56 protein-coding genes and 1 tRNA gene (2 of these 57 cut by a window edge) are annotated in these 57,671 nt (G+C 53.4%); 28 read left to right on the forward strand and 29 right to left on the reverse strand.

Going from position 1 to position 57,671, the window contains the following annotated elements:
• Both SK34_RS20260 and SK34_RS20265 read right to left on the reverse strand, forming a co-directional pair.
• On the reverse strand, positions 1 to 1,463 hold the 5' portion of the coding sequence (locus SK34_RS20260; RefSeq protein WP_075262651.1) for a tyrosine-type recombinase/integrase. It extends 214 nt beyond the left edge of the window; only the first 1,463 of its 1,677 coding nucleotides appear in the window; the start codon lies at positions 1,461 to 1,463; its stop codon lies off the left edge, out of view.
• A 220-nt stretch (positions 1,464 to 1,683) separates the two neighbouring features.
• Positions 1,684 to 1,768 (reverse strand) — tRNA-Leu (locus tag SK34_RS20265).
• A 220-nt stretch (positions 1,769 to 1,988) separates the two neighbouring features.
• Between SK34_RS20265 and ahr the strand changes: the two genes are divergently transcribed.
• Both ahr and SK34_RS20275 read left to right on the forward strand, forming a co-directional pair.
• On the forward strand, positions 1,989 to 3,008 hold the full coding sequence (ahr, locus tag SK34_RS20270; protein WP_003839634.1) for an NADPH-dependent aldehyde reductase Ahr: 1,020 nt from the start codon (positions 1,989 to 1,991) through the stop codon (positions 3,006 to 3,008).
• A gap of 147 nt (positions 3,009 to 3,155) precedes the next feature.
• Positions 3,156 to 4,658, forward strand: coding sequence for a helicase HerA-like C-terminal domain-containing protein (locus SK34_RS20275; RefSeq protein ID WP_003839633.1), 1,503 nt, complete (start codon positions 3,156 to 3,158; stop codon positions 4,656 to 4,658).
• Between the two features lie 101 nt (positions 4,659 to 4,759).
• Here SK34_RS20275 and lptG read toward each other — a convergent pair whose 3' ends face one another.
• From lptG to SK34_RS25035, 3 genes are all read right to left on the reverse strand, one after another.
• Complete coding sequence (lptG, locus tag SK34_RS20280; protein ID WP_003025875.1) at positions 4,760 to 5,842, reverse strand: LPS export ABC transporter permease LptG; 1,083 nt, start codon at positions 5,840 to 5,842, stop codon at positions 4,760 to 4,762.
• Positions 5,842 to 6,942, reverse strand: a complete 1,101-nt coding sequence (gene lptF, locus SK34_RS20285) for an LPS export ABC transporter permease LptF (RefSeq protein WP_003839630.1) — start codon at positions 6,940 to 6,942, stop codon at positions 5,842 to 5,844. Before lptF ends, lptG begins: the two co-directional genes overlap by 1 nt.
• A gap of 62 nt (positions 6,943 to 7,004) precedes the next feature.
• Positions 7,005 to 7,055, reverse strand: a complete 51-nt coding sequence (locus SK34_RS25035; RefSeq protein WP_212723231.1) for a hypothetical protein — start codon at positions 7,053 to 7,055, stop codon at positions 7,005 to 7,007.
• A gap of 153 nt (positions 7,056 to 7,208) precedes the next feature.
• Here SK34_RS25035 and pepA point away from each other — a divergent pair, with 153 nt between their 5' ends.
• The 4 genes from pepA (at position 7,209) to SK34_RS20305 (ending at position 12,860) form a co-directional block, all read left to right on the forward strand.
• The gene (gene pepA, locus SK34_RS20290) at positions 7,209 to 8,720 is read left to right on the forward strand and encodes a leucyl aminopeptidase (protein WP_003025870.1); all 1,512 of its coding nucleotides are present in this window, start codon (positions 7,209 to 7,211) and stop codon (positions 8,718 to 8,720) included.
• Between the two features lie 118 nt (positions 8,721 to 8,838).
• A complete protein-coding gene (gene holC / locus SK34_RS20295; RefSeq protein ID WP_003025862.1) occupies positions 8,839 to 9,282 on the forward strand; it encodes a DNA polymerase III subunit chi in 444 nt (147 codons plus the stop codon).
• Positions 9,282 to 12,137 carry a valine--tRNA ligase gene (locus SK34_RS20300; RefSeq protein ID WP_048234068.1) on the forward strand — a complete coding sequence of 952 codons (2,856 nt, stop codon included), beginning with the start codon at positions 9,282 to 9,284 and terminating at the stop codon, positions 12,135 to 12,137. Before holC ends, SK34_RS20300 begins: the two co-directional genes overlap by 1 nt.
• A gap of 219 nt (positions 12,138 to 12,356) precedes the next feature.
• A complete protein-coding gene (locus SK34_RS20305) occupies positions 12,357 to 12,860 on the forward strand; it encodes a GNAT family N-acetyltransferase (protein WP_003025856.1) in 504 nt (167 codons plus the stop codon).
• 26 nt (positions 12,861 to 12,886) lie between these two features.
• Here the strand turns inward: SK34_RS20305 and SK34_RS20310 are convergent, their stop codons facing one another.
• From SK34_RS20310 to rraB, 3 genes are all read right to left on the reverse strand, one after another.
• Positions 12,887 to 13,717 (reverse strand): hypothetical protein, encoded by an 831-nt coding sequence (locus tag SK34_RS20310; protein ID WP_003839625.1) that lies wholly within the window; start codon positions 13,715 to 13,717, stop codon positions 12,887 to 12,889.
• Positions 13,718 to 13,881: 164 nt separating this feature from the next.
• Positions 13,882 to 14,640: a tRNA isopentenyl-2-thiomethyl-A-37 hydroxylase MiaE gene (gene miaE, locus SK34_RS20315; protein WP_044699132.1), complete on the reverse strand. Its 759-nt coding sequence runs from the start codon at positions 14,638 to 14,640 to the stop codon at positions 13,882 to 13,884.
• Positions 14,641 to 14,691: 51 nt separating this feature from the next.
• On the reverse strand, positions 14,692 to 15,117 hold the full coding sequence (gene rraB, locus SK34_RS20320; protein ID WP_003025845.1) for a ribonuclease E inhibitor RraB: 426 nt from the start codon (positions 15,115 to 15,117) through the stop codon (positions 14,692 to 14,694).
• A gap of 98 nt (positions 15,118 to 15,215) precedes the next feature.
• Between rraB and argL the strand changes: the two genes are divergently transcribed.
• Entirely contained in the window at positions 15,216 to 15,311 is a 96-nt protein-coding gene (gene argL / locus SK34_RS25225) for a putative translational regulatory protein ArgL (RefSeq protein WP_370766361.1), read from the forward strand.
• Complete coding sequence (gene argF / locus SK34_RS20325) at positions 15,281 to 16,285, forward strand: ornithine carbamoyltransferase (protein ID WP_003844898.1); 1,005 nt, start codon at positions 15,281 to 15,283, stop codon at positions 16,283 to 16,285. Before argL ends, argF (SK34_RS20325) begins: the two co-directional genes overlap by 31 nt.
• Positions 16,286 to 16,392: 107 nt before the next feature.
• On the opposite strand, the gene SK34_RS20330 is transcribed toward argF (SK34_RS20325), so the two are convergent.
• A complete protein-coding gene (locus SK34_RS20330) occupies positions 16,393 to 16,845 on the reverse strand; it encodes a YhcH/YjgK/YiaL family protein (RefSeq protein ID WP_048234069.1) in 453 nt (150 codons plus the stop codon).
• A gap of 672 nt (positions 16,846 to 17,517) precedes the next feature.
• Between SK34_RS20330 and arcA the strand changes: the two genes are divergently transcribed.
• The 5 genes from arcA to SK34_RS20355 all read left to right on the forward strand — a co-directional run bounded on the left by arcA (position 17,518) and on the right by SK34_RS20355 (position 22,825).
• Complete coding sequence (arcA, locus tag SK34_RS20335) at positions 17,518 to 18,738, forward strand: arginine deiminase (RefSeq protein WP_003025834.1); 1,221 nt, start codon at positions 17,518 to 17,520, stop codon at positions 18,736 to 18,738.
• A gap of 9 nt (positions 18,739 to 18,747) precedes the next feature.
• The gene (gene arcC, locus SK34_RS20340; RefSeq protein WP_048234071.1) at positions 18,748 to 19,680 is read left to right on the forward strand and encodes a carbamate kinase; all 933 of its coding nucleotides are present in this window, start codon (positions 18,748 to 18,750) and stop codon (positions 19,678 to 19,680) included.
• Positions 19,681 to 19,737: 57 nt separating this feature from the next.
• Positions 19,738 to 20,742, forward strand: a complete 1,005-nt coding sequence (gene argF, locus SK34_RS20345) for an ornithine carbamoyltransferase (RefSeq protein WP_003025826.1) — start codon at positions 19,738 to 19,740, stop codon at positions 20,740 to 20,742.
• A gap of 55 nt (positions 20,743 to 20,797) precedes the next feature.
• On the forward strand, positions 20,798 to 22,201 hold the full coding sequence (locus SK34_RS20350; protein ID WP_003839611.1) for a YfcC family protein: 1,404 nt from the start codon (positions 20,798 to 20,800) through the stop codon (positions 22,199 to 22,201).
• 144 nt (positions 22,202 to 22,345) lie between these two features.
• The gene (locus tag SK34_RS20355) at positions 22,346 to 22,825 is read left to right on the forward strand and encodes an arginine repressor (protein WP_003839609.1); all 480 of its coding nucleotides are present in this window, start codon (positions 22,346 to 22,348) and stop codon (positions 22,823 to 22,825) included.
• Here the strand turns inward: SK34_RS20355 and SK34_RS24750 are convergent.
• Complete coding sequence (locus tag SK34_RS24750) at positions 22,822 to 22,944, reverse strand: hypothetical protein (RefSeq protein WP_085951582.1); 123 nt, start codon at positions 22,942 to 22,944, stop codon at positions 22,822 to 22,824. The genes SK34_RS20355 and SK34_RS24750 overlap by 4 nt on opposite strands.
• On the opposite strand from SK34_RS24750, the gene pyrL reads away from it, so the two are divergent.
• The 4 genes from pyrL (at position 22,924) to ridA (ending at position 25,059) form a co-directional block, all read left to right on the forward strand.
• Positions 22,924 to 23,025 carry a pyr operon leader peptide gene (pyrL, locus tag SK34_RS24270; protein ID WP_003025819.1) on the forward strand — a complete coding sequence of 34 codons (102 nt, stop codon included), beginning with the start codon at positions 22,924 to 22,926 and terminating at the stop codon, positions 23,023 to 23,025. The genes SK34_RS24750 and pyrL overlap by 21 nt on opposite strands.
• Before the next feature lie 36 nt (positions 23,026 to 23,061).
• Positions 23,062 to 23,997: an aspartate carbamoyltransferase gene (gene pyrB / locus SK34_RS20360; RefSeq protein WP_048234073.1), complete on the forward strand. Its 936-nt coding sequence runs from the start codon at positions 23,062 to 23,064 to the stop codon at positions 23,995 to 23,997.
• A 13-nt stretch (positions 23,998 to 24,010) separates the two neighbouring features.
• Positions 24,011 to 24,472 (forward strand): aspartate carbamoyltransferase regulatory subunit, encoded by a 462-nt coding sequence (gene pyrI, locus SK34_RS20365; RefSeq protein ID WP_003025816.1) that lies wholly within the window; start codon positions 24,011 to 24,013, stop codon positions 24,470 to 24,472.
• Between the two features lie 200 nt (positions 24,473 to 24,672).
• A complete protein-coding gene (gene ridA, locus SK34_RS20370) occupies positions 24,673 to 25,059 on the forward strand; it encodes a 2-iminobutanoate/2-iminopropanoate deaminase (protein WP_000047544.1) in 387 nt (128 codons plus the stop codon).
• Positions 25,060 to 25,150: 91 nt separating this feature from the next.
• On the opposite strand, the gene SK34_RS20375 is transcribed toward ridA, so the two are convergent.
• The 5 genes from SK34_RS20375 to mgtL all read right to left on the reverse strand — a co-directional run bounded on the left by SK34_RS20375 (position 25,151) and on the right by mgtL (position 31,482).
• The gene (locus SK34_RS20375; RefSeq protein WP_003839607.1) at positions 25,151 to 26,437 is read right to left on the reverse strand and encodes a TRAP transporter large permease; all 1,287 of its coding nucleotides are present in this window, start codon (positions 26,435 to 26,437) and stop codon (positions 25,151 to 25,153) included.
• 30 nt (positions 26,438 to 26,467) lie between these two features.
• Complete coding sequence (locus SK34_RS20380; RefSeq protein ID WP_003839606.1) at positions 26,468 to 26,977, reverse strand: TRAP transporter small permease; 510 nt, start codon at positions 26,975 to 26,977, stop codon at positions 26,468 to 26,470.
• Positions 26,978 to 27,039: 62 nt separating this feature from the next.
• Positions 27,040 to 28,017, reverse strand: a complete 978-nt coding sequence (locus SK34_RS20385; RefSeq protein ID WP_003839604.1) for a TRAP transporter substrate-binding protein — start codon at positions 28,015 to 28,017, stop codon at positions 27,040 to 27,042.
• Between the two features lie 378 nt (positions 28,018 to 28,395).
• Positions 28,396 to 31,104 (reverse strand): magnesium-translocating P-type ATPase, encoded by a 2,709-nt coding sequence (gene mgtA, locus SK34_RS20390; RefSeq protein WP_048234075.1) that lies wholly within the window; start codon positions 31,102 to 31,104, stop codon positions 28,396 to 28,398.
• A 144-nt stretch (positions 31,105 to 31,248) separates the two neighbouring features.
• Positions 31,249 to 31,482 (reverse strand): mgtA regulatory leader peptide MgtL, encoded by a 234-nt coding sequence (gene mgtL / locus SK34_RS25230; RefSeq protein WP_099975506.1) that lies wholly within the window; start codon positions 31,480 to 31,482, stop codon positions 31,249 to 31,251.
• 11 nt (positions 31,483 to 31,493) lie between these two features.
• On the opposite strand from mgtL, the gene treR reads away from it, so the two are divergent.
• The 4 genes from treR (at position 31,494) to SK34_RS20410 (ending at position 36,623) form a co-directional block, all read left to right on the forward strand.
• The gene (treR, locus tag SK34_RS20395) at positions 31,494 to 32,441 is read left to right on the forward strand and encodes a trehalose operon repressor TreR (protein WP_003025788.1); all 948 of its coding nucleotides are present in this window, start codon (positions 31,494 to 31,496) and stop codon (positions 32,439 to 32,441) included.
• A 156-nt stretch (positions 32,442 to 32,597) separates the two neighbouring features.
• On the forward strand, positions 32,598 to 34,016 hold the full coding sequence (gene treB, locus SK34_RS20400; RefSeq protein WP_044713092.1) for a PTS trehalose transporter subunit IIBC: 1,419 nt from the start codon (positions 32,598 to 32,600) through the stop codon (positions 34,014 to 34,016).
• A gap of 49 nt (positions 34,017 to 34,065) precedes the next feature.
• Complete coding sequence (treC, locus tag SK34_RS20405; protein ID WP_048234077.1) at positions 34,066 to 35,718, forward strand: alpha,alpha-phosphotrehalase; 1,653 nt, start codon at positions 34,066 to 34,068, stop codon at positions 35,716 to 35,718.
• A 161-nt stretch (positions 35,719 to 35,879) separates the two neighbouring features.
• On the forward strand, positions 35,880 to 36,623 hold the full coding sequence (locus SK34_RS20410; RefSeq protein ID WP_003839593.1) for an oligogalacturonate-specific porin KdgM family protein: 744 nt from the start codon (positions 35,880 to 35,882) through the stop codon (positions 36,621 to 36,623).
• Positions 36,624 to 36,627: 4 nt separating this feature from the next.
• Here SK34_RS20410 and SK34_RS20415 read toward each other — a convergent pair whose 3' ends face one another.
• On the reverse strand, positions 36,628 to 37,287 hold the full coding sequence (locus SK34_RS20415; protein ID WP_003839591.1) for a MurR/RpiR family transcriptional regulator: 660 nt from the start codon (positions 37,285 to 37,287) through the stop codon (positions 36,628 to 36,630).
• 180 nt (positions 37,288 to 37,467) lie between these two features.
• Between SK34_RS20415 and SK34_RS20420 the strand changes: the two genes are divergently transcribed.
• From SK34_RS20420 to nrdG, 6 genes are all read left to right on the forward strand, one after another.
• On the forward strand, positions 37,468 to 38,877 hold the full coding sequence (locus SK34_RS20420) for a PTS fructose transporter subunit IIC (protein ID WP_071593166.1): 1,410 nt from the start codon (positions 37,468 to 37,470) through the stop codon (positions 38,875 to 38,877).
• A 1-nt stretch (position 38,878) separates the two neighbouring features.
• The gene (locus SK34_RS20425; RefSeq protein WP_048234079.1) at positions 38,879 to 41,488 is read left to right on the forward strand and encodes a glycoside hydrolase family 38 N-terminal domain-containing protein; all 2,610 of its coding nucleotides are present in this window, start codon (positions 38,879 to 38,881) and stop codon (positions 41,486 to 41,488) included.
• A complete protein-coding gene (locus SK34_RS20430) occupies positions 41,485 to 43,194 on the forward strand; it encodes a sugar phosphorylase (RefSeq protein WP_048234080.1) in 1,710 nt (569 codons plus the stop codon). The genes SK34_RS20425 and SK34_RS20430 overlap by 4 nt, the downstream gene beginning before the upstream one ends.
• Positions 43,195 to 43,197: 3 nt before the next feature.
• Positions 43,198 to 43,782: a fructose PTS transporter subunit IIA gene (locus SK34_RS20435; protein WP_003839584.1), complete on the forward strand. Its 585-nt coding sequence runs from the start codon at positions 43,198 to 43,200 to the stop codon at positions 43,780 to 43,782.
• Between the two features lie 377 nt (positions 43,783 to 44,159).
• Positions 44,160 to 46,298, forward strand: a complete 2,139-nt coding sequence (nrdD, locus tag SK34_RS20440) for an anaerobic ribonucleoside-triphosphate reductase (protein ID WP_048234081.1) — start codon at positions 44,160 to 44,162, stop codon at positions 46,296 to 46,298.
• 184 nt (positions 46,299 to 46,482) lie between these two features.
• Positions 46,483 to 46,947, forward strand: coding sequence for an anaerobic ribonucleoside-triphosphate reductase-activating protein (gene nrdG / locus SK34_RS20445; RefSeq protein WP_032937736.1), 465 nt, complete (start codon positions 46,483 to 46,485; stop codon positions 46,945 to 46,947).
• A gap of 3 nt (positions 46,948 to 46,950) precedes the next feature.
• On the opposite strand, the gene SK34_RS20450 is transcribed toward nrdG, so the two are convergent.
• The 13 genes from SK34_RS20450 to pmbA all read right to left on the reverse strand — a co-directional run bounded on the left by SK34_RS20450 (position 46,951) and on the right by pmbA (position 57,066).
• Complete coding sequence (locus SK34_RS20450) at positions 46,951 to 47,235, reverse strand: type II toxin-antitoxin system RelE family toxin (RefSeq protein ID WP_003839578.1); 285 nt, start codon at positions 47,233 to 47,235, stop codon at positions 46,951 to 46,953.
• Positions 47,225 to 47,467 carry a type II toxin-antitoxin system RelB/DinJ family antitoxin gene (locus SK34_RS20455; protein WP_003839576.1) on the reverse strand — a complete coding sequence of 81 codons (243 nt, stop codon included), beginning with the start codon at positions 47,465 to 47,467 and terminating at the stop codon, positions 47,225 to 47,227. The genes SK34_RS20450 and SK34_RS20455 overlap by 11 nt, the downstream gene beginning before the upstream one ends.
• A gap of 77 nt (positions 47,468 to 47,544) precedes the next feature.
• Positions 47,545 to 49,458, reverse strand: a complete 1,914-nt coding sequence (locus tag SK34_RS20460) for a BglG family transcription antiterminator (RefSeq protein ID WP_003839574.1) — start codon at positions 49,456 to 49,458, stop codon at positions 47,545 to 47,547.
• Between the two features lie 21 nt (positions 49,459 to 49,479).
• Positions 49,480 to 50,220, reverse strand: coding sequence for a 2-dehydro-3-deoxy-phosphogluconate aldolase (dagF, locus tag SK34_RS20465; RefSeq protein ID WP_003025772.1), 741 nt, complete (start codon positions 50,218 to 50,220; stop codon positions 49,480 to 49,482).
• Positions 50,217 to 51,335: a DgaE family pyridoxal phosphate-dependent ammonia lyase gene (locus tag SK34_RS20470; RefSeq protein WP_048234082.1), complete on the reverse strand. Its 1,119-nt coding sequence runs from the start codon at positions 51,333 to 51,335 to the stop codon at positions 50,217 to 50,219. The genes dagF and SK34_RS20470 overlap by 4 nt, the downstream gene beginning before the upstream one ends.
• On the reverse strand, positions 51,319 to 52,452 hold the full coding sequence (locus tag SK34_RS20475; RefSeq protein WP_048234085.1) for an amidohydrolase/deacetylase family metallohydrolase: 1,134 nt from the start codon (positions 52,450 to 52,452) through the stop codon (positions 51,319 to 51,321). The genes SK34_RS20470 and SK34_RS20475 overlap by 17 nt, the downstream gene beginning before the upstream one ends.
• A gap of 58 nt (positions 52,453 to 52,510) precedes the next feature.
• Positions 52,511 to 53,155: a DUF4310 family protein gene (locus tag SK34_RS20480; RefSeq protein WP_003830379.1), complete on the reverse strand. Its 645-nt coding sequence runs from the start codon at positions 53,153 to 53,155 to the stop codon at positions 52,511 to 52,513.
• 11 nt (positions 53,156 to 53,166) lie between these two features.
• A complete protein-coding gene (locus tag SK34_RS20485; RefSeq protein ID WP_003025764.1) occupies positions 53,167 to 53,943 on the reverse strand; it encodes a DUF4311 domain-containing protein in 777 nt (258 codons plus the stop codon).
• Positions 53,944 to 53,965: 22 nt separating this feature from the next.
• The gene (locus tag SK34_RS20490) at positions 53,966 to 54,265 is read right to left on the reverse strand and encodes a DUF4312 family protein (protein ID WP_003025762.1); all 300 of its coding nucleotides are present in this window, start codon (positions 54,263 to 54,265) and stop codon (positions 53,966 to 53,968) included.
• A 2-nt stretch (positions 54,266 to 54,267) separates the two neighbouring features.
• On the reverse strand, positions 54,268 to 54,630 hold the full coding sequence (locus tag SK34_RS20495; protein WP_003830384.1) for an SFCGS family glycine-rich protein: 363 nt from the start codon (positions 54,628 to 54,630) through the stop codon (positions 54,268 to 54,270).
• Between the two features lie 10 nt (positions 54,631 to 54,640).
• Positions 54,641 to 54,949, reverse strand: coding sequence for a glycine dehydrogenase (locus tag SK34_RS20500; protein WP_003025758.1), 309 nt, complete (start codon positions 54,947 to 54,949; stop codon positions 54,641 to 54,643).
• Between the two features lie 331 nt (positions 54,950 to 55,280).
• Positions 55,281 to 55,667, reverse strand: a complete 387-nt coding sequence (gene cybC / locus SK34_RS20505; protein WP_003025756.1) for a cytochrome b562 — start codon at positions 55,665 to 55,667, stop codon at positions 55,281 to 55,283.
• 46 nt (positions 55,668 to 55,713) lie between these two features.
• Positions 55,714 to 57,066: a metalloprotease PmbA gene (gene pmbA, locus SK34_RS20510; protein ID WP_003830385.1), complete on the reverse strand. Its 1,353-nt coding sequence runs from the start codon at positions 57,064 to 57,066 to the stop codon at positions 55,714 to 55,716.
• Between the two features lie 95 nt (positions 57,067 to 57,161).
• On the opposite strand from pmbA, the gene yjgA reads away from it, so the two are divergent.
• On the forward strand, positions 57,162 to 57,671 hold the 5' portion of the coding sequence (gene yjgA / locus SK34_RS20515; RefSeq protein WP_003025750.1) for a ribosome biogenesis factor YjgA. 42 nt of this gene lie beyond the right edge of the window; only the first 510 of its 552 coding nucleotides appear in the window; the start codon lies at positions 57,162 to 57,164; the stop codon falls past the right edge of the window.

Raw genomic sequence — 57,671 nt, forward strand, 5'->3', positions numbered from 1 at the left:
TACAAATCCTCACCATCGACCTTCAGCGAGAATATCTTCCCCGCGGCTTTCCAGCCTTTCGGGCCTGCCTCAGGATCGGCAGAACGGAAACCCGCTTTTGCGGATAATTCAGACGCCGTCAGCCAATCCGAGTCAGCGAGTATTCTGGCTTTCAGCTCCTCCAGTTGGCGGTCATTGCGCTCCTGAAAGCTCATATGGTCGAGTGCGCCTCCCGGCTGCTTTTTGAAGCCATACGGCACCACATGCCTGAACCGGTTTGCATCCAGATAATCGGCCCACCACTGCATCATCTCCCGACGTTCTTCGAGATGCTGCGCCTTGTGGATATACGCCGCCCGCACGCGCTTGCGCTCCTGATGGCTCATCTGGCGCTCTACCGCGTCGCTTGACCACAGGCCCGACTCCACCAACGCGCTGCAGGCCATAGTGCGAAAACCGTGGCCGCAGACATCTTTCTGAGTGTCGTAGCCCATCACCCGCAGCGCTTTGTTGATGGTGTTTTCACTCATCGGTTTGCGGTAGTTATGATCGCCGGGGAACACCAATTCAGTTCCCGGTCGGCAGTGCTGCCGCACCTCGTGCAGCAGTTCGATGGCCTGATGTGATAGAGGGACCAGGTGAGGAGAACGCATCTTCGCACCGCGCGCAGAGTACTTAACGCCGGGGATCGCTTCTCGCTCGGCGGGAATGGTCCACATGGCGTTATGCAGGTCAATTTCATCCCAGCGGGCAAAGCGCAGTTCGCTGGAGCGGATAAACAGCAACAGCGCCAGCTTTACCGCCAGTTGAGTCAGTTGACGGCCTTTGAAATCGTCGACTCTTTCCAGGAAATCAGGGATAAGATTCAAATCCAGCGCAGGGTGGTGGCGTACTTTGGCCGTTGAAACCGCTCCGGTTAAATCTGATGCAGGGTTATGATCGATAATGCCGTTCTGGACAGCATAGCGCATCACGCAAGCGGTACGTTGCTGAAGCCGGGAAGCAACGTCCAGTTTGCCCGCTTTCTCCACCTCTTTGATGGGCACCAGCAGATCTTTGACCTTCATTTTGGTAATGTCACAGCTACCATTCGTAGGAAAGACGTAAAGCTCGAAATAACGCAGCACCCGCTTCTTATGTTCCGCCGACCAGTTCACGTTGCTGGAGACCCATTCGCGCGCCACGGACTCGAACGTATAAAGAGGCTCTCCACCCCGTTTTTCTTCTCTGCGTTTTTCCGCCGGATTAATGCCTTCTAAAATAAGCCTTCTGATATCCGCTTGCTTCTCCCTTGCCAGTGCGAGAGAAATGAGCGGATAAGGGCCTAATGCCATACGGTTCTCTTTGTTTCCAAAGCGAAATTTCAGATACCACAACTTAGATCCGCTGGGGTTCACCTGAATGTAAAGACCGTGACAGTCAGAGAGCCTGTATGCCTTGCCAAGCGGCCTGGCATGCCGGATTGCGAGATCTGTAAGCGCCATTTGGGGGTCACTCCTCTATCGAACCGGGTTTGCCCCCTTTTTTGCCCCCAAATCGCGTGGATGTCAATGGATGAAAAATGACCAACACGGAAAGACCACAAAATAAAAATGGTTATTACTGAAAAATAAATTATCTTTGAATTACAGACGGATATGGACGAATTTGGACGAAAATGGACACAAAAAAAGCCACCCTTAGGTAGCTAATTATTGCATCACTTGGTGCCGAAGGCCGGACTCGAACCGGCACGTATTTCTACGGTTGATTTTGAATCAACTGCGTCTACCGATTTCGCCACTCCGGCACGGAAGGGATGCGGAAAACGTTGTGGATTATACCTGTCGTGCGCCACCATGCAAGCGCCAGCGTGTGTCTGGCTCGCTAAGTGTTGAAAATTTCAGCATTACCTTTCTTACCTGTAGCCATCATCACAGTTTACCCGCTTCTTAATCCCCCCTTCTGCGAAGCGACCCGTTTCCCCATGCTCTACACTTCCAGTTCAACACCACACTGAGGGAAACACGATGTCGATGATAAAAAGCTACGCCGCAAAAGCGGCGGGCAGCGAACTCGAACTCTATGAATATGATGCAGGCGAGCTCAAGCCGGAAGATGTCGAAGTCCAGGTCGATTACTGCGGTATCTGCCATTCCGATTTGTCGATGATCGACAACGAATGGGGGTTCTCTCAGTATCCGCTGGTTGCCGGGCATGAGGTGATTGGTCGCGTGGCGGCGCTCGGCAGCGCGGCGCAGGATAAAGGTCTGAAGGTTGGTCAGCGCGTCGGTATTGGCTGGACGGCACGCAGCTGCGGGCACTGCGACGCCTGTATCAGCGGTAATCAGATTAACTGCCTGGAAGGCTCCGTTCCCACTATTCTTAATCGCGGCGGCTTTGCCGAGAAGCTACGAGCCGACTGGCAGTGGGTGATCCCGCTGCCGGAGAGTATCGATCTGGCGGCCGCTGGCCCATTATTGTGCGGCGGCATCACGGTGTTCAAACCGCTGCTGATGCACCATATCACCGCCACCAGCCGCGTCGGGGTGATCGGCATCGGCGGCCTGGGGCATATCGCCATTAAGCTGTTACACGCGATGGGTTGCGAAGTCACCGCGTTCAGCTCCAATCCGGCGAAAGAGCAGGAAGTGCTGGCGATGGGGGCGGATAAAGTGGTCAACAGCCGCGATCCAGATGCGCTAAAAGCACTGGCGGGCCAGTTCGATCTCATCATTAACACGGTTAACGTCGATCTCGACTGGCAGCCCTATTTTGAAGCGCTGGCCTACGGCGGTAACTTCCATACCGTCGGTGCAGTGCTGAAGCCGCTGCCAGTACCGGCGTTTACCTTAATTGCCGGGGATCGCAGCATCTCCGGTTCGGCGACCGGGACGCCATTCGAGCTGCGCAAGCTGATGAAGTTTGCCGGGCGCAGCAAGGTGTCGCCTACCACCGAGCTGTACCCGATGTCGCAAATTAACGAAGCAATCCAGCATGTGCGTGACGGCAAAGCCCGCTACCGCGTGGTGCTGAAAGCCGACTTCTGATCGTCTTTGTCGGGAGGCGTAAGCTTCCCGGCTATTCTCCCCGCTATTCCAGGCAGGTAAAATTCTCCTCACAATCTCCGCAATTTAGCGGTGAAGAGTGCGTCACGGTTGCCTATACTCCAGGCAGGATAAATGGAGGAAATCTCAATGAGCGCACCCCTGCTAATTGCCCGCACGCCGGACACCGAACTGTTTTTACTACCAGGCATGGCCAACCGTCACGGTCTGATTACCGGCGCGACCGGGACCGGTAAAACCGTCACACTACAAAAGCTGGCCGAATCGCTGTCCGGGATTGGCGTACCGGTATTTATGGCCGATGTGAAAGGTGACTTAACCGGCGTGGCCGAGGAAGGACAAGCCTCTGAAAAGCTGCTCGCCCGCCTGAAAAACATCGGCATTACCGACTGGCAACCGCATGGTAATCCGGTCACGGTGTGGGATATCTTCGGCGAAAAGGGTCACCCGGTGCGAGCCACGGTATCTGACCTCGGGCCGCTGCTGCTGGCTCGTCTGTTGAATCTCAACGACGTTCAGTCCGGCGTGCTGGATATTATCTTCCGCATTGCCGATGACCAGGGCCTGCTGCTGCTCGATTTCAAAGACCTGCGGGCCATCACTCAGTACATCGGCGATAACGCTAAATCCTTCCAAAATCAGTACGGCAATATCAGCAGCGCTTCGGTCGGGGCTATTCAGCGCGGACTGCTGTCGCTGGAGCAGCAGGGAGCAGCGCACTTCTTTGGCGAACCGATGCTGGACATCAAAGACTGGATGCGTACCGACGCCAGCGGCAAAGGGATGATTAATATCCTCAGCGCCGAGAAGCTCTACCAGATGCCCAAACTGTACGCCGCCAGCCTGCTGTGGATGCTCTCTGAACTGTACGAACAGTTGCCGGAGGCGGGCGATCTGGAGAAACCAAAACTGGTGTTCTTCTTTGATGAAGCGCACCTGCTGTTCAACGATGCCCCGCAGGTGTTGCTGGATAAAATCGAACAGGTGATCCGTCTGATCCGCTCGAAAGGGGTCGGCGTGTGGTTCGTCTCGCAAAACCCGTCGGATATTCCGGACAACGTGCTTGGCCAGTTGGGGAACCGCGTACAGCATGCCCTGCGCGCGTTCACGCCGAAAGATCAGAAAGCGGTGAAAACCGCGGCACAAACAATGCGCGCCAACCCGGCATTTGATACCGAAAAAGCCATTCAGGAGCTGGGAACCGGCGAGGCGCTGGTGTCGTTTCTGGACGCCAAAGGCAGCCCGTCGGTGGTTGAACGGGCGATGGTGATTGCGCCGTGCTCACGGATGGGACCGGTGACGGACGACGAGCGCAACGGGCTGATTAATCACTCTTCGCTGTACGGCAAATATGAAGAAGATATCGACCGAGAGTCCGCCTATGAACGTTTACAGCAAGGTGTGCAGGCCAGTACCGAGCAGCAAAATACGCCTCCCGCCAACGGTAAAGCGGTCGAGGTGGACGGCGGTATTCTCGGTGGATTGAAGGATATTTTATTTGGCAGCACAGGGCCGCGCGGCGGCAAGCGCGATGGCGTGGTACAGAGCGTGGCGAAAAGCGCGGCGCGACAGGTTACTAATCAGATAATCCGCGGCATGTTGGGGAGTTTGATGGGTGGGAGAAAACGCTAGCCCGTATTACGTTGCCGGATGGCGGCTTAACGCCTTATCCGGCCTACGGGTCCGGAGTAGGCCTGAAAAGCGCAACGCCATCAGGCCTACGATTACTGTGATTACGATTTACGCAGCATCAGCCACAGGCTTATCAGGAAGAAGCTGGCGCTTGGCAGCAGCGCACCGATAATCGGCGGAATGCCGTACACCAGCGTCAGCGGGCCAAAGATTTGGTCCAGCACATAGAACACAAAACCGAAGCTAATCCCCGTCACCACACGCACCCCCATCGGGACGCTACGCAGCGGACCAAAGATAAACGACAGCGCCATCAGCATCATGACCGCCACTGACAGCGGCTGGAAGACTTTGCTCCACATATTGAGCTGGTAGCGTCCGGCATCCTGGCCGCTCGACTTCAGGTACTTCACGTAGTTATGCAGACCGCTAATCGACAGCGCGTCAGGATCCAACGCCACGACGCCGAGCTTGTCGGGCGTCAGGTTGGTTTTCCAGGTGCCGCTCACCGTTTGCGAACCGGTGATTTGTTTCGGATCGGTCAGGTTGGATTCATCCACCTGCGACAAACGCCAGACCTTCTGCTCCGGGTCAAACGTCGCGCTCGCAGCATAGCGTACAGACTGCAGACGGCGCTTGTCGTTAAACGAGTAGATGCTAATCCCACCCAGCTCGGCCTCGCCTTTCACCCGCTCGATGTAGACAAAGCTGTCACCGTCTTTCGCCCACAAACCCTGCTGGGTAGAGAGCAGCGAGCCGCCGTACATCTGCTGCGCACGGTAGTTACGCGCCATCTGTTCACCCTGCGGTGCGACCCATTCGCCAATGGCCATCGTCAGCAGCACCAGCGGAATCGCGGTTTTCATCACCGACAACGCCACCTGCATACGGGTAAAGCCAGAAGCCTGCATCACCACCAGTTCACTGCGCTGGGCCAGCATGCCCAGCCCCAGCAATGCCCCCAGCAGCGCCGCCATCGGGAAGAAGATCTGGATATCTTTCGGCGCACTGAGCAGGGTATACAGCCCAGCACCCATCGCATCGTAGCTCCCCTGCCCGGCTTTTTTCAGCTGGTCAACGAACTTGATGATCCCGGAGAGCGACACCAGCATGAACAGCGTCATCATGATGGTGGTGAAAATGGTTTTACCGATATAGCGGTCAAGTACACCAAAAGGCTGCATTATACCGCTCCTTTACGCATAAAACGGGCACGCAAGCGGCGCATCGGCACCGTATCCCAGAGGTTAAGCACAATCGCCAGCGCCAGATAAGCCAGGTTAACCACCCACATCCAGAACACCGGATCCAGCTTACCTTTGCCACCGTTCGACTTCAGCGATGTCTGAACCAGGAAGAACAGCAAATAGAGCAGCATTGCTGGCAGCATCGACAGCACGCGACCCTGACGCGGGTTTACCACGCTCAGCGGTACAACCATCAGCGCCATCATAAATACGGTGAATACTAACGTGATACGCCAGGTCAGTTCCGCGCGGGCGCGATCGGTGTCGGTCGCCAGCAGCGTACGCATGGTCATCTGTTCGGTATCGTTTGGATCCAGCGCTACGGCCTGATGGCCGATGATCGCCTGATAATCCTGGAAGTCGGTAATGCGGAAATCGCGCAGCAGCGCGGTACCTTCAAAGCGCGTCCCCTGGTTTAGCGTCACAACCTGAGAGCCATCGCGCAATTGGGTAAGATGTCCGGAATCGGCTACGACGACCGAAGGACGAGCGTTGCCTTTCGGGCGGATTTGCGCGAGAAACACGTCTTTGAAGTTGCTGCCGTCAACGCTTTCGATAAACAGCACCGAACTGCCGTTGGTCGCCTGCTGGAATTGCCCCTGAGCAAGCGCCGCCATACCGGGGTTCGCTTTCGCCTCCGCCAGGACTTCGTCCTGATGTCTGGAGGACCACGGTCCGGCCCACATCACGTTGACCGCCGCAATAATACTGGTAAACAACGCCAGCACCATCGCCGCTTTAACAAGCACAGCCTTGCTCAGCCCACAGGCATGCATGACCGTAATTTCACTTTCGGTATACAGTTTGCCCAGCGTCATCAGCAGCCCGAGGAACAGGCTTAAGGGCAAGATAAGTTGCGCCATTTCTGGCACGCCCAGCCCCAGCAGCGAGAGCACCAGATTTGCCGGGATATCACCGTCAACAGCCGCACCAAGGATCCTGACCAACTTTTGACAAAAGAAGATCAAAAGCAGGATGAATAGGATCGCAAGTTGGCTTTTGAGCGTTTCCCGAACCAGATATCTTATGATTATCACTTTAAATACGCCCGTAAAAACCCGTCTTTTGCCGGAATTTAGCTTGTTTCATGGCTTAAACGTCATTTATTCTCTTGAGTCGTCGAAATCGTCGCTAAGATCATTATACTCAACGGATCCACCTCTCAGAAATTGTTCTGACGTGCCAATGCCGTAATAACGTTAAGATTAACACGAAGTCACCGCAACAGCGGGTATGAGTTACGAAAGCTTGCAATTCTATCCGTAGCCACCGCTGTTGTCTTTAAGATTCAGGAGCGTAGTGCATGGAGTTCAGTGTAAAAAGCGGTAGCCCGGAGAAACAGCGGAGTGCGTGCATCGTCGTGGGTGTCTTTGAACCACGCCGCCTCTCTCCGATTGCAGAGCAGCTCGACAAGATCAGCGACGGGTACATCAGCGCACTGCTGCGTCGTGGCGAACTGGAAGGCAAACCGGGTCAAACCCTGTTGCTGCACCATGTTCCTAACGTTCTGTCTGAGCGAATTCTCCTCATTGGTTGTGGCAAAGAGCGCGAACTTGACGAGCGCCAGTACAAGCAGGTCATTCAGAAAACCATCAATACGCTGAATGATACTGGCTCAATGGAAGCCGTGTGCTTTCTGACTGAGCTGCACGTCAAAGGGCGCAATAACTACTGGAAAGTGCGCCAGGCCGTTGAGACGGCACAGGAAACGCTGTACAGCTTTGACCAGTTGAAGACCAACAAAAGCGAGCCGCGTCGCCCGCTGCGTAAAATGGTCTTCAACGTGCCGACCCGCCGCGAGCTGACCAGCGGTGAGCGTGCGATCCAACACGGTCTGGCAATCGCCGCTGGCATTAAAGCGGCGAAAGATCTCGGCAACATGCCGCCAAATATTTGTAACGCTGCCTATCTGGCTTCTCAGGCGCGTCAGCTGGCAGACAGCTACAGCAAAAATGTTGTGACCCGCGTGATCGGCGAGCAGCAGATGAAAGAGCTGGGTATGCACTCTTATCTCGCCGTCGGTCACGGTTCGCAGAACGAGTCGCTGATGTCAGTCATCGAGTACAAAGGCAACCCGTCCGAAGACGCGCGTCCGATTGTGCTGGTCGGTAAAGGGTTAACCTTCGACTCCGGCGGTATCTCCATCAAACCTGCCGAAGGCATGGATGAGATGAAGTACGACATGTGCGGCGCAGCAGCAGTGTACGGCGTAATGCGCATGGTGGCCGAGCTTCAGTTGCCCATCAACGTCGTCGGCGTACTGGCGGGCTGCGAAAATATGCCGGGTGGCCGCGCGTATCGCCCAGGCGACGTGCTGACCACTATGTCTGGTCAGACCGTTGAAGTGCTCAATACCGACGCCGAAGGCCGTCTGGTGCTGTGCGACGTGTTAACCTACGTCGAGCGCTTTGAGCCGGAGGCGGTGATTGACGTTGCGACCCTGACCGGCGCGTGCGTGATTGCGCTGGGCCATCACATCACCGGCCTGATGTCGAACCACAACCCGCTGGCGCATGAGCTGATCGGTGCGTCCGAGCAGGCTGGCGACCGCGCGTGGCGTTTGCCGCTGGGTGATGAATACCAGGAGCAGTTAGAGTCTAACTTTGCGGATATGGCGAACATCGGCGGACGTCCTGGCGGCGCCATTACCGCGGGCTGCTTCCTGTCACGCTTTACCCGTAAGTACAACTGGGCGCACCTGGATATCGCTGGTACCGCATGGCGTTCAGGGAAAGCCAAAGGCGCAACCGGTCGTCCGGTCGCGTTACTGTCGCAGTTCCTGCTCAATCGCGCGGGTTTTAACGGCGAAGAGTGATGTAAAACGCCGGGTGGCGGCTTCGCCTTACCCGGCCTACAACGTCACTCAACCGTAGGCCGGGTAAGCGTAGCGCCACCCGGCTTTGCATTTAAATCCACCACAAGAAGCCCCATATATGAAGAATGCGACGTTCTATCTTCTGGACAACGACACACAACAAGATGGTTTAAGCGCCGTCGAGCAACTGGTGTGTGAAATTGCCGCAGAACGTTGGCGGGCTGGCAAGCGCGTGCTTATCGCCTGTGAAAACGAAAAGCAGGCTCTTCGACTGGATGAAGCCCTGTGGGCAAGACCGGCAGAAAGCTTTGTTCCGCATAATCTGGCGGGCGAAGGCCCCAGAGGCGGCGCGCCGGTAGAGATTGCCTGGCCGGAGAAACGCAATAGCAGCCCGCGCGACCTGCTCATCAGTTTGCGCGTTGGCTTTGCAGATTTTGCCACCGCTTTCACAGAAGTGATAGACTTCGTTCCTTACGAAGATTCTTTGAAACAATCGGCACGCGATCGCTACAAAGCTTACCGCGTGGCTGGTTTTAACCTGAATACGGCAACCTGGAAATAATGGAAAAGACATACAACCCACAAGATATCGAACAGCCGCTTTACGAGCACTGGGAAAAGCAGGGCTATTTCAAACCTAACGGCGATGAAAGCAAAGAGTCCTTCTGCATCATGATCCCGCCGCCGAACGTCACCGGCAGTTTGCATATGGGTCATGCTTTCCAGCAAACCATCATGGATACCATGATTCGCTACCAGCGCATGCAGGGTAAAAACACCCTGTGGCAGGCTGGTACCGACCACGCGGGTATCGCTACCCAGATGGTGGTTGAGCGTAAGATTGCTGCTGAAGAAGGTAAAACCCGTCACGACTACGGTCGCGAAGCGTTTATCGATAAAATCTGGCAGTGGAAAGCGGAATCCGGCGGCACCATTACCCGTCAGATGCGCCGTCTCGGCAACTCCGTTGACTGGGAGCGCGAGCGCTTCACCATGGACGAAGGCCTTTCCAATGCCGTGAAAGAAGTCTTCGTTCGCCTGTACAAAGAAGACCTGATTTACCGTGGCAAGCGCCTGGTAAACTGGGACCCGAAACTGCGCACCGCCATCTCTGACCTGGAAGTGGAAAACCGCGAGTCTAAAGGCTCGATGTGGCACATCCGCTATCCGCTGGCCGACGGTGCGAAAACCGCTGACGGTAAAGATTACCTGGTCGTGGCGACCACCCGTCCGGAAACCATTCTGGGCGACACCGGCGTGGCCGTGAACCCGGAAGATCCGCGCTATCAGAGTCTTATCGGCAAATTCGTTATCCTGCCGCTGGTTAACCGCCGCATTCCGATTGTCGGTGATGAACACGCCGATATGGAAAAAGGTACCGGCTGCGTGAAGATCACCCCGGCACACGACTTTAACGACTACGAAGTCGGGAAACGTCACGGCCTGCCGATGATCAACATTCTGACCTTTGACGGTGACATCCGTGAAACCGCGGAAGTGTACGACACCAAAGGTGAAGAGTCCGACGTTTACTCCAACGCTATCCCGGCTGAATTCCAGAAGCTGGAACGCTTTGCCGCGCGTAAAGCGATCGTCGCTGCCATCGATGCGATGGGCCTGCTGGAAGAGATCAAACCTCACGATCTGACCGTTCCTTACGGCGACCGTGGCGGTGTGGTTATCGAACCGATGCTGACCGACCAGTGGTACGTCCGTGCCGACGTGCTGGCAAAACCGGCGGTTGAAGCGGTTGAAAACGGCGACATCCAGTTCGTACCGAAGCAGTACGAAAACATGTACTTCTCCTGGATGCGCGATATTCAGGACTGGTGTATTTCCCGTCAGCTGTGGTGGGGTCACCGTATCCCGGCATGGTATGACAACGACGGCAACGTATATGTTGGCCGTACCGAAGATGAAGTGCGTCAGGAAAACAACCTCGGCGCCGACGTTGCGCTGCGTCAGGACGAAGACGTTCTCGACACCTGGTTCTCCTCCGCGCTGTGGACCTTCTCTACGCTCGGCTGGCCGGAAAACACCGACGCGCTGCGTCAGTTCCACCCAACCAGCGTGATGGTCTCCGGCTTCGACATTATCTTCTTCTGGATTGCCCGCATGATCATGATGACCATGCACTTCATCAAAGATGAAAACGGCAAGCCGCAGGTTCCGTTCCATACCGTCTACATGACCGGTCTGATTCGCGACGACGAAGGCCAGAAGATGTCCAAATCCAAGGGCAACGTTATCGACCCGCTGGATATGGTCGACGGTATCTCACTGCCGGAGCTGCTAGAGAAACGCACCGGCAACATGATGCAGCCGCAGCTGGCCGAGAAGATCGCCAAACGTACCGAGAAGCAGTTCCCGAACGGCATCGAGCCGCACGGCACCGACGCCCTGCGTTTCACCCTGGCGGCGCTGGCCTCTACTGGCCGCGACATCAACTGGGATATGAAGCGTCTGGAAGGTTACCGTAACTTCTGTAACAAGCTGTGGAACGCCAGCCGCTTCGTGCTGATGAACACTGAAGGAAATGATTGCGGTTTCAACGGCGGCGAAATGACCCTGTCTCTGGCAGACCGCTGGATCCTCGCTGAATTCAACCAGACCATCAAAGCGTACCGCGAAGCGCTGGATAACTTCCGCTTCGATATCGCCGCGGGCATCCTGTACGAGTTCACCTGGAACCAGTTCTGCGACTGGTATCTGGAGCTGACCAAGCCGGTAATGACCGGAGGAACTGATGCTGAACTGCGCGGTACCCGCAATACGCTGGTGACCGTGCTGGAAGGTCTGTTGCGCCTGGCGCATCCGATCATCCCGTTCATCACCGAGACCATCTGGCAGCGCGTGAAAGTGATTTGTGGCAACACCGCAGATACCATCATGCTGCAGCCGTTCCCGGAATATAACGCGGCTCAGGTAGATGAAGCGGCGCTGGCCGATACCGAATGGCTGAAGCAGGCGATCGTTGCCGTACGTAACATCCGCGCGGAAATGAACATTGCCCCGGGTAAACCACTGGAGCTGTTGCTGCGTGGTTGCAGCGCGGATGCGATGCGTCGTGTGAACGACAACAAGAGCTTCCTGCTGAACCTGGCGCGTCTGGAAAGCATCACCGTGCTACCTGCCGATGACAAAGGTCCGGTCTCCGTGACCAAAATCATCGACGGCGCCGAGCTGCTGATCCCGATGGCTGGCCTCATCAACAAAGAAGATGAGCTGGCGCGTCTGGCGAAAGAAGTGGCTAAAATCGAAGGTGAGATTGCCCGTATCGAAGGCAAGCTCTCCAACGAAGGTTTCGTTGCCCGCGCACCGGAAGCGGTCATCGCCAAAGAGCGTGAGAAGCTGGACGGTTACGCAGAAGCCAAAGCGAAGCTGATTGAACAGCAGGCGGTCATCGCCGCGCTGTAATCATCGTGCCTGTACGTTTGCCGGATGGCGCTTGCGCTTATCCGGCCTACGGGCACCGTCAACGTAGGTCGGATAAGCGTAGCGCATCCGACGCCGCAGACAATAAAAGCCTCTGACGCATATGCTCAGAGGCTTTTTATTGAATTATCCTCGCTTGCGCTTCCCCTCACCGCAGTGGTATTAACTGCATATGTCTCACTTTTATGTCATGAGTTCGCTATGAGTGCCATTACCTCCGTCGCGGCAACGCTGCGCCGAATTTCTGCCGATGATAACGCCGCAATTGCCCGCGTTATCCGCAAAGTTTCCGCTGAATACGGCCTTACCGCCGATAAAGGCTACACCGTTGCCGACCCTAATCTGGACGAATTGTTCCAGGTTTACAGCCAGCCGGGCGCGGCCTACTGGGTGGTTGAGCAAAACGGTGAAGTCGTGGGCGGCGGCGGTGTTGCACCGTTAGGATGTAGTGAACCAGACATTTGCGAGCTGCAAAAGATGTACTTCCTGTCGAGTGCGCGCGGTCAGGGGCTGGCGAAAAAACTGGCGCTGATGGCGCTTGAACATGCCCGTGAGCAAGGTTTTAAGCAGTGCTATCTTGAGACCACGGCTTTTCTGACTGAGGCAATTCGCCTGTATGAGCATTTAGGCTTTGAGCATATCAGCGAAGCGCTGGGCTGTACCGGGCACGTAGATTGTGAAGTGCGAATGTTAAAGCCCCTCTGACCTTACGCCGAGAGGCTTTAACCGCGTTACTGCATCTCGGCTGAGAGCATCAGTCGAATAACGCCAGCCGCGCGAGCGGTTGGCAGCTTCAGCACCTGTGACCATAAATCTTGCACCATTTCACAGGCGACTTTCTCTTTGCCCACGCCTTTACTCGGATCGGCCATGATTTGGATATCCGGTCCAAAGCGCTGTACCAGCCCCGGACTGATGGATTGCAGATCCTGAAGCGCCAACTGTTTTTCTTCCGCCGTAACCGTATGTTTGTTCGGGCCATAGGCCGCGTGCATCATACTCATGTCGCTGGCCATACGACGATTCATGAGCTCGCGCGGAATAATACGCACCGGGTTAATCCCGCCTTTCACTGCCGGGAATAAAAAGCGAAAACATTCGTCATTGCCCACTTTTGCCACCGCGGCAATCTGCTCGAGATTAATCTTCATATACTCGATCACGTTGGCATCAGGCGCCTGCTGCAAACGCGCCATCTGTACCTGTAGGATCTGCGGCTGAATAGCGTCGATAATCTGCTGTTCGCTTTTCCCCGCCTCTTTCAGCTGCGTTGCCTGGGTGAGGATGTTCTGCCACAGCGCTGGCTCCTGCTCCTTAAGCACCTGATAAACGGGCATGGACAGCATCGCGTTTTCAAATTTCTGCGCATCCGTCAGACCATAATCCGGGCTTTCGCGTGGGATCAGGTAGTGCACATCAAACAGATTCCACGCGATAATCGCCACCACAAAGACCACCGCGCCAGAGACCTTGCCCAGCCAGCCTTTTTTGCGAAACATGCCGACGACGATAGCAATCACCGCCCCGATATAACCTGCCAACAAAACGTGTGCCCAGTTCATTAACCATCCTTATGCCAAATCGTCTCTGTTACAGGGATATATTTCCCCTTCGATGTTTTGATTATTACGGCAGCAGCGAGCTATTTCCAGCCACCAGATTTTGCTAACAGAAACAGGAAGGATTAAACCGCGCGGCGATGGGCACCGCGCGTCAAAGAAAGGAACTAAGCTGGCACACCGCTGTGGAAGCGGAATTCATCGTCAGGAGAGGTGATCAACGCGGCTTCTACTTCGCCAAAAAACCGCACCCGGCTACTGATATCATCGGCTGAAACCTGCTGCGCCAGCGCCAGGTAATCCTGATAGTGCCGCGCCTCGGATCGCAGCAGCGACAGATAAAACGCCTGCAAATCGTCATCCAGATACGGTGCGAGCGCGGCGAACCGTTCACAGGAACGCGCCTCAATGTAAGCCCCGCAAATCAGTTTATCGATTAACGTCAGCGGCTCGTGGGTGCGCACCTCTTTGAGCATACCTTTGGCGTAACGGCTGGCGGTAATCTTAATATAGGGAATGTTGCGACTCATCATCGCCTCACGCACCTGCCAGAAATGATGCAGTTCTTCTTTGATCAGCAAAACCATGCTGTCGATAAGCTTGCGTCCCCACGGATCGTAGGTTTGCGGCATCACGCTTTTGCTTATCTGTTTATTCAGCGCGATAAAATCCGGCTCATCCCCTTCTCTGAAAGCAAACGCTTCATAGGGTTTCAGCCAGTCCAGCAGCGCCTGAGATCCCTGTTTATCTGCGACATACTTACGCACCAGCAGCATCGCCGTTTGCGCCGCTTTCAGCTCACAGACGAGGTGGTCGGTCAATAACAGAGGCAGATTAGCCGGGTCTCGCGCTTTATCAAGCCAGGCCTGGGGCGTTTTACAGTGCAGGAAATTGTGAATCGGGGAGAGTATTTGCAGATAATCCATACATTGTCCTTGGCCTGCGGCAGCCTGGGCTACCGCAGGTCAGTAGATGACTTAGTGACGCACGCCGTCATCATCTTCGTCGACGAGATCTTCATCGTCGCCGTCTTCACCTTCTTCGCCGTTCGGGTCTTCAAAATAGGTGCCCCAACCGTCGTATTCCACATCATATTTTTCAGCCAGGTTCATCAGCTGCTCAACCTGAGCATCGATCAACTCCGCATTCAGTGCACATTCGCTCAAAATGTCACAGCAAATAACCGTGTCGCCTTCTTCCACTTCCAGCTCTTCCGGCTCGGTCACTTCATAACCCAGCTTGAAGGCTTCTACTGCCGCTTTTTCCAGGGTTTCGAAGTCATCCGCGGAAAGGTGATGCTCAATGGTGTACAGCGCGTCTGGATCGCTGCCATCTTCGAGTAACTCTTCAATAATCAAGCGCGTTTCTTCACGCTGTTCTTCCAGTAGTTCCGGGTTTGCCATGGCTCGTTCCTCATAATGTCCTGCCGATACTCTTATTGTCACATACCGCTGTCATTGCCTCCACCTTTCCAGGAAAGATTTGTTAAACAAGGTTGCAAATGAATAAACATACATATAAATTGAATTTTAATTCAATAAATGGCCTAAGCCATGTGAGGGAACCATGTCTGCGTTTTATCATAAACATTTTTTGAAACTGCTTGATTTCACCTCTGCTGAACTCACGTCACTGCTCCAGCTCGCCGCGCAGCTAAAGGCAGATAAGAAAAACGGCACTGAAGTCGCAAAGCTCACCGGTAAAAACATCGCGCTCATCTTCGAAAAAGACTCAACCCGAACCCGTTGCTCTTTCGAAGTTGCCGCATACGACCAGGGTGCTCGCGTGACGTATCTCGGGCCAAGCGGCAGCCAGATTGGCCATAAAGAGTCGATCAAAGACACCGCCCGCGTGCTCGGCCGCATGTACGACGGTATTCAGTATCGGGGACACGGCCAGGAGATTGTCGAGACGCTGGCGGAATATGCCGGAGTTCCGGTGTGGAACGGATTAACCAACGAGTTTCATCCCACCCAGCTGCTGGCGGATCTGTTAACTATGCAGGAACACCTGCCGGGTAAAGCGTTTAATGAGATGACGCTGGTCTACACCGGTGATGCCCGCAACAATATGGGCAATTCCATGCTGGAAGCCGCTGCGTTAACCGGGCTGGATCTGCGCCTGGTCGCACCGCAGGCCTGCTGGCCAGAGGAAAGTCTGGTTGCAGAGTGCAAAGCGCTGGCGCAGAAAAACGGCGGCAATATTACGCTGACCGAAGATGTCGCCGCGGGCGTGAAAGGTGCGGACTTTATCTATACCGACGTCTGGGTATCAATGGGCGAAGCAAAAGAGAAGTGGGCCGAACGTATTGCGCTGCTGCGTAAGTACCAGGTTAATAGCACGATGATGGCGTTGACCGGCAATCCACAGGTGAAATTCCTGCACTGCCTGCCCGCGTTTCATGACGATCAAACCACGCTTGGCAAACAAATGGCACAGGAATATGGTCTGCACGGCGGTATGGAAGTGACCGATGAGGTCTTTGAGTCACCCGCCAGCATCGTATTTGATCAGGCGGAAAACCGGATGCACACCATCAAAGCGGTGATGGTGGCGACGCTGGCGAAGTGAGAGCATGGATGAAAAGAATGCCGGATGGCGATGCTAAGCATCTTATCCGGCCTACAACCGCGCTCTCGTAGGCCGGGCAAGGCGAAGCCGCCCCCCGGCAAATACGCTTATGCCACTTGCATTTTCACCACGGCTTTGCGTACCAGCGCAGGAGCACCGACCGCGCACAGCGGTTTATGCACTTCACCCGGATAGAACACCACGAAGTCACCTTCGTTCAGCACCACCGTTTTCTCCTGTACCCCTTCCGGCAGGAAGGCGATGTCTTTATCCGCCAGCCAGTCAGTTTCCGGCGCGCCCGCAGGCTGCGTGCTGAAGGCCATTCCTTCCTGGCCTTTGAGCAGGATCTGAATATCCAGATAGCGAGCGTGATATTCGGCGCGGCGCTGTGCAAACGGCTCCGTCATATCTTCGGCAATCAGATAAAACAGGCGATCGCCGTCAATGTCGTGCTTACCTTTTTCCGTCGCATCCGTCACATGCGCTTTAATGTGTTCAATTGCCTGACGCAGCTCTTCCGGCAGCCAGGCATCCAGGTTGTGAATATTGCCAACAATCATCTCAAACCCCTTAATTAAAACATCGTTTCATTTTAGTTGTTATACGAAAAAACGGCCTGCCATACTACTGCTATTTGCCGATATTTTGCGTCAACGCATGTTTATCGCTGATGGTGTTAAATAATTGCTAACTCTCAGCAACAGGTTATGCATAAACTTTGCATAACTTTCGGCTACCCTTTTTCAACCTAATCAGTAACATACTGTTATTAAAAGTTTTATTAGAAAAACCAGCTATCGATCACAGTTCACCTCTCCTTCGCTATCCTTCTTCATCGTCATATTTATTTTGAAATAAACTTTACCGCGCAAATAATAAAATCATATATTCGCATAATAATTCACAACACATAAAAAAGCACAAATAAATCAATGCATTACTTATATTGCAGCACACTAAAAGTGTACATAAAATTAACACCGATAAATAACAAGACATATTCCCGCGTAGTAATTCAATTATTCATGTTTTTATTTTATTAATTCTCCGAGCCATATCATAAATTAAACATCAAAAGTCAAATATCGACCTGACTGTGAAATAAATCACGTTTCCTCATCAAATAAGATCTAAATATAGATTCCGAAATCAGCTGAAAAGTCATGACTGCAATAAATATTATTTGCAGGCACATCCTCTTTATTTTTTAAAATAGTATTAAAGGAATAATGATGGAAAAGCATTATGTCGGGTCTGAAATCGGTCAATTACGTAGCGTAATGCTACATCGCCCTAATCTCAGCTTAAAAAGGCTGACACCATCAAATTGCCAGGAACTACTTTTTGATGATGTTCTTTCGGTAGAACGTGCAGGAGAAGAGCATGACATTTTCGCCAACACGTTACGTCAGCAAGGGATTGAGGTTCTGTTACTCACTGATTTATTGACACAAACCTTAGATGTCCAAGATGCCAAAGACTGGTTGCTGGAGACACAAATCTCTGATTATCGCCTTGGCCCCGCTTTCGCCACGGATATTCGTGCCTGGCTTGCAGATATGCAGCATCGGGAACTCGCCCGGCATTTAAGCGGTGGGCTAACCTACGGAGAAATTCCTGCCTCAATCAAAAATATGGTGGTCGATACTCACGATATTAATGACTTTATTATGAAGCCATTACCAAACCACTTATTTACCCGCGACACCTCATGCTGGATATATAACGGTGTGTCAATTAACCCAATGGCAAAAACCGCGCGGCAAAGAGAAACCAATAACCTGCGGGCGATCTACCGTTGGCACCCTCAATTTGCTGATGGTGAATTTATTAAATATTTCGGCGATGAAAATATTAATTACGACCACGCCACATTAGAAGGTGGAGATGTGCTGGTCATTGGTCGCGGCGCGGTACTCATCGGTATGTCGGAACGCACCACGCCGCAGGGCATTGAATTCCTTGCCCAGTCGCTGTTTAAGCATCGCCAGGCTGAACGCGTCATCGCGGTTGAACTGCCGAAACATCGCTCCTGTATGCACCTCGATACCGTCATGACCCACATTGATATCGATACCTTCTCCGTCTACCCGGAAGTGGTACGCCCGGATGTCCAGTGCTGGACCCTGACGCCAGACGGGCGCGGCGGCTTGAAACGCACCCAGGAAAGTACTCTGGTACATGCCCTCGAAAAAGCGCTGGGCCTTGACCAAATCACGCTGATAACCACCGGAGGCGACGCCTTCGAAGCTGAACGCGAACAGTGGAATGACGCCAACAACGTCCTGACGCTACGCCCCGGTGTGGTCGTGGGCTACGAGCGCAACATCTGGACCAACGAGAAATACGACAAAGCGGGCATCACCGTTTTACCCATTCCTGGCGACGAACTTGGACGCGGACGCGGCGGCGCACGCTGCATGAGCTGCCCACTGGAACGCGACGGTATTTAAGGAAAAGTCATGGAAAACAAACCTACTCTGGTTGTGGCGTTGGGCGGCAATGCGCTGCTCAAACGCGGCGAGCCGCTGGAAGCTGACATCCAGCGCAAGAACATTGAGCTGGCGGCAAAGACTATCGCTCAGCTCACACAGCAATGGCGCGTAATTCTGGTGCACGGCAATGGCCCGCAGGTTGGACTTTTGGCGTTGCAAAACAGTGCGTATGCCAGCGTCACCCCCTATCCGCTCGACATTCTCGGCGCGGAAAGTCAGGGAATGATTGGCTATATGCTGCAACAGGCGCTGAAAAACCAGCTTCCACAGCGTGAAATTAGTGTGCTGCTGACTCAGGTTGAAGTCGATGCCCGCGATCCAGCCTTCAGCAATCCGACCAAATATATCGGACCGATTTACGACGACGCTCAGGCTAAAACGCTACACGCGGAAAAGGGCTGGATTTTCAAAGCCGATGGCAAAGCATTCCGCCGCGTTGTGCCCTCTCCACAACCCAAACGTATCGTTGAAAGTGATGCCATTCGTACATTGATCGCCCGCGATCATCTGGTGATTTGCAACGGCGGAGGCGGCGTACCGGTGGTGGAAAAAGCCGATGGCTACCACGGCATTGAAGCGGTGATCGACAAGGATCTCTCCGCCGCCCTACTCGCCCGCCAACTCCATGCCGATGCGTTGCTGATCCTCACCGATGCTGATGCCGTGTACCTCGACTGGGGCAAACCTACCCAGCGCCCGCTGTCCCAGGTCACCCCGGAACTGCTCGGTGAAATGCAATTCGACGCCGGTTCAATGGGCCCCAAAGTCACCGCCTGCGCGGAATTCGTCTCTCACTGTCGGGGAATTGCTGGCATCGGTTCACTGGCCGACGGTCCGGCCATTCTCGCCGGCGACAAAGGCACGCTAATTCGTCTCGAAACCACCGACGCTAACGCGTAGGACTTTTTTTTGCCGGATGACGGCTTCGCCTTATCCGGCCTACATAAGGACATTTTCATGACTGTTAACCTGAAAAATCGCAATTTTCTCAAACTGCTGGACTACACCCCGACGGAAATCCAGTACCTGATCGATCTGGCTATCGAGTTAAAAACGGCAAAAAAGGCCGGGCGCGAAAGACAGACGCTGGTCGGTAAAAATATCGCGCTGATCTTCGAAAAAACCTCAACCCGTACCCGCTGTGCCTTTGAAGTCGGCGCTTTCGATCAAGGCGCGCAGGTGACCTATCTCGGCCCAAGCGGATCGCAGATCGGCCATAAAGAATCAATGAAAGATACTGCCCGCGTGCTAGGCCGCATGTACGACGGCATTGAATATCGCGGATACGGCCAGGACATTGTGGAGGAACTGGGGCAATTTGCCGGAGTTCCTGTTTGGAATGGACTGACAAATGAATTTCACCCCACCCAGATCCTCGCGGATCTGATGACCATGCTGGAACACGCGCCGGGTAAAACCTTGCCGGAACTGAGTTTCGCTTATCTCGGTGACGCCCGCAATAACATGGGTAATTCGCTGATGGTTGGCGCAGCGAAAATGGGGATGGATATCCGTCTGGTCGCACCTAAATCCTTCTGGCCTGACGAGGCACTGGTTGCCGAATGCCGTGAAATTGCCAGCGTGACTGGCGCACGCATTACGCTCACAGAGGATGTTGAGGAAGGCGTATACGACGTCGATTTCCTCTACACCGATGTCTGGGTCTCTATGGGCGAACCCAAAGAAGCCTGGGCAGAACGCGTTAGCCTGATGACGCCCTATCAAATTAACCAGCGGGTCATCAACGCAACCGGTAACCCCAATGTGAAATTTATGCACTGTCTGCCCGCCTTCCATAACGAGCACACAAAGGTTGGACGTGAAATCGAAATGGCCTACGGCCTGAAAGGGCTTGAAGTCACGGAAGAGGTTTTTGAGTCAGCTCATTCCATCGTCTTCGACGAAGCAGAGAACCGGATGCATACCATTAAAGCGGTAATGGTAGCGACCCTCGGCGACTAACCCCAGCGGGCGTATGTCGCCTGACGGCATATGCCCAAGCTATCCGGAGAACATCATGGGCAAATTCAAATTTCCCAGCGCATATACCATCCTGTTTATTCTCATTGCACTCGTCGCGGTTATGACCTGGATAGTCCCGGCAGGGAAATACCAGATGGCGATGAATGCTACTCTGGGCAAAGAAGTGCCAGTTGCCGGTACTTATGCCCCCACAGAGGCGCACCCGCAAGGTTTTACCGCTGTACTGCTGGCCCCGATTGACGGTCTTTACAACCACGAAACCTATACCGCAGGCGCAATTGATGTGGCGTTGTTTGTCCTGATTATTGGTGGGTTTCTCGGCGTAGTAAACAAAACAGGCGCCATCGACGCAGGTATCGAGCGCGTGACGGTCAGGTTGAACGGTAAAGAGGAGTGGATGATCCCCATTCTAATGGGGCTTTTCGCCGCCGGAGGTACGATTTACGGGATGGCGGAGGAATCACTCCCATTCTACACATTGCTGGTTCCGGTCATGATGGCCGCACGCTTTGATCCGTTGGTTGCCGCCGCCACCGTTCTGCTCGGCGCAGGCATTGGTACACTCGGCTCGACAATCAACCCTTTCGCAACGGTTATCGCGGCTAACGCCGCCGGGATCCCCTTCACCCAGGGAATGCTGATGCGCATTCTGCTGCTGGTCGTCGGCTATGTTATCTGTGTGGTGTGGGTCATGCGTTATGCGCGCAAAGTCCGCAATCACCCGGAGTTGTCGATTGTGGCGGATAAAATGGAGGAAAACCGTGCGCATTTTCTCGGCAATCGCGGCAATACCAATCTTGAATTCACAGCCACGCGTAAGTGGATCCTGCTGATATTCGCCGCCGCCTTTGCGGTAATGATTTATGGCGTCGCGGTACTCGGATGGTGGATGGCAGAAATATCCGCAGTCTTTCTGGGTTCTGCCATTATCGTCGGCGTGATTGCCCGCATGAGTGAAGAAGCCTTCACCAGTACCTTCATTGACGGTGCGCGGGACCTGCTTGGCGTGGCGCTGATTATCGGCATTGCACGCGGTATCGTCGTGGTGATGGACAACGGCATGATCACCCACACTATTTTGCACAGCGCCGAAAATTTAGTCTCCGGTCTGTCCACCACCATTTTCATCAATGTAACCTACTGGCTGGAAGTATTGCTCTCCTTCCTGGTCCCTTCCTCGTCTGGCCTGGCGGTGCTCACGATGCCCATTATGGCCCCGCTGGCCGACTTCGCGCATGTACAGAGGGATCTGGTCGTCACCGCGTATCAATCCGCTTCCGGCATTGTGAATCTGATTACACCCACCTCAGCCGTCGTGATGGGTGGGTTAGCCATCGCCCGTGTTCCTTACGTGCGCTACCTGAAATGGGTCGCCCCGCTCCTGCTCATTTTGACGTTACTGAACATGGCCGTCCTGAGTATCGGCGCGATGTTGTAGCCCTTTTAGCCGTCGGATCCCGACGGCTTTTTTGAGCGCATTCTCGTTTTTCTGCGCAACCGCCCGTTTGAGCCGTTATTGATACTGCAAATGTGGTGAATTTCGCCATCACATTGATACAAATGATAAACTTAGGGTGTATTTATGAAGGAATTCGATGATTACTCGACCAAAGAGCAGAAACAATTGGCGATTTGTCAGCGCCTGATTAGCGAAAAAAGCTACCTTTCTCAGGAAGCGCTTCGCCGCGATCTCCAACACCATGGTTTTACCGGAATTAGCCAGTCAACGGTATCCCGTCTGCTGAAACTGCTCGGGGCTATAAAAATAAGAAATACAAAAGGGCAAAAAATTTATTCTGTAAATCCGCAGTCGCGCCCCGCTCCTGATGCTGCCCGATCGATTGCTGAAATGGTGGTCAGCGTTGAGCACAATAGCGAATTTATCCTCATCCACACGGCGGCAGGTTATGGCCGTGCCGTTGCCAGAATCCTCGATTACCACGCGTTACCAGAGATTCTGGGTGTCATCGCTGGCAGCAGTATTGTCTGGGTTGCGCCGCGAGTTGTGCAGCGAACGGGGCTGGTGCACAAGCAGATTAACTATCTATTTAAAATGAATTAAAATTCATAAGAACCGTTTGCGGTGAATAAATTGTGCATTTTCCGCTTGATCCCATAACGGAGCTGAGTATAATCGCGGACAATTTGCCGGGAGGATGTATGGTTCAGTGTGTACGACATTTTGTCTTACCGCGTCTGAAAAAGGACGCTGGCCTGCCGTTTTTCTTTCCGTTGATCACCCATTCCGAGCCCCTCAATTGAGGGGCTTTTTTTTTGCCCAGGCGTCAGGAGATAAACATGGCTAACCCGCTCTATCAAAAACACATCATTTCCATAAACGACCTCAGCCGCGATGACCTCAATCTGGTCCTCGCGACGGCGGCGAAATTAAAAGCTAACCCACAGCCGGAGCTGTTAAAGCATAAGGTTATCGCCAGTTGCTTCTTTGAAGCGTCAACCCGCACCCGTTTATCCTTTGAAACCTCCATGCACCGCCTGGGCGCCAGCGTGGTGGGTTTTTCTGACAGCAGCAACACGTCGCTGGGCAAAAAAGGCGAAACCCTGGCCGATACCATTTCCGTCATCAGCACCTATGTCGACGCCATCGTCATGCGTCATCCGCAGGAAGGCGCCGCACGTCTGGCTACAGAGTTCTCCGGTAACGTTCCGGTACTGAACGCAGGCGACGGCTCCAACCAACATCCCACCCAAACGCTGCTGGACCTGTTTACCATTCAGGAAACTCAGGGTCGCCTGGACAATCTGTCCATCGCCATGGTGGGTGACCTGAAATATGGCCGTACCGTCCACTCCCTGACCCAGGCGCTGGCGAAGTTCGAAGGTAACCGTTTCTACTTCATCGCCCCGGACGCACTGGCCATGCCGCAATACATTCTGGATATGTTGAACGAAAAAGGTATCGCCTGGAGCCTGCACGGCACTATCGAAGAGGTGATGGCGGAGGTCGATATCCTCTACATGACCCGCGTACAAAAAGAGCGTCTGGACCCGTCCGAATACGCCAACGTGAAAGCACAGTTTGTCCTGCGCGCCAGCGATTTGAACGGCGCCAGAGCGAACATGAAGGTACTGCATCCGCTGCCGCGCATCGATGAAATCACCACCGACGTCGATAAGACGCCGCACGCCTGGTATTTCCAGCAGGCTGGCAACGGCATCTTCGCCCGCCAGGCGTTACTGGCACTGGTACTGAATAGCGAACTGGCACTGTAAGGGAGAAAAAGAGATGACACACGATAACAAACTGCAGGTTGAAGCCATCAAACGTGGCACCGTGATTGACCACATTCCCGCACAGGTTGGTTTTAAGCTGCTGACGCTGTTCAAACTGACGGAAACCGACCAACGTATCACCATCGGTCTGAACCTGCCGTCTGGCGAGATGGGCCGTAAGGATCTGATTAAAATCGAAAACACGTTCCTGACCGACGAGCAGGTAAACCAGCTCTCCCTGTACGCCCCGCAGGCAACGGTAAACCGCATTGACGATTACGACGTAGTGGGTAAATCACGTCCGAGCCTGCCTGAGCGTATCGATAACGTGCTGGTTTGCCCGAACAGCAACTGCATCAGTCATGCTGAGCCGGTTTCTTCCAGTTTTGCAGTGAAAAAACGTGCCGATGACATCGCACTCAAATGCAAATACTGTGAAAAAGAGTTTTCGCATTATGTGGTGCTGGCCAACTAATTGGGGTTGGTTATGAGATCCCGGCTCCCGTTACACATAAGCATTCGCAATGCATCGAGGCGGCAAGTCCGATTATCACTGGGAGCATAGTAAACTATGTGACCAGGGTAAGAGGACGTAGCCAACGAAGAGGCAGTGTGAAGGATGACGTGTATAATGGGCGGGAACATTCTACTACCGCTGTAAATTCAGGAGAAATCATGAGCAAGACTATCGCGACGGAAAATGCACCAGCAGCAATCGGCCCATACGTTCAGGGCGTTGACCTGGGTAGCATGGTAATCACTTCCGGTCAGATCCCGGTCGATCCGAAAACCGGTGCCGTAGCGGAAGACGTATCCGCTCAGGCACGTCAGTCGCTGGAAAACGTAAAAGCTATCGTTGAAGCAGCAGGCCTGAAAGTGGGCGACATCGTAAAAACGACCGTTTTCGTTAAAGACCTGAACGATTTCGCCACCGTAAACGCGACCTACGAAGCATTCTTCACCGAGCACAACGCGACCTTCCCGGCGCGTTCTTGCGTAGAAGTTGCCCGTCTGCCGAAAGACGTGAAAATCGAGATTGAAGCGATCGCCGTTCGTCGCTAAGTCTCCTTGTGCCGGATGGCGGCTTCGCCTTATCCGGCCTACGCAAGCGTAGTTTGTAGGCCCGGTAAGCGTGAGCGCCACCGGGCATTTATCACATCACGCCAAACAATTTCGGCAGGAACAGCGAAATCGCCGGAATGTACGTCACCAACATCAACACCAGGAATAGCACAAGGTAGAACGGCAGCATCGCCTTTACCACCTGTTCTATTTTCTGCTTACTCACCGCACTGGCCACAAACAGCACTGACCCTACCGGCGGCGTAATCAGGCCGATCCCTAAGTTCACCAGCATGATCATGCCAAAATGGACCGGATCAATACCGAGCGCGTTGGTCACCGGCAGCAGAACCGGCGTCAAAATCAGGATCAGCGGCGCCATATCCATCAGCGTGCCGATCAGCAGCAGCATGATGTTAATGCACATCAGAATGACGTATTTGTTGTCCGAGATGCTGGTGAAAGCTTCAGTGATACGCATCGGCAACTGCATATAGGTCATAACGGCGCCGAACGCAGCGGCAAAGCCTATCAGGATCATGACGATCGTGACCGTTTTCACCGTGCGGAACATCAGCTTTGGCAGCTCAGACCATTTATAGTCACGATAGATAAACATGGTGACAAAGAAGGCCCAAAGGCAGGCAATCGCCGCAGATTCCGTCGCGGTAAAGATACCTGACAGGATGCCGCCCATGATGATCACAACCGTCATCAGGCCCCACAGCGTATCGACGAAAATCTTCAGCGCCTGGCGAAACGGTACGCGTTCCCCTTTTGGATAACCGCGCTTGTGCGCAAAAGCCACGCACATCACCATCAGACTGAAACTTAACAGCAGGCCCGGCAGGATCCCGGCGATGAACAGTGCGGCAATCGACACCGTTCCGCCTGTAGCCAGCGAGTAAATAACCGAGTTATGGCTGGGCGGCGTAAGAATCGCCTGCACCGAACCACTGGCCGTTACCGCCGCGGCAAAGTCGCGCGGATAACCTTTTTTATCCATTTCCGGGATCATTACCGAACCAATGGATGCGGTATCCGCTACAGACGATCCAGAAATAGCGCCAAAAAAGGTTGATGCCACAATGTTTACCAGCGACAGTCCGCCGCGAATAAAGCCAACAAAAATATAGGCAAAGTTCACCAGTCGCCGCGCAATTCCCCCTTCGGCCATAATAGCCCCGGCCAGAATAAAGAACGGGATCGCCAGCAGGGAGAACTTATTCACCCCGCTGGTCAGTTGGATCATCACCGCTTCCAGCGGAATATCAATGTACCAGGCGCCAATGATGGCGCTAATCCCTACCGCGTACGCTACCGGTACCCCAATTGCCAGCATAATGCCGAGCGTAAAGACGAGAATAAATGCATCCATCTGCTTTCCTTTCTGAAATGGGGGCGGTAACTAGCTGGTCGATCCCAGCATGACAACGGGACGTTGGTACTGTGGACCACGGAAAATCTTTTCTGCGATAAACAGCAGCGTTATGGCAGAGCCAATCGGCAATGGAAGGTAGTTTTGCCCGGCGCTTAAAAGCGGGAATTCGGCCACGGGCTGTCCCCACAGCTCAAGACAGAGATTGGTTCCGTACCAGAGGATAAAAAGGCTTATCGCCACTAACATAACGTCAGCGATTACAGAGCAATAACGGCGGGAAGCATCACCCAGACGGTCAATCACCATACTTACCGCGATATGCGAGCCTGCACGATAGCTCACCGCCGCGCCAATAAAGGTGAATGTCACCATACACAGAATAGCGACGGGTTCAGGCCATGACAGGGCGTTATTCAGAACATAACGCGCGAATATACCAATGGGGATAATGGCGACCATGACTAATAATGCGATACCGGCAATCCACATTGACACCCGATAAAGAAAATCCATTACCGATGAATAGCATTCACCCATAATCATCACCTCGAATTAATCAAAAGATTCAGGCGGAGGGTTGATATCCTCCACCTGATGAATTACTTCACATCCTGAATTCGTTTGATCAAATCCTGGTGGTCTTTACCATAATTATCCCGCACTGACTGCGTGGCTTTATAGAAATAGTCCGTATCAATATCGTGGAACTGAACGCCGTTGGCTTTCATGGTCTCCAGCGATTTTGCATTATAATCCTGCCAAAGTTTTCGTTGCTCTACCTGTGCTTCTTTGGCGAGTTTAATAATGAGGTCCTGGTCTTCTTTTTTTAACTTATCCCATTTGGCTTTCGAGAACAGAAAAAGCTCAGGAATAATAAAGTGTTTGCTCCAGGTATAGTTTTTCACGACCGGCAAATAGTTATGCGCAACAAACGTTGGCGGGTTATTTTCCGTGCCATCAATAACGCCGGTCTGCATGCCGCTAAATACTTCACTAACGCCCATGACAACGGAATTCGCGCCCATCGCTTTCAGGGTATCCAGCGCTATCGGACTCCCTTGAACACGGATTTTCATACCGTGTAAATCTTCCGGTTTCACCACTGGATTTTTGGTGATCAGGTTGCGCGTTCCGGCATCCATCCAGCCGAGGAACACCAGCCGCGATTTGGCGTTGGCCGTCAGGCGGTCGCCAATCTCCTGACCAATCATGCCGTCGAGAACCTTATGCAGATGGTCTTCATCACGGAAAATATATGGCAGGGTAAACACGTTAATTTCAGGGAGAATAGCGGCGACTGGCGTCATTGAGACACGAATAATATCGATAGCGCCTAATTGTGCCTGCTCAATCATCTGTTTTTCGTCGCCTAACACACCACCGGGAAAGGTTTTAATCTCCAGACGACCTTCGGTGGCGGCGCTAAGTTTTTCCCCCATATGTTTCACGGCAACAACGTTCGGGTAATCAGCCGGATGCACATCTGCGGCGCGAAAGGTTTGTGCCAGCGTTGCATGACTCGCCAGTAATACAGACGCGCCAATACACAGACTTAACAGGTTTTTTGTCAGTTTCATTTGTCCTTCTCCAGAAGTTCATAATATCCATTAACAGGAATAGCTTGCAGAGCAAATGACTGCCGGAATTAAAAACGGGCAGCGAGAAACTTTCTTAACGACGTTACCTGCGCAGACTAACTGGTGTAACAATTTATTTCGATGACTACGTTCACAAAAAATCGCAGGCAGTTAAATTTTTTAGCACGCTGTTTCATTTTTGAAATGCAGATCGTTTTATTGATAAAAAAACAACGCAAGAAAGGCGATTTGATACTAACAACCCGCGTTAGTATTTCAATAAAAATAAAACACCAATATTTCGGGAGAATATCTTTCGAATGAAAAAGAGAAATGCAGGATGGTATTAACACCATCCTGCAGAAGAGAAGTTGAGGATTACTGCCAGCCGTAGCGGCGGCTATAAAAACCTTTCACAAGCTGGGTTAATGTCATGTAACCCGCCAGAATTGCAATCAGCCACGGGAAGTAGCTCAGCGGCAGCGCCTGCAATTGCAGATAGCTGGCCAGCGGCGAGAACGGTAATGCAATGCCCACCACCATTACCACCAGCGTCATCAGCATCAGCGGCCATGCGGCGCGGCTTTGGATAAACGGCACGCGACGGGTACGGATCATATGCACAATCAGCGTTTGCGACAGCAGGCCCACCACAAACCAGCCAGACTGGAACAATGTCTGATGTTCAGGTGTATTGGCATGGAAGACGAACCACATCAGGCAGAAAGTCAGAATGTCAAAGATAGAGCTGATCGGTCCAAAGAAGATCATAAAGCGGCCCAACTCGGCGGGATTCCAGCGCTGCGGCTTTTTGATCTGCTCTTCATCAACGTTATCAAACGGAATCGCCACCTGGGATACATCATACAGCAGGTTCTGAATCAGTAAGTGCAACGGCAACATCGGCAGGAACGGTAAGAAGGCGCTCGCCACCAGCACGCTAAACACATTACCGAAGTTAGAACTGGCCGTCATTTTGATGTACTTCAGCATGTTAGAGAAGGTACGGCGTCCTTCGATTACCCCTTCTTCCAGCACCATCAGGCTCTTTTCCAGCAGGATGATATCAGCCGCTTCACGGGCAATATCAACCGCGCCGTCAACGGAGATACCAATGTCCGCCGCGCGCAGCGCCGGGGCGTCGTTAATGCCATCCCCCATAAAGCCGACCACATGACCTTCGCGCTTGAGCAGCGTGACAATACGCTCTTTGTGCATTGGTGTCAGGCGGGCAAACAGCGTGGTGCGCTGAGCAAGCGTTGCCAGTTCGTCATCGCTTAACCCCTCAATGCTGCTGCCGATCACCACATCGCCCGCATCCAGCCCCACTTCATGACACACTTTCGCCGCCACCAGCTCGCTATCGCCCGTCAGAATTTTCACCGTAATACCGCTGGCTTTCAGCGCCTTAAGCGCCGGTGCGGTGGTCTCTTTCGGCGGATCGAGGAACGCGATATAGCCTTCGAGGATCAGATCGGATTCGTCAATACGCTGGTAATCACCTTCACGCGCTGGCAGGTATTTCGTCGCCACCGCCACCACGCGCAGCCCCTGGCGGTTCAGCGTGTCCGTGACGCGTTTCACCCGACGCAGCATGTTGTCATCTAACGGGACTATCTCGCCGTTGTGACGCACCTGGGTACACACGCTGAGGATCTCCTGCAGCGCGCCTTTACAGACCAACTGGTGCACATCGGTTTCTTCTGCCACCACCACCGACATGCGGCGACGTTCGAAATCAAACGGGATCTCATCGATTTTTTGCCAGCGGGTAGAGAGCCGACGGGCGGATTCTTCGTCCACGCCTTCCAGCACTGCCGTATCCAGCAGATTCTTCAGCCCGGTCTGGTAGTGGCTGTTCAGCCACGCAGAATGCAGGACGTGTTCGCTGGGCTTTCCAGATATATCAGTATGATTCTCCAGCACTATTTTATCTTGTGTCAGCGTGCCGGTTTTATCGGTGCACAGAATATCCATCGCGCCAAAGTTCTGGATAGCGTCGAGGTGTTTAACGATGACCTTTTGTTTTGACAGCTTCACCGCCCCACGCGCCAGCGTCGAGGTGACGATCATCGGCAGCATTTCTGGAGTCAGTCCCACCGCCACAGACAGCGCAAACAGCGCCGCTTCCCACCAGTCACCTTTGGTGTAGCCATTAATGATAAGCACAATCGGCGCCATCACCAGCATAAAGCGGATCAGCAGCATGCTGACGCGGCTGATCCCTTTCTGGAAGGCATTCTGCTCGCTTTCCTGCTCGCTGACGCGGCCCGCCAGTTGCCCGAACCAGGTATTGGCCCCAGTCGCAATCACGATGGCCTGTGCCGTGCCGCTCACCACATTGGTGCCCATAAAGCACAGGGTATCGCATTCCAGCGGGTTGCTTTGCTGCGGGTCGCGGCTGGTTGCAACTTTCTCTACCGGCAGCGATTCACCGGTCAGCGAAGCCTGAGCCACGAACAGGTCACGAGCCTGTACCACGCGCAGATCGGCCGGGATCATATCCCCTGCCGCCAGTTTGATAATATCGCCAGGAACCAACTGATCGATCGGCAGTTCAACCCAACCGTTCTCCCCTTTCTCGTTGATAACGCGCAGCACCGTGGCGGTGTTGCTGACCATCGCTTTCAACGCATCCGCCGCTTTGGTGGAACGTGCCTCCTGCACAAAATTCAGCAGCGTCGAGATGGCGACCATCAGCGCGATGACGCCGGCAGCGAACAGATCCTCAGTGGCATAGGAAATCGCACCAAGGATGGTCAGCAGAATATTAAACGGGTTGCGGTAGCAGACCCACAGATGCACCCACCAGGGCGACGGCTTCTGCGCCGGCAACTGGTTTTCGCCATGGATTTCGCGAGCTTTCTCGACTTCTGCGGCGTTCAACCCTTCTGGGTGCGCGCCGAACGTTTTCCACAGCGCTGCTTCGTCCATCAGCGCCATTTTCAGGCAATGTTCGCTCAGCGAGGGTGGGATCGGCGTGCTGGCAACGGTCTGCGCATTGGGTAGCGGATCGCGATGCACCAGACGATGCGGTAGATGGCGGTTTAGCCGGGCAAATAGCTGGCGAGTAATATTTTTGAACATAGGCAGTCCCCCTGCACCAGTATAAACAGGCGCAGTAAATCCTTCAGGCGTGGCAAAGCCTTGCCTGATGGCAATCTCAAAATCGTAACAGGGACGTCAGAACGTCACTGTCTTACGCATCCGGTAAGACAGTGAAAGACAGGCTTACCGGAAAGGGTTGTTTCTCCGTCTCGGGAGAGGGGTGGGATCGGGATCCATATAGCCTCCGGTAAGTGAAAGATTTGCGCTGCGGATTATACGCAGAAAACCATAAGGTTTGTGGCAATTATGGCGGTATGATACAGCACGGAAACTAAACCAAATGTATACCAGACTTTGCCCATTGCACTGCGCTTGAGTAAAGTTATTCTCTATTTGGCATAACTTCACACGCAACATGGGAAAACAGGATGCAAAATCGGCTGACCATTAAAGACATCGCCCGCTTAAGCGGTGTGGGAAAATCAACCGTTTCCCGTGTGCTCAACAATGAAAGCGGCGTGAGTGAACGCACCCGCGAGCGCGTTGAAGCGGTGATGAATCAGCACGGTTTTTCCCCTTCCCGCTCCGCACGCGCCATGCGTGGGCAAAGCGACAAGGTAGTGGCGATTATCGTCACGCGTCTGGACTCGCTTTCGGAAAATCTCGCCGTGCAGACCATGCTGCCCGCCTTTTATGAACAGGGTTACGATCCGATCATGATGGAAAGCCAGTTCTCACCCGAACTGGTTGAAGAACATCTCGGCATGCTCCGACGCCGTAATATTGACGGCGTGGTGCTGTTTGGTTTTACCGGCATTACTGAATCCATGCTCACCACCTGGCAGGATTCGCTGGTGCTGCTGGCAAGAGATGCCAAAGGCTTTGCCTCGGTCTGCTATGACGATGAGGGTGCCATTCGCACCCTGATGCAGCGTTTATATGAACGCGAGCATCGCCATATTAGCTTTCTTGGCGTTCCTCATAGCGACGTGACCACCGGTAAGCGCCGCCATGAAGCTTATCTGGCATTCTGTAAGAAACACAAACTGCATCCGGTTGCCGCGCTGCCGGGTCTGGCCATGAAGCAGGGCTATGAGCAGGCCGCCAGTGTCATCACCCCGGAAACCACCGCATTAGTCTGCGCGACGGACACCCTCGCCCTTGGGGTCAGCAAATACCTGCAGGAGCAGCGAATTGAGAACCTGCAGTTGGCGAGCGTGGGCAGCACGCCGCTGATGAAATTCCTCCATCCGGAAATTATCACCGTCGACCCAGGATACGCCGAAGCCGGGCGACAAGCGGCCTCACAGCTGATCGAGCAGATCAACGGCCGCAGCGAACCACGACAAATCGTTATTCCTTCCACCCTCTCCTGACCGCTTTCTGAGCGTTAATTTGTGATCTTCGCTGCGTTTCGGGAACGTTCCCATTTTTAAATATTCATCGACGATATACTCTGGCGCCAACAACGCGAGAGTTGCCGGATGGCGACCTAACGCGTCTTATCCGGCCTACGGGGAACACACGTCATCATGAGCAAAATAAAACAAGCAGACATCGACCGGCTGATTGAGCTGGTAGGCGGGCGCGACAATATCGCCACGGTAAGTCACTGCATTACTCGCCTGCGTTTTGTGCTGAATCAGCCTGCGAACGCCAGGCCGAAAGATATCGAACAGTTGCCGATGGTCAAAGGCTGCTTCACCAACGCCGGGCAATTTCAGGTGGTGATTGGCACCGAGGTAGGTGATTACTACAAAGCACTGCTGGCAACTACCGGACAAGCCAGCGCCGACAAAGAGCAGGCGAAAAAAGCGGCGCGGCAGAATATGAAATGGCATGAACAGCTGATTTCTCATTTTGCGGAGATCTTCTTCCCGCTGCTGCCCGCGCTGATTAGCGGCGGCTTGATCTTAGGCTTCCGTAACGTGATCGGCGATCTGCCGATGAGCAATGGCCAGACGCTGGCGCAGATGCATCCTTCGCTGAAAACCCTTTACGACTTCCTGTGGCTGATTGGCGAGGCGATCTTCTTCTATTTGCCGGTCGGAATCTGCTGGTCGGCGGTGAAGAAAATGGGCGGTACGCCGATCCTCGGTATTGTGCTGGGCGTAACCCTGGTTTCACCGCAGTTAATGAACGCTTATTTGCTCGGTCAGCAGGCACCGGAAGTGTGGAACTTCGGCCTGTTCAGCATTGAGAAAGTAGGCTACCAGGCGCAGGTCATTCCGGCATTGTTGGCCGGGCTGGCGCTCGGGTTTATTGAAACACGCATGAAGCGCATCGTGCCGGATTACCTGTATCTGGTGATCGTCCCGGTGTGTTCGCTGATCCTTGCGGTATTCCTTGCGCACGCCTTTATCGGTCCGTTTGGCCGCATGATCGGCGACGGTGTCGCGTTTGCGGTCCGCCATCTGCTGACCGGCAGTTTTGCTCCGATTGGCGCGGCCCTGTTCGGCTTCCTGTACGCCCCGCTGGTGATCACCGGTGTGCATCAGACCACGCTGGCTATCGACATGCAGATGATTCAGAGCATGGGCGGCACGCCGGTATGGCCACTGATCGCACTGTCGAATATCGCTCAGGCTTCTGCGGTGGTCGGGATCATTATCTCCAGTCGCAAGCACAACGAACGTGAAATCTCCGTTCCTGCCGCGATCTCTGCTTATCTTGGAGTAACTGAACCAGCAATGTACGGGATCAACCTGAAATACCGCTTCCCGATGCTGTGCGCGATGATCGGCTCCGGTCTCGCCGGACTGCTGTGCGGCCTGAACGGTGTGCTGGCAAACGGGATTGGCGTCGGCGGTTTGCCGGGCATCCTCTCCATCCAGCCGACTTATTGGCAGGTATTTGGCATGGCGATGGTCATTGCGATTGTTATCCCAATGATACTGACCTCATTTGTTTACCAGCGTAAATACCGTCTGGGCACATTACAAATTATCTAACTTTTCTTCGGGGCGCAGTTGCGCCCCAGCGTATTTCCAGGAAACAACCATGAATATTCCCCACTGGCGGCAAAACGGCGTTATCTATCAGGTTTACCCCAAGAGTTTTCAGGACACTACCGGCAGCGGCACCGGCGATTTACGCGGCGTGACGCAGCGTCTCGACTATCTGCAAAAACTGGGCGTTGATGCCATCTGGCTGACGCCGTTCTATATTTCGCCGCAGGTTGATAACGGCTACGACGTCGCGGATTACCTGTCTGTCGATCCGGCCTACGGTACGCTGGAAGATTTTGACGAACTGGTGGCGCAGGCGAAAGCGCGCGGCATCCGTATTATTCTCGATATGGTGTTTAACCACACCTCAACCCAGCACGCCTGGTTTCGTGAAGCGCTGGATAAAGACAGCCCGTATCGTCAGTTTTATCTCTGGCGCGACGGCACGCCAGACAGCCCGCCGAATAACTGGCGTTCCAAATTTGGCGGTAACGCCTGGGGCTGGCACGCCGAAAGCGAGCAGTACTATCTGCACCTCTTTGCTCCGGAGCAGGCCGATCTGAACTGGGAAAATCCGGCGGTACGCGCCGAGCTAAAAAAAGTCTGTGAGTTCTGGGCCGATCGCGGCGTGGACGGATTACGCCTCGACGTGGTGAATCTTATCTCTAAAGATCAGGACTTCCCGCACGATCCCGACGGCGATGGGCGGCGTTTTTATACCGACGGCCCGCGCGCGCATGCGTTTTTACGCGAGATGAACCGCGACGTCTTCACGCCACGCGGCCTGATGACGGTGGGCGAGATGTCTTCCACCACACTGGAAAATTGCCAGCAGTACGCCGCGCTCGATGGCAGCGAACTGTCGATGACCTTTAACTTTCACCACCTGAAAGTGGATTACCCCAACGGTGAGAAGTGGACGTTAGCCAAACCCGATTATGTCGCGCTGAAAACCCTGTTCCGTCACTGGCAGCAAGGCATGCACAATCAGGCCTGGAACGCGCTGTTCTGGTGTAACCACGATCAGCCGCGCATCGTGTCGCGTTTTGGCGATGAAGGTAAATACCGCATTCCGTCGGCCAAAATGCTGGCGATGGTGCTGCATGGCATGCAGGGCACGCCCTATATCTACCAGGGTGAAGAGATCGGCATGACCAACCCGCACTTCAGCCAGATTACCGATTATCGCGATGTGGAAAGCCATAACATGTTTGCCGAACTGAACGGTCAGGGGCGGGATGCCGACGAACTGCTGGCGATCCTCGCCAGTAAATCCCGCGATAACAGCCGCACGCCGATGCAGTGGGATGCCAGCCAACACGCGGGCTTTACCGAGGGCGAGCCATGGATCAATCTGTGTGACAACGCGGCGGAGATCAACGTGGTTGCAGCACTGAACGATACCGACTCGGTGTTCTACACCTATCAGAAACTGATCGCATTGCGCAAAGCGGAGCCAGTTATTACCTGGGGCAACTATCAGGATCTGTTACCGGACAGCCCACATCTGTGGTGTTACCAACGCGAGTGGCAAGGGCAGCGGCTGCTGGTCATTGCTAATCTGAGCGATACCTTCCAGAACTGGCAGCCAGTCCAGGCCGATGGAAACTGGCAGGTGCTGATGCACAACTATGCCGAGGTCGCCAGCCAACCTGGGGACATGACACTACGTCCTTTTGAGGCCGTCTGGTGGTTGCAGAAGTAACGCCGCAAAGATACGGATAAGCATCTTTATCCGTATCTTTTATTATTCAATTCAGGAGTGACGTATAGCGATACCTGAAATGTACCATGATAAAATTTACAAGCGCTGGAGAATAAAACAAAAATACCCCTGCCTCTTATTATATAACCCGGCAGGATATTATGAAAAATCTTATTAGAACATGTTCTCTTTCAGCATTACTGATTAGCAGCCAGGGATGGTGTGGAAATACTGCTGTTGATTTACGCTTTGGTCATAACACCAACTCTGACGTTAATGACTCACGTATTAAAGTCATGCACCAGGCCGATAATGGATTTTATTTTTCCGTTGAGGCTGCACAAAATCACAATGACACATTTTTTGGCGATACCGATCGTAACGACCCCGATGATAAAGGTGTCACTGAAGCCGCTCAAGAAATAGAAACACGCTGGCGTTTTGATTTAGGCGATGGTTATGCAATTGCGCCGGGGATGGTTACTGTATTTACCACCAGCAACACGCATTACCGTCCCTTTATTCAGGGATGGAAGTCTTTTGATAATGGACTTAATCTCTCCGCGCGTTATCGCTATAACACCGTAAATGACTCACACAGTGACAGAGAATTAGACGGCAGCGGTTACACTCGCCGTCAATCTCACCAGTTCGATATCTGGTTTGCCTATAATATCGGCAAGTTTGGCATGTCTTATAATCCCCGCTTCCGCTGGCAGGATGGTGTCGACCAGGGAACGGGTGATGATACGTATTGGGAGCATACCGTGGCGTTCAATTATAAACTGGACGATGGCTGGACCCCGTATGTTGAGCTAGTGTCTCTTGATAAAACCTACATCAATGACCACGGAAATCATGAAAATGATTACGCCGTGCGTCTGGGTATCGTTAAGCAACTCTGATGTTTTACGCCGCATCGTGTTGCAACAAATAGCAACCGATGCGGTCAACAACGGTCAACAACTCCAGTTGACCTTCCCGTTGGTACAAGGAAATCGCATCGATATCAATGTCCAGGGGCCAACACAGCGTAGCCAGCGCCGCTAACGACGATTCTCTCCTGGTAATCGCAATTATTTTTAGCCCTTTTCGCAAAGCATTTCTTGCCATCTCAACTAAAGAAGCGGTTTCTCCCGATTTACTGATCAGCACCAGCGTTCCTCGCGAGACCCGGGTAAGCTGATGAATATCATTGAGAATTAAATGGGGTAAACTCGCCAGTGAAAGAAAGCGAGAAAGGTAATTCAAACTGGTCAGCGATGCACCACGTGAATATAAAAATATATGACTTGAATTACTCAGCAGGTTACATAATTGTATAATTAGTTCTGTTTTTTCGTTGCCAACACTATATTTTACCGGTTCGGCAACACGTCTGTCTCGTGAAAATTTATAACGCAGTTCGGTATAACTCTGATACCCCATTTTCTTACACACCCGATTCACCGACGTCGTCGTCGTGAAGGTCTCGGTCGCAATCACTTTAGCGGAAATATCAGAAATTTCATGTGCATGGCACTGTATATATTCGAATATTAATCTTTCACTACCTTGAAAAGAATTCATAAAACAGCACTCTTTAACTAAAGATAGAATAATCATACTCGTATCTTATACCTGACACTGCAATGCGAATCACACTATCAGGATACAGGTATGCCCATACGCAATTAGTATCACCAAACGTTTAATGGTTCTTTTATTTCTCTTTATAATTTCCGCAGTCCTATTTTTAGAGATTTTACAATGACAAAACTAAAAATTGTTGCAGTAACGGCGTGCCCTACAGGTATCGCCCATACATTTATGGCGGCCAACAAAATTGTCACCTGGGCGAAAGAAAATGGCTTTGACGTTAAGGTAGAAACACAAGGAAGCGATGGGGTCAAAAATAAGCTTTCCCGGCAAGATATCGCCAGCGCTGACGCTGTCATACTGGCAACGGACGTTCCTATCCAGGATGCTGAACGATTCGCAAACACGCTACATCTTAAAATTCGTACCCAGGAACTGATTAAGAATACCGAGCGCTATATTCGCCAGGCGCTAGCCTTGAGCAAAGGCTCCACCCAAATAACTGACGAACCCGAAGAGCATCGTTCCGCATGGCAGATATTTATTGGCCATATTATGGCAGCAATCAGCTATATGCTGCCTGTTGTCGTTCTCGGTGGATTACTTATGGCGGTGGCGAAAATAACCGGGCAATTTATTCCCATCGCCGGAACGCCGTTCGAGGTGCTGGATAAACTGGGCTTTATGGTCATCAAGTTTATGTACCCGGTATTTGCCATGTACCTCGCCTTTTCAATTGCCGGGAAACCCGCACTGATACCTGGTCTTATCGGCGGAATTATGTCTGACGAAGTCTACAAGCGCTTTTTTAATCTCGAAGGTTTTATGCCCTCGGGATTCTTTGGCGCAATCGCCATCGGCTTTTTTGTCGGTCATCTGGTGCAATGGCTCAACGATACAATAAAAGTACGTCAGCAAATCACCACCATAAAAACCATGCTGATCGTGCCGCTGTGTACCGGTATTACACTGGTTATTGTGATGCAGTATCTGATTAACCCCATTTTTGGCGCGCTGAATCAGGCGATGGTGGCCTTTTTTACTTCCGCCGGAGAATCCGGGCGCAGCTTTTACTCGCTGATGATCGCAGCAGGTACCGCTTTCGACCTCGGCGGGCCAATTAACAAAGCTGCGGGGTCGGTGGCGCTGGGACTTAACGGCGTGAGCGATACCTTCGATTTGACAGCCAGAGAACTGGCTATCGTCATCCCTTCAATCGGCGTCGGCATTGCTGCATTGCTCAATAACCGCTTCGGTCTTCCTGATGTGTTCAATAATGAAGAAAAAACTATCGGTAGTACCTCACTACTGCTGGGATTCATTGGCATTTCCGAAGGCGCGATCCCCTTTATTCTGAAAAACCCGCGTCTGATCCCCGTCTTTATGGTCGGCGCAATGTCTGGCGCATTCATCGCCACAACGTTAGGTGTCAAACAATCCTTACCGCTACCTGCCGTTTGGGGATGGCCGCTCGCCACCAACGTCACCGGCTATCTGGTAAGCGTTTTCGCAGGCTCTCTGGTGTGCGCGTTGGGCGTACTTTTCTTCAGCCCGAAACTGGCAACAAATTCAGGAAAGTAAAATGAGTCATATCCATGTCATCGCCCACACGCACTGGGATCAAGAGTGGTATTTCACGTTGCAGGACAGCAATATCCTGGCATCGCGAAACTTTGCCGATGTTATTGATACATTAGAACGTTACGCCGATTACACCTGTTACCATTTCGACGGACAAACCGCCGTGGTTGAGGATTTTCTGGCCGTCAATCCGCAATACGCTGACCGCCTGAAGCTGCTGGTCAAAAACAAGCGGCTTTACATCGGCCCGTGGTACACCCAGACGGATACGTTCAACGTTCACGGCGAATCGATTATCCGCAACCTGAAGTACGGCATACTTTCCGCGCGTAAACTGGGCCACGCCATGATGGTGGGATATCTGCCCGATACCTTTGGTCATAACAGCCAGCTCCCGACGCTGCTTCGCGGATGCAACCTGGACAACATCGTGTTCTGGCGCGGCATTGATCATGACACGCAGGTTGCACAGAGCCAGTTTATCTGGCGTGCGCCGTCAGGTTCGCAAGTCATTGCCTGCGCAATGCTGTTTGGCTACGGGGCAGCCAAAAATATTCAACCGGACGATGCCCACCTGCAGGAAAAAATCTTTCCAATGGTGAATCTCATCCGCCAACGCGCCGGTCTGCATGACTTACTCCTGCCCTGCGGCGGCGATCAGGTCAATATTGATCCTCTGTTACCCGAGATTCTGCAGACGGTCAGCGAACGCTCCCCTACAGGCGATCGGTTCCAGATATCATCGCTGGAAGCGTTTGTTGATACGCTTCGTCAGCAAGCCGATGGATTTACCTGCTGGCAAGGCGAACTGAAATCCCCGCGCTATACCCGGATCCACAAAACCATCGGCTCCGTTCGTTACGACATTAAAAAGAAAAATTACGATATCGAACAATTTTTGTTGGGCAAGCTGGAACCGACTATTGCGCTGGCCCGCCATCATGATATTCACGTCAACCTCCAGTGGGTTGATCAAATCTGGAAAAACCTGTTACGCAACCATGCCCATGACTCCATAGGCGGGTGTAACAGTGATGCCACCAACCGGGATATTCTGCATCGCCTGGAACAGACGGAACAGCTCAGCCATAGCCTGTGGAATCTGGTGATTAAAGAGCTGGCCATTGCCAGCAGCCAGGAGAACGACCTCTTTGTGGTGAACCCTGGCGCGACGCCCTGGTCCGGGGTTGTCAACGCCACGCTATATACCAGCACACCATCCCTTGAACTCTGCGCTGGCGAGCAGACTCTCTCATTTAGCATTATTGAACAAACAGAGCTTTCCGGTGGACGCGTGATTCAGGTTACGCCGCAGGGAGAAAAAGAGGTTGAGCTTCCGCCTTATTATCGCTCGCAGGTCGCTATCGACACGCAGGAACTGCCCGCACTGGGTTATATCAATATTGCCGTTCGCGAGGGCACGCACACGGTTTCTACGCTGCGCCCTTATGCCGAAAACCATATTGAAAATGACCATTATCGACTCAGCCTTGATGACGGAACACTGACGCTACGGGATAAACGTACCGGCAGAACTCTCTCCGACCTGCTGACCTTCGAAGATTGTGCGGATGCAGGTGACAGTTATGATTTTTCACCGCTGCAAGGTGATATCCCCCAAAAGTTCAATCACTTCACACTTCTCGCCTGCGAAAAGAGCCAGCACGTCGAGCGCTTAACGCTGGGCATCACGCTCAACCTGCCCTATTCATTAAGCCAACGCGCAACACAAGAATGCCCGGTACAGGTTGTTTGCGAACTCCGTCAGGGCGAAGCCCATCTTTTTATTGATGCCCGTTTAGAAAACAACGTTTGCGACCACCGCCTGCGCCTGCTGATCAACAGCGATATTCATACTCAGGAATCAATAGCCTCTCAGCCTTTCGGCATTATTCACCGCCCCATTGCCGACGCCCCTGCGAACTGGCAGCAAAACTATCGTGAGAAACCTGTCGATATCGAAACCAGCGAGGGAATTATCGCCATTGCGGAAAACGACAACGCTCTGGTCATAAACAGCCTGGGCATGAAAGAGTATCAGATCCTGCAAAACACAACATCGCAGGTGGCGCTGACGCTCTTCAAATCGACAGGCGTTCTGGGACGCGACGATCTGGCCTGGCGCCCCGGACGCGCTTCCGGCATCAATAATACCGTCGTTTACACGCCCGAGGCCCAGCTCCACAAGCCCCTGATCTTTAACCTGACCCTGACACTTAGCGACCGTGCCGACCATCTGACATTACGCCGCCTTGAGGAAAGAGCTTTACGTCAGCCTTTCAGCTGGCAGAACCAGAAATTGAATACGCTGGACAACCGTCTGGAGCGCTTCACGCTCAATTTCACACCGCGTTCACTGCCAGAAACTTTCAGTCTGCTGACGTTGCCTGAGCCGCTCATGCTCTCGGCGCTGCCACACGCCCAGACGATAAATGGAACAATATTACGTATTTTCAATGCCGGTGAGCATCCTGTTGAACTCCCACCATTGCTGCAAGAAATGCCGCAGATTAACTATCTGGAAGAACCCGTTAAGCACTGCCGCGAAATTGCGCCTTTCGCCACATGCGATTTCCTTTTCTCACTGCCGGAGCGTGACGCAAAAGTATGAATATCTCCCCACATAAAGCATTTATCCGCGACACGCTGGCACAGCTCTATCCGCAAGCGGATCATCAGGCAATCGCAGCGAAGATTGAACAGCTTATCCAACGCTGGAAACCCAAAACGCAAACGACGATTCCGTTAGATCAAAGCCGTATCTGGATGATCGCCTATGGCGATAGCATCTGCGCGCAAGGGGAAAATCCCCTATCGATTCTCCACCAGTTTGCAAAACTGTGGTTGAAGGGGACGATCAGTGACATTCACCTGCTGCCGATGTTCCCGTGGACCTCCGATGACGGTTTTAGCGTGGTGGATTACCGACAGGTTGATCCCCATCTTGGGCAGTGGTCAGATATTGCCGCGCTGGCGGGCGATTTCAATTTAATGTTCGATTTTGTGATTAACCATATTTCACAGCAAAGCCGTTGGTTCCAGGGCTATTTGCATGGTGAGCCTCGCTACCAGAACTACTTTATCAACGCCGATCCGGATGAAAATTACAGCCGGATCACACGTCCGCGTACATCTCCTTTATTAACGCCATTCACGCTTAAAACAGGGGAAACGGCGCATATATGGACCACATTCAGCGCCGATCAAATTGATCTTAACTTCCGTGAACCCGAGGTTTTACTGGAAAGTATTGATATTCTTTTGGAATATGCTTCACGCGGTGCCCAGGCAATTCGACTCGATGCCGTCGGTTTCTTGTGGAAAGAGAAAAACAGCCGCTGCATTCATCTGCCGCAAACCCATCAGGTAATCAAACTCTGGCGGGCGATCCTGGAAGAGATCTGGCCTGACTGCCTGCTGATTACCGAAACCAATGTGCCACATCAGGAAAACATCAGCTATCTGGGGGCCGGGGATGAGGCTCATATGGTGTATCAATTCCCGCTACCACCGCTGACACTGCATGCCTGCCTGCGCGGCAACGCACGCTGGCTACGCCAGTGGGCGCAAAGCCTGGAGCAAGAAACCTTTCCTGCCAACACCACATTTTTCAATTTCCTCGCTAGCCATGACGGCATTGGCCTGCGACCTGTCGAAAACATCCTCTCGACGGAAGAAAAAGCGTTCCTGGTCAGTGAAGTAGAACGTAAGCAAGGACGAATTTCCTGGCGCACCAATCCAGACGGCAGCCAGTCGCCGTACGAGATGAACATTAACTTTCTGAGCGCGTTAAGCGAACCGGGAGAAGCTCCCGACACGCAGGTTGCCAGATTTGCCGCCGCTCACGCCATCCTCTTTATGTTGCAGGGCGTTCCTGCAATTTACTACCACAGCCTTCTCGGTAGCGAAAATGATATCGCAGGGTTGAACGCGTCAGGGATCAATCGCCGTATTAACCGTGAAAAACTGGATTTCGCCACCACGCATCAGGCATTAGTCACGCCAGAATCCCGACAAGCGAAGATCTATGCCGCACTAACGACATTACTGCGCATTCGCCAACAACATCCCGCGTTCTCACCGGCAGCCGCTCAGCAAGTCCTTACACTGCCGGATGCGCTATTTGGCGTCAAACGCCACCACCAGACAGAGGAAGAAACTGTCTACGGTATTGTGAATGTCACTGGCGCATCACAAACACTTCTCTTACCCGTGACGGGGACAGATCTCCTGACAGGAACCCCCTTTAATGGCGTTTGCGAACTGGCGGGCTGGCAAACGATCTGGATCCACGTCAAGGCACAACCGGAGGCATAAAACATGGAATTGTCTACACTGACTCGTCAGACGCTAATTTTTATCGATCCGCCGCAATCGTCTCCCGATGCGATCATCCGGTATATGTCTTCAGCATTGTCTGAATGCGGACTCATTACCAATAAAGACGCTTTTATTGACAGCGTTCTGCGCCGTGAAAATGAAGGACCAACCGCGCTGGGAGAAGAGCTGGCCGTCCCTCACGGAAAATGTGATTCCGTCGTGCAGGCGTCGTTCTGCGTCGCCCTTTTTCCCGAGCCAATACTGTGGCCGGGTCTTGAAGGGCCTGAACCAGTACGGTTAGTGTTCCTGCTGGCGATCCCGCCAAATGAAGCGGGTACAACGCATATGCAACTGCTCACCCAGCTCACCTCGTCGCTGGTTGAGGATGAGATGCGAAACGCCATGCTTAACGCTACGTCTGCCGAAGAAGTACTGGCGCTGCTCTCGACTGGAACGACACCAGCTCAGGAAGTGCCAGAAAACCGCGTGAAGAGCAGTTACCTTGTACCACTCATTCTGGGTCTCGTCGCCTCGGCAGCCTTCATTAATGCAGGTATCCACTGGATGCAGTCGCTGTCGTCATAGTGTGTTCCGGGCAGCAGATGCCTGCCCGGCTTTACCTTCCTGTTTTTGTTGAATAATTAATCAGAATTTTCTGCCCATAATTTACAATCGCTGTACTGCCCGTCATCTGTACGCTCCGATTTTTACTTTGCGCTACATCAAATAAACCGTAAACATCCTTGATGCAAATCACTACATATAGAACTTAAAATGCACGCCGACCCAATATGTTGTATTAATCGACTACAATTGCTACAACTACAGTGCACCGCTTTACGGTGAAATTGTGGATAAAGTGGGTCAGGATTGCGGGAAGTCATTGGCAATAGAGATGAATAAAGCCATGGCCGCTTCCCCAACCTCTGTGGATAACCTGTTCTTATAAATATGGAGTGATCATGACACCGCATGTGATGAAACGAGATGGCTGTAAAGTGCCGTTTAAATCAGAGCGCATCAAAGAAGCCATTCTGCGTGCAGCTAAAGCAGCGGGAGTCGATGACGCAGATTACTGTGCCACCGTCGCAGAAGTCGTTAGTAGCCAGATGAATGAGCGCAGCCAGGTCGATATCAACGAGATCCAGACAGCGGTAGAAAACCAGCTGATGTCTGGTCCGTACAAACAACTCGCCCGTGCGTACATCGAATATCGCCACGACCGTGATATACAGCGTGAAAAGCGTGGCCGTCTGAACCAGGAAATTCGTGGTCTGGTTGAGCAAACCAACTCTGCTCTGCTGAACGAAAACGCCAACAAAGACAGCAAAGTGATCCCGACCCAGCGTGACCTGCTGGCCGGTATCGTCGCCAAACACTATGCGCGTCAGCACCTGCTGCCGCGTGATGTCGTCCAGGCGCACGAGCGTGGTGATATTCACTATCACGATCTCGACTACTCTCCGTTCTTCCCAATGTTTAACTGCATGCTGATCGACCTGAAAGGCATGCTGACGCAGGGCTTTAAGATGGGTAACGCGGAGATTGAGCCGCCAAAATCCATCTCCACCGCTACGGCCGTCACCGCGCAAATTATCGCGCAGGTTGCCAGCCATATTTATGGCGGTACCACCATTAACCGTATTGACGAAGTTCTCGCACCATTCGTGACCGAGAGCTTTAACAAGCATCGCAAAACCGCTGAAGAGTGGCAGATCCCGGATGCCGACGGTTATGCGCATTCCCGTACCGAGAAAGAGTGCTACGACGCATTCCAGTCCCTCGAGTATGAAGTGAATACCCTGCATACCGCTAACGGCCAGACGCCTTTCGTCACCTTCGGTTTTGGCCTGGGAACCAGTTGGGAATCACGTTTGATCCAGCAGTCCATTCTGCGTAACCGCATTGCGGGTCTCGGTAAAAATCGTAAAACCGCCGTGTTCCCGAAACTGGTGTTCGCCATTCGCGACGGCCTGAACCACAAGTTTGGCGATCCGAACTACGACATCAAACAGCTGGCGTTGGAGTGCGCGAGCAAGCGTATGTATCCGGACATCCTGAACTACGATCAGGTGGTTAAAGTGACCGGTTCGTTCAAAACGCCGATGGGCTGTCGCAGCTTCCTCGGCGTGTGGGAAAACGAGAACGGCGAACAGGTTCACGACGGGCGTAACAACCTCGGCGTTATCAGCCTCAACCTGCCGCGTATCGCGCTGGAAGCCCACGGCGATGAAGCCACCTTCTGGAAACTGCTCGACGATCGACTGGTGCTGGCACGTAAAGCGCTGATGACCCGCATTGCGCGTCTGGAAGGCGTGAAAGCTCGCGTGGCTCCAATCCTGTATATGGAAGGTGCCTGCGGCGTGCGTCTGAAAGCGGACGATGACGTGTCAGAAATCTTTAAAAATGGCCGCGCGTCTATCTCGCTGGGTTACATCGGCATTCACGAAACCATTAACGCACTGTTTGGTGACAAACATCTGTACGACAGCGAGCAGCTTCGCGCCAAAGCTATCGCCATTGTCGAACGCCTGCGTCAGGCAGTCGATCAGTGGAAAGACGAGACCGGCTACGGCTTCAGCCTGTACAGCACGCCGAGCGAAAACCTGTGCGATCGTTTCTGTCGTCTGGATACCGCCGAGTTTGGTGTGGTGCCAGGCGTGACCGATAAAGGTTACTACACCAACAGCTTCCACCTCGACGTGGAGAAAAAGGTTAACCCGTACGACAAGATCGATTTCGAAGCGCCATACCCGCCGCTGGCGAACGGAGGCTTCATTTGCTACGGCGAATACCCGAATATTCAGCACAACCTGAAAGCACTGGAAGACGTCTGGGATTACAGCTATCAGCACGTGCCGTATTACGGGACCAACACGCCAATTGATGAATGCTACGAGTGCGGCTTTACCGGTGAGTTCGAGTGCACCAGCAAAGGCTTTACCTGCCCGAAATGTGGTAACCACGACGCCGCGCGCGTGTCGGTCACCCGCCGCGTCTGCGGTTATTTAGGCAGCCCGGACGCCCGTCCGTTTAACGCCGGTAAGCAGGAAGAAGTGAAGCGCCGCGTTAAGCATTTGGGTAATGGGCAGATAGGTTAATTTCGACAGTATTATTGCCCGGCAATGCGATGCTTTTCGGGCCATTTTTTCCGCAACGCAATTCACGTCATAGCAAGGCAGCAAATGAGTGGGTCTCGGGGAGCTTACATAAGTAAGTGACTCGGGCGCACGAATGCAGCTAACGCAGCTATGGCGCGAATTGATAAGCGGATGAGAAGCGAAAATGAACTTTCACCAATACTATCCCGTCGACATCGTTAACGGCCCCGGCACCCGCTGCACGCTGTTTGTGTCCGGGTGCGTGCATGAATGTCCCGGTTGCTATAACAAAAGCACCTGGCGGCTCAATTCCGGCAAGCCATTTACCAAAGAGATGGAAGACAAGATCATTGCCGATCTGAACGATACGCGAATCAAGCGTCAGGGGATCTCGCTCTCCGGTGGCGATCCGCTACATCCGCAAAACGTGCCGGAAATCCTGCAACTAGTGCAGCGCGTTCGCGCTGAGTGCCCCGGCAAAGATATCTGGGTGTGGACCGGCTACAAGCTCGATGAACTCAACGCCGCGCAAATGCAGGTGGTCGATCTCATCAACGTACTGGTCGATGGCAAATACGTGCAGGATCTTAAAGACCCGGCGCTAATCTGGCGCGGCAGCAGCAACCAGGTTGTACATCATTTGCGTTGATCGCTAAAGCCGTTTGTTTGCATCGAGATAAACGGCCGAATGTTCTCGTTTGCCGACCGCGACAACAAACACGGTCACAACCTCATCCCGAACCTGGTACACCAGACGATAGCCGGACGATTTAAGCTTAATTTTATAGCAATCTGGAAGGCCGTTTAAACGGGCAGAGTCAATTCTGGGGTTCAACAACACGTCGGCCAACTTCTTCTTAAACTGAGCCTTCACCGTATCACCCAGTTTATGCCACTCTTTTAAGGCTCTCGGGTCGAATTCCAGTTCATAAGTCATCCAGACTAACCTTGATTCCTTTTTGCGGGCTGGCCAGCCTCTCCCGGACTGTCTGAATCAGTGTATCTTCGCTGTCGCTAACGGTGACGGTTTTCACTGGCATGCGCCCCGTTTCCGCGACGTACTGAAACAGTAATCGCACAGCTTCCGTTGGAGTAATGTTCAGTTTTTCCAGCACGGCATAAGCCTCATTTTTGAGTTTGTCATCCAGACGGACGTTCAGCGTGGCCATTATGCCTCCAGTAGAATCGAATGTGTAATGCAGTTTAGCATTACATACGCATTACATCGAATTCTGGATAACGCCTCTCAAAAACGACTGACACACTCCATGGCGACGGTTTTGAACTCGGTGAAATTCCGGCATGCGCAGAGCCGCGTCATGGCGCGTTCACGCAGGAAGGTGACGAAAATATCGTAGATCGCCATCGCTTCTTCGTACTCGCTTTTACTGATGGCGAGCAGGAAGATCACGTGCGCGGTTTCATCGCCCCAGGCGATACCCTGCGGGGCGAGTATGGTGTAGACCACTGTTTTCTTGGCCAGCAGACCGAGGGCGTGCGGCAGGGCAATGCTGTCACCCAGCATGGTGCTGACGATGGCCTCACGCTCAACCACAGAATCAAGGAACTCTGCGTCGACAAAACCTTCATCCTGCAACTGACGGCATAAGGTTTTGAACAACGTTTGTTGATCCATTGGCTCGTCAATTACACGAAAATGGGCGGCATCGAAGAATTTGTTCAACATCCACGGGCGGGTTCTATCCACCAGCACCAGTTTGCCAATTTGTTCCAGTTGATAATCGGTCGGGAACGGCGCAATCATCGCTACAGGCTTATCTTTTTCACCGATCCGCGCGGTAGAGATGACAAAATCTTCGCTGATGCTTTCCCGCTGTTCGTAGTCACGCAGCGTGACGGTATCGACGATCTCTATCTGCGGATACTTACGCGCCAGCACCGCTTCAATCATCCGCGCCATCGCATTTCCGGCATCGCATACCAGCAGAACCTTCGGCTGTCTCTGATAACCGATGTTGTAACTACGCTCCAGCCCGACGCCAATATGCAGCACGAGGAAGCCGATCTCATTTTCACTGATGGTGTACGGCGTATATTTTCCCCATCCCGAGACGGCGGCCAGCGTCATGTCCCACGCCATGGGGTAGTGCTGTTTAATATTTTCCAGCAGCGGATTGGGGATCATTATCTGGTAACGCACCCGGGTGATCATCGTCTTAATATGCGTCAGCAGGTCAGCATGCAACTGTTTGTCATTCAACAGGTTGTAGTTGTACTGGGTGTTGATAAAACGCAGGATGTAATTGACCAACGCTTCATCATCATCCGCATTGATAGCACTGGGCGCGATCTCTTGTACCTGGCGGGCAGCAATATGCACCTGTAGCCAGTTTTCTTCGGAAACGGAAAGCGGTTTGTCTGCCAGGCGGTGCAGTACCGCCGCGATTTCCCGCGTGGCCAGGCACACCGATTGATCGGCCTCTTCTGCGGCAAAATCCGGGAGTGGATACCCTTCGCTAATCCGCCGTACCGCCACCGCGCAGTACAAGCGTAAAAACAGCTCGCCCTCATCGGTCAGACGAATATGAAAACGAGCGAAAATATCCTGTAAAACGGGCTGTAGCTGCTCAGGGATCCCGGCATTAAGCGCCTCCTGCATCACTAATGGGTGCTGCGGATCCTGCTGTGCCAGCGTCCACAGCAGATCGGTCAAACAGGCGCGAATCGCCATTTCGCTGCCGAACAGTTTCATGCCGTGACGGGGACGCGTTTCCAGCGTCAGATGATAACGTTGCAGATGCTCGCGCACCTCAGCCATATCGTTTTGCAGCGTCGCGCGGCTGATAAACCATTCATCAGCCAAATCTTCCAGCTTTAGCGAGAAAGCCGACGTCAGAAAACGCACCACCAGCCAGTGTATCCGTTCCTGGCTGGTTCGAGGGATGCGTAGCAACGCGTTGGGCTGCTGCGTTTGCAGGGTGTTATAACTTGCCGGGTCGTCAATTTTGAGCTGATAACCGTTACCCCGGCTGAGGACAAACTGTGCGCCGTACTGGGTGAGCAGCGCGTTTAGCGCGGTGATATCCGCCCGTACGGTGCGTGTGGAAACCGACAACCGCTGCGCCAGCTCGTCCTGTGGAAGCGCTTCGTTTTGCAACATGTCAAACAGCTGTGCTAAACGTTGGTTGGGGAATCGCACGTCAGTTTCCTCATCAGTCAGTTAGCCTACGCAGGCCCGGGTCATCGCCATCAGCTGGCGTACGTCATCCGGACGAGTGTTACCACTCACCTTATCAATAATCGAACTATAGATGTGAGGAATGATTTTACTCACTCCGGCATCGAGGGCAATCTGCAGGATTTCAGTGAAATTATCCAGGTCGATACCGCCGGTTGGCTCCAGCCAGAAGTCATGACGGGCGCAGGCCTGCGCTACGGCAATGTACTCTTCACGGCATTTCAGGCCGCCCATCGGGAAGTATTTAATCGAGCTACCGCCCATATCTTTGAGCAGCGCAATCGCGGTTTCTACCGGCACAATACCGTCCGGCGTCTGGCTGCTCAGCGGACCGGTGGAGATTTTCACCCTGCCCGGCATGCCGGTTGGCGAGACCAGACCGTTGACTACTGTATCCTGCTGGCCCAGCAGCGCGCGACTTGTGGCCACGCCGGTAAAGACCTGATTAACATGCTGCGGCTGTACCTGACGGGAAATTTCACTGACCATCGCCGACTGGTTTGGGTCGCCTGCCCCCAATCCCACGGAGAGCGCATTGTCGATAAGCGCTGCGTATTCACGCATATCCGCTACTGCGCTTGCGACATCCGGGTAATTTTTTGACAACACACCAACCAACACGTGTCCTTCCGCCGCCGCGTAAATATCCCGTGCATTTTCTTTGGAGCCTGCCAGCACGTTCAGGCAGACGCGGTCGCGATAAAAGTTAGGGGTCAGTTTCATGCGTTTTTCTCCTGCGAAATCACTTCACCAATTCGACGGGCCACAATCTCCAGCTGCGCACGATCGACGCTGCGCACATCAGCTTCGATAATGCCTTCGTTGGCTTTGTAACCACGGAAGTAAATCGCGTACTCGCCTTGTTTCAGGGCTTCAACCAGTTCGCCCGTGGCGATCCCGGTTACCGCTTCATCAAACTTAATTTCCGTGCGTGCGATGTCGCGCCCTGCGCTATCCCACACCACGCGGGCGCTCACGCCGTTAAGCTGGTTCAACACATTAATGAACGGCGTCATTTTCTCGACCATCTCCGCGCCACTCTCTTTCTGCGCGTTCAGATACAGTTCGATGGCGCAGGTTAGGCCAAGAATTCCCTCTTTCCCCACCTTCATCGCCCGGCCAATTCCCGCCGTCTGGCGTTTCACCCACTCAACGTACTGGGTTTTACCTATCACCAGACCGCTGGTTGGTCCTTCAATCGCCTTCGCGCCGCTATAAATAACCAGATCTGCGCCAACCCGGTAGTAGCATTGCAAATCTTCTTCCGCCGCCGCGTCCACGATCAGCGGCAGGTTATGCGTACGCGCCACCACCGCAGCCTGCTCCACGCTGAGCATACTTTTCTGGACACAGTGGTGAGATTTGATATACAGAATGGCCGCCGTACGCGGTGTAATGGCCGCAGCCAGTTGCGCCGCGGAACATTCGTTGGCATAACCAGCCTCCACTAACTTACCGCCGCCAAGCGCCACCATGGTACCCACCGGAGCGCCAAAGTTGACGTTGTGGCCTCTGGGCAGCACGATTTCGTTGTTCTCGATGGGCGTGACGTGTAGGTTCTCCAGCAGCCAGTCGCTGTCTTTAACCAATACGCCAGCCACCGACAGGGCGATCCCCGCCGAGGCGCAAGAGACAACGGTTGCCCCTTCCACTTCCAGCAATTTCGCGATGTAGTCGCCGGTTTTATTCACCAGGTCTTTCATCTCAAAGTATTGATTCATCCCGGCCATCGCGGCTTCAACCACTTCTGGTCGCGGCGTGGAAACGCCAAGCGCCGTCATGCGGCCGGAGGTATTAATCACCTGTTTTAAATCGTATTTCTCAAAAATCGAAGGCATGTTCCGCGCTCCCTTGTTCGGTCATATAGCCCTTGCCCGCACGTATTGCGGCAAGCGGCACCAGCAGTTGTTCAGCCTGCAGGCTGTCGTTTTCTGCATCTACCAGCACGGTTGGCTGGCGCTTAAGCGTAAAGAGGGTTAAATCAGCATCCAGACCGACCTGCAGTCGCCCCTTCTGTTTCAGGCGCAGGCCGTCGGCAGCATTGGCGGTAACGCACTCAATGACCTGCGGAAGCGACATCCCAATGGCGAGAAATTTCGACATCACATTCGCCAGAGAATGCACCGGGCCGCTGATACGGTTGCGACAGTAAATATCGGAACTGATGGTGTGTGGCAAAATCCCCAATTCAATAGCGCGTTTTGCCACCGCAAAGCTCAGGCTGGCGGTGCCATGCCCAACGTCCAGACGCACGCCGCGTGAAATCGCCCGCGTCACTGACGCCCGCAGCTCGCCTTGCGGCGTCAGAATGCGGTTCGGCTTACCGTTGTAGCAGTGGGTAATGATGTCACCCGCGCTCAGGCGCTCGGCGATCTCATCCAGGTCCGGCGGATTGTTGCCGATGTGCACCATCAGCGGCAGGTCGCCGTTCTCTTTTTGCATTGCTTTGGCGCGCTCCAGCGGCATGATGCCATTTTCACCGACTACGCTGCTGCTCATACGTGCCTTCAGACCGACGATAAAATCAGGGTGGCGTTTCACCGCCTCTCGCACCGCATCAGCGTCAATATTGGCCATGTTGGCCAGCTCGTTCTGGGCGATAAGCCCAACGCGGGAGATATTCAGCAACGCATACACCTCGGTGGCAGCTTCCCGGGTCAGGGTGTAAAAATCGTCGATGTCATCCGCCCCGGTACTGCCCGCATCCACCACGGTAGTGACGCCGGTCGCAATACCGACGCTATCCGGCTGGTCGTGGTAAATCGGGGATTTCGGGTAGCAATGAACGTGGGAGTCAATCCAGCCTGCGCTGACGTAGCACTCGCCGCCCAGCTCAATGGTTTTCAGCGCCGGGCCATCAACGTCGCCCAACGCCGCGATCTTGCCGTCTTTGAGCGCAATATCGCTCACCGTATCGTCAACGAGGCGCGCACGGCGCAGGAGTAAATCAAACATCGCTCTCTCCTATGCCGGATGGCAGCGTAACCGCCTTATCCGGCCTGCAAATCAACAGTTAGCTAATGGCAATCGGGAAGATGGACCCGAGGATCATTGCCCCAAGGATCGCCCCGCCGGTAATCGGTTTTTGCCACAGATAAAACAGCAGCGCACCCGCCAGAGAACCGATTCCGATAGGAATAGAAGCCGTCATCGCGCTGAGGATAATCAACGGTCCGAGGAAGCGGCCGGAGGCGTTACCGGCCCCCATCATGACGTCCGCACCGTAGGTTGAGTCGCTCTGGTTGATGGTGAACTTACGCGCCAGAATGATGATGTAGCCAATCGCCAGACCAATCACCAGACCGGTGACCAGCGAGGCGGCAAAGTTGGCGACCGGGAAGATAATGCCCGCGCCCAGTAGCAGCGCCGGAACGCCTAACCCAACCCCGGTCTGAATCGCCCCGCCGATATCCAGAATCCCCACCAGCGAACCTTCAATGATGCGGGCAAACAGGAAACTTGCGCCAAATGCCGCCACCGCCCCATAGGAGCCGGTATCCATTCCAGCTTTCAGCATCGCCACAAAAGCCACTTCGTTAAATGCGCCAATACCGTACAGGTAGTACATGTGCGTTCCGGCAAATACGCCGGATGAGAGCAGGCCCACGAAGATCGGGAACGACCAGTCAGCGAACCAAAAACCTTTATTCTGTTCCATGATGACCTCCGTTATTTGCCGCTGAGCGAGTTGTGGATAAGTTCGAGCCAGTTAGGCACGGTCAGATGGAAGGATTCGATCATCTTCATATCGAAACCGCGGAAGAAGCCGCTCAGAACAAACAGCGCGACGATAGCCACCATCATCACTTTGGTGACGTGGTTCCAGCCGCTCTCTTCGACGCCTTTGCCGATCAGAATGCCGAGCACCAGCCCCGGAACGGCGTTGCCCATGATCAGCTGCGCCGCGCCGCCAAAAACGGTGGCCCAGAAGCCGGATTTCTTACCGGCGTCGATCGCCGCCAGCCAGAAGATCACCGGCATCACGGTGTTAACCAGCAGGTTAGCCGCGGGCACCAGCACCTTGACGGCGGTAACCTGCAGCGCTTCCGGTACGGATGACGCAGTGAGGTTCAGGAAGGTCACCACGATCATCCCGATAACGCCGCAGGCAATTGCCATGCGCTTAGGATCGTGCAGCGTTTCACCGACGTTGCGATTTTTAATCATCAGCGCGGCGGCGCCCCAGTTGGGGATGATGCGATGGTCGACGTCCTGAGTGAACGCCCCCGCCGCAACGGAGGAAGCCCAGGCGTTAAAGAAGAAGCCCAGGCCGAACGAGAAGTGAGAAGCCGGATCCCCTTCGCAGGAATTCAGTTCTCCAAGAGTACGAAACGCGCCCATCCCTTGAGTGGTAGGCGCATGAAACATGCGTGCAGCCCCAGCGCCGACACCAACGCCAACCAAAGCGCCGATGATGAGCGATTTTATTAATATTATCAGGAACATAATTATGCCTTTTAATAGAAAATCAGCGTTGCGTAACGAAATCCACCTTGTCGAGATTGATGGCAGTCACGTTGACGGTCACGTCCAGCTCCACGCTGAAAGTGCGTCTTTCCCGGCGCAAAAAGAGGAATAAAAATGCCTCTTTACGCACCGATTCACGCGCTTGAACAACCTGCACATCCTGTGGCTCAATACGCAGTAAGATATGCGGCGACGCTTTCATCACCGCAGCCTGAACGTGGTTCAGGGCATCGGCAAAGGCGCGAGCTTTGGTCTCGCCCTTACCCGTGACTCTCACCGTGGTGGTGAATTGCTCTTTCATGCTTAAGCGCCGTGTTTCTTTTGCCAGGCCTGCACCAGGCGCTCGCCGAGCTCTTCTTTGTCCATAAATCCGAATCCCAGTACGTTGCACCCTTCGTTGATGGCGGTTACCCCTTCATCGACCGAACGCATGCCGTATTTCGCCTTGTAGCCGTATTTGGTCTGCGCAGTAATCGCACCCGCACCACCGCTGCCGCAAAACGAGATACCAAAGGTGGCGTTTTCCGCCTTCATCACGTCACCCAGCTTCATATCTGCTGCAACGCCCGGCACCACAACGGCACGGCCACCCGCTTTCTCTACGCCTGCCGCCACTTTCTGGCCTTTACCCAGACGATCGCCAATCACTACGGTAATCTGTTCCATCTTTTTCTCCTTAAAGGTTGTCTTTCGCGACTTCAAAGTGCACCGACAGCAGCCAGGCCTCTTCCTCAGGAAGATTGCCAAACTCGGCGACCACGTCGCGGGCAAGCGCCATTGACTCGGCAGATATTTCATCAAACAAGCTGGCATCGACTTCTGGTAAGGGTTCACCCGTTACCGAGCGGTGCGCCATGGCGCGAACATGCGACGTCAGCATCTGTTCCTGTACGGCGTTGGGAATAATGTTGCGTTCACGCAGCAAGGCATACACCTGCGCCAGCATGCGGTCGGCCAGTTCCACCGATTCCCCCATGTCATTCATTACAGCTCCGTTATTCACTCGTCTTACCCCGTTAATGTCTCTGAGGGTAAATTAGCGACGGAGGTTATAAGTTTGTAGCGAGTTGTTTTCCACTTCGAAGTGGAAAGGTGTGCAGCGATAGTGATCTGTGCCGCAAAAAGGGCTGGAACCACGATTTATCACCGGAAGAATGTGATTGATATCGCAAGAGTGGGCAGCAAAATGGAAGGAAGTGCGAACAATGAATGGACGATAAAAATGAAAAAATGTGATGGGGATAGCGTTTACTTATGGGCGTGCAGTAGCGGAGGATTTTATCCGGCCTACAGGTATGTAGGCCGGATAGCGCAGATTAGCGGAACTTCTTGTGGTTTTCGTTGCGCGTGGTTTTCAGCTCTTCCGCAACGGCTTTCGCCTCTTTAACTTTACCTTCGTTCGCCAGCTTCAGCGCGCCGTCAATCTGGCCGATCAGCGTGTCAAAGCCGTGGCGGAAATCCTTCATCTCCGGGCTGTCCGGGGATTTGTTTTCCAGCTTCGGCGGCGTACCTTTTTGCGCGTCCAGCGCGGCTGCACGCATTTTGGTTAACGCGTCTTTCAGTTCAGTCGCATTATCCGTTTTTTCGACAATTTTCAGGTTGTCGTTGAGGATCCCCATGTCATCTTCGAGATCGGCTGCAAACGCAGAAGAACCAAGAACCAGCGTTGAAGCCGCGACGATCGCTAACAGGTGTTTACGCATTGCTCACTTCCTTTTTTATTATTAAAAATTAACGCCTTAACGAGTATTACTGCCCGGCGATTTTCATCTCCGGTAACAATACCGAACCACATTGGATATTACTGCGCGTTTCAATATCGTTCCCCACGGTCACAATATTGCGCCACATCTCTTTTAAGTTACCGGCGATGGTAATTTCACTCACCGGATACTGAATTTCGCCGTTTTCGACCCAGAAGCCCGCCGCACCGCGCGAGTAATCGCCGGTAATGCCGCTTACGCCCTGGCCCATCAGCTCGGTAACCACAAGGCCTGTGCCCATCTCTTTGAGCAACTGCTCGAAGCTTAGACCTTGTCCCGGAATTCGCCAGTTGTGGATCCCGCCCGCATGCCCAGTGCTCTTCAGGCCCAGCTTACGTGCGGAATAGTTAGTCAACAGCCATTGAGTCAGCACGCCGTCTTTAATAATGTCGCGGCGTTCGGTCCGTACCCCTTCGCTGTCGAACGGTGAAGACGCCAGCCCTTTCAGCAGGTGCGGATGTTCTTCAATAGTCAGCCATTCCGGCAGAATTTGTTTGCCCAGCGAATCCAGCAGGAAGGTGGATTTGCGGTACACCGAACCGCCGGCGATCGCGCCGACCAGGTGTCCGAACAGTCCGGTCGCCACTTCGTTGGCGAAAATCACCGGCGCTTTCATGGTGGACAGCTTACGCGGCGACAAACGAGATAAGGTGCGGCGAGCACAGTCAGCCCCTACCCACTCCGGCGTTTGCAGATCGCCCATCGCCCGGCCAATGGTGTAGGCGTAATCGCGTTCCATATCGCCATTTTCTTCCGCGATTACACAGCTGGAAAGGGAATGACGCGTGGAGCAGTAGCCCTGCAGCATGCCGTGGCTGTTACCAAACACTTTGATGCCATAGTGGCTGTTAAAGCTGCCGCCTTCGGTATTGGTGATACGCTTATCAGCCTGCAGCGCCGCCTGTTCAGCACGAGCAGCCAGTTCGATGGCTTCATCAGGGGAAACTTCCGCCGGGTGGAACAGGTCCAGATCGGGCGCATCAAAGGCCAGCAGTTCTTTATCTGCCACGCCTGCGCACGGATCCGGCGAAGTGTAACGTGCAATGTCCAGCGCAGCCTGCACGGTGCGTGCAATCGCCTGCGGGCTTAAATCGGTGGACGATGCGCTGCCCTTACGGTTCTGGTGATAAACCGTAATCCCCAGTGCACCATCGCTATTGAATTCGACGTTCTCCACTTCACCATAACGGGTGCTGACGCTAATACCCGTGGTCTTGCTCACAGCGACTTCCGCGCCATCCGACTTACCTGACGCTAATTCCAGTGCCGTCGAGACTGCTTCTTCCAGAATCTTACGCTGCGCTTCAACTTGTGAGATTACTTTCATCGCAAATGCCATAATGTAGAGAGAGTTTCTCTGAAGTCTAACAGAGAACCGTTTTTCAGTGCGCATCTTAACTGGTAACATTAGCCTCTTTTTTTAAGGAGCCTGAAATGACAAAGCAGCCCGAAGACTGGCTCGACGACGTTCCCGGTGATGACATCGAAGACGAAGACGATGAAATTATCTGGGTCAGTAAAAGTGAAATTAAACGCGATGCCGAGGAGTTAAAACGCCTGGGTGCGGAACTGGTTGATCTGGGGAAAAACGCGCTGGATAAGATCCCGCTTGATGCGGATTTACGTGCCGCCATTGAGCTGGCCCAGCGTATTAAGATGGAAGGACGCCGCCGCCAGCTGCAGTTGATTGGCAAAATGTTGCGCCAGCGCGATGTTGATCCTATCCGTCAGGCGCTGGACAAGCTGAAAAATCGTCACAACCAGCAGGTCGTTGTCTTCCATAAGCTGGAGCAACTGCGTGACCGTATGGTTGACGGTAGCGATGAAGCCATCGAAGAAGTGATGAATCTGTGGCCTGACGCCGACCGCCAGCAACTGCGTTCGCTGGTGCGTAACGCCAGGAAAGAAAAAGCGGGCAACAAGCCGCCAAAATCTTCCCGCCAG

This window comes from Citrobacter sp. MGH104 (assembly GCF_001034485.1).
Classification (GTDB): Bacteria; Pseudomonadota; Gammaproteobacteria; order Enterobacterales; family Enterobacteriaceae; genus Citrobacter; species Citrobacter freundii.

Coding starts and splice junctions, on each gene's coding strand:
- nrdD (WP_048234081.1), top strand. CDS start 44,160: ATGACACCGCATGTGATGAAACGAGATGGCTGTAAAGTGCCGTTTAAA.
- SK34_RS20410 (WP_003839593.1), top strand. CDS start 35,880: ATGAAAAATCTTATTAGAACATGTTCTCTTTCAGCATTACTGATTAGC.
- pyrI (WP_003025816.1), top strand. CDS start 24,011: ATGACACACGATAACAAACTGCAGGTTGAAGCCATCAAACGTGGCACC.
- arcA (WP_003025834.1), top strand. CDS start 17,518: ATGGAAAAGCATTATGTCGGGTCTGAAATCGGTCAATTACGTAGCGTA.
- argF (WP_003844898.1), top strand. CDS start 15,281: ATGTCTGCGTTTTATCATAAACATTTTTTGAAACTGCTTGATTTCACC.
- SK34_RS20355 (WP_003839609.1), top strand. CDS start 22,346: ATGAAGGAATTCGATGATTACTCGACCAAAGAGCAGAAACAATTGGCG.
- SK34_RS20435 (WP_003839584.1), top strand. CDS start 43,198: ATGGAATTGTCTACACTGACTCGTCAGACGCTAATTTTTATCGATCCG.
- SK34_RS20375 (WP_003839607.1), bottom strand. CDS start 26,437: ATGGATGCATTTATTCTCGTCTTTACGCTCGGCATTATGCTGGCAATT.
- dagF (WP_003025772.1), bottom strand. CDS start 50,220: ATGAAACTGACCCCTAACTTTTATCGCGACCGCGTCTGCCTGAACGTG.
- SK34_RS20475 (WP_048234085.1), bottom strand. CDS start 52,452: ATGTTTGATTTACTCCTGCGCCGTGCGCGCCTCGTTGACGATACGGTG.
- mgtL (WP_099975506.1), bottom strand. CDS start 31,482: ATGTTGCGTGTGAAGTTATGCCAAATAGAGAATAACTTTACTCAAGCG.
- lptG (WP_003025875.1), bottom strand. CDS start 5,842: ATGCAGCCTTTTGGTGTACTTGACCGCTATATCGGTAAAACCATTTTC.
- SK34_RS20485 (WP_003025764.1), bottom strand. CDS start 53,943: ATGTTCCTGATAATATTAATAAAATCGCTCATCATCGGCGCTTTGGTT.
- SK34_RS20380 (WP_003839606.1), bottom strand. CDS start 26,977: ATGGGTGAATGCTATTCATCGGTAATGGATTTTCTTTATCGGGTGTCA.
- argL (WP_370766361.1), top strand. CDS start 15,216: ATGAATAAACATACATATAAATTGAATTTTAATTCAATAAATGGCCTA.
- SK34_RS20305 (WP_003025856.1), top strand. CDS start 12,357: ATGAGTGCCATTACCTCCGTCGCGGCAACGCTGCGCCGAATTTCTGCC.
- SK34_RS24750 (WP_085951582.1), bottom strand. CDS start 22,944: ATGTCGTACACACTGAACCATACATCCTCCCGGCAAATTGTCCGCGAT.
- arcC (WP_048234071.1), top strand. CDS start 18,748: ATGGAAAACAAACCTACTCTGGTTGTGGCGTTGGGCGGCAATGCGCTG.
- SK34_RS20455 (WP_003839576.1), bottom strand. CDS start 47,467: ATGGCCACGCTGAACGTCCGTCTGGATGACAAACTCAAAAATGAGGCT.
- SK34_RS20470 (WP_048234082.1), bottom strand. CDS start 51,335: ATGCCTTCGATTTTTGAGAAATACGATTTAAAACAGGTGATTAATACC.
- SK34_RS20500 (WP_003025758.1), bottom strand. CDS start 54,949: ATGAATGACATGGGGGAATCGGTGGAACTGGCCGACCGCATGCTGGCG.
- cybC (WP_003025756.1), bottom strand. CDS start 55,667: ATGCGTAAACACCTGTTAGCGATCGTCGCGGCTTCAACGCTGGTTCTT.
- argF (WP_003025826.1), top strand. CDS start 19,738: ATGACTGTTAACCTGAAAAATCGCAATTTTCTCAAACTGCTGGACTAC.
- holC (WP_003025862.1), top strand. CDS start 8,839: ATGAAGAATGCGACGTTCTATCTTCTGGACAACGACACACAACAAGAT.
- nrdG (WP_032937736.1), top strand. CDS start 46,483: ATGAACTTTCACCAATACTATCCCGTCGACATCGTTAACGGCCCCGGC.
- pmbA (WP_003830385.1), bottom strand. CDS start 57,066: ATGGCATTTGCGATGAAAGTAATCTCACAAGTTGAAGCGCAGCGTAAG.
- miaE (WP_044699132.1), bottom strand. CDS start 14,640: ATGGATTATCTGCAAATACTCTCCCCGATTCACAATTTCCTGCACTGT.
- SK34_RS20480 (WP_003830379.1), bottom strand. CDS start 53,155: ATGGAACAGAATAAAGGTTTTTGGTTCGCTGACTGGTCGTTCCCGATC.
- pyrL (WP_003025819.1), top strand. CDS start 22,924: ATGGTTCAGTGTGTACGACATTTTGTCTTACCGCGTCTGAAAAAGGAC.
- SK34_RS20330 (WP_048234069.1), bottom strand. CDS start 16,845: ATGATTGTTGGCAATATTCACAACCTGGATGCCTGGCTGCCGGAAGAG.
- SK34_RS20425 (WP_048234079.1), top strand. CDS start 38,879: ATGAGTCATATCCATGTCATCGCCCACACGCACTGGGATCAAGAGTGG.
- SK34_RS20430 (WP_048234080.1), top strand. CDS start 41,485: ATGAATATCTCCCCACATAAAGCATTTATCCGCGACACGCTGGCACAG.
- pepA (WP_003025870.1), top strand. CDS start 7,209: ATGGAGTTCAGTGTAAAAAGCGGTAGCCCGGAGAAACAGCGGAGTGCG.
- SK34_RS20415 (WP_003839591.1), bottom strand. CDS start 37,287: ATGAATTCTTTTCAAGGTAGTGAAAGATTAATATTCGAATATATACAG.
- ahr (WP_003839634.1), top strand. CDS start 1,989: ATGTCGATGATAAAAAGCTACGCCGCAAAAGCGGCGGGCAGCGAACTC.
- ridA (WP_000047544.1), top strand. CDS start 24,673: ATGAGCAAGACTATCGCGACGGAAAATGCACCAGCAGCAATCGGCCCA.
- SK34_RS20300 (WP_048234068.1), top strand. CDS start 9,282: ATGGAAAAGACATACAACCCACAAGATATCGAACAGCCGCTTTACGAG.
- treC (WP_048234077.1), top strand. CDS start 34,066: ATGAATATTCCCCACTGGCGGCAAAACGGCGTTATCTATCAGGTTTAC.
- treB (WP_044713092.1), top strand. CDS start 32,598: ATGAGCAAAATAAAACAAGCAGACATCGACCGGCTGATTGAGCTGGTA.
- SK34_RS20495 (WP_003830384.1), bottom strand. CDS start 54,630: ATGGAACAGATTACCGTAGTGATTGGCGATCGTCTGGGTAAAGGCCAG.
- SK34_RS20450 (WP_003839578.1), bottom strand. CDS start 47,235: ATGACTTATGAACTGGAATTCGACCCGAGAGCCTTAAAAGAGTGGCAT.
- mgtA (WP_048234075.1), bottom strand. CDS start 31,104: ATGTTCAAAAATATTACTCGCCAGCTATTTGCCCGGCTAAACCGCCAT.
- SK34_RS20490 (WP_003025762.1), bottom strand. CDS start 54,265: ATGAAAGAGCAATTCACCACCACGGTGAGAGTCACGGGTAAGGGCGAG.
- SK34_RS20275 (WP_003839633.1), top strand. CDS start 3,156: ATGAGCGCACCCCTGCTAATTGCCCGCACGCCGGACACCGAACTGTTT.
- SK34_RS20420 (WP_071593166.1), top strand. CDS start 37,468: ATGACAAAACTAAAAATTGTTGCAGTAACGGCGTGCCCTACAGGTATC.
- SK34_RS20310 (WP_003839625.1), bottom strand. CDS start 13,717: ATGAACTGGGCACACGTTTTGTTGGCAGGTTATATCGGGGCGGTGATT.
- treR (WP_003025788.1), top strand. CDS start 31,494: ATGCAAAATCGGCTGACCATTAAAGACATCGCCCGCTTAAGCGGTGTG.
- pyrB (WP_048234073.1), top strand. CDS start 23,062: ATGGCTAACCCGCTCTATCAAAAACACATCATTTCCATAAACGACCTC.
- rraB (WP_003025845.1), bottom strand. CDS start 15,117: ATGGCAAACCCGGAACTACTGGAAGAACAGCGTGAAGAAACGCGCTTG.
- SK34_RS20350 (WP_003839611.1), top strand. CDS start 20,798: ATGGGCAAATTCAAATTTCCCAGCGCATATACCATCCTGTTTATTCTC.
- SK34_RS20385 (WP_003839604.1), bottom strand. CDS start 28,017: ATGAAACTGACAAAAAACCTGTTAAGTCTGTGTATTGGCGCGTCTGTA.